The sequence below is a fragment of the Tianweitania aestuarii genome (assembly GCF_018457165.1).
In the GTDB taxonomy this organism is placed as follows: Bacteria; Pseudomonadota; Alphaproteobacteria; order Rhizobiales; family Rhizobiaceae; genus Tianweitania; species Tianweitania aestuarii.
In genome coordinates, this window is sequence record NZ_JAFMNX010000001.1 from 396,128 (window position 1) to 453,798 (window position 57,671).

Sequence of the window (57,671 nt, forward strand, 5' to 3'; positions counted from 1 at the left end):
TTCGCGAAGGCGATCGCTTCTTTCAGTTCACGACCTGCGGCTGGATGATGTGGAACTGGCTGGTGACGGGCCTCGCCACCGGCGCGACGCTGATCCTGTATGACGGCTCGCCTTTTTATCCCGACGAAAAGGCGATGTTCGACCTCGCGGAAAGCGAGAAGGCGACTTATTTCGGCACCTCCGCCAAGTTCATCGACGCCGTGCGCAAGGCTGGTCTGCGGCCGATCGAAACGCATGATCTTTCGGCACTGCGCACCCTGTCTTCCACCGGCTCACCCCTTTCGCCGGAAGGGTTCGATTTCGTTTACGACGGCATCAAGAAGGACGTTCATCTGGCCTCCGTGTCGGGCGGAACCGATCTTTGCGCCTGCTTTGTGCTGGGCGTGCCGACAAAGCCGGTCTGGTCGGGCGAAATCCAGGGGCCGGGGCTCGGCATGGCCGTGGATGTCTGGGACGATGACGGCAAGCCGATCCGTTCTGAAAAGGGCGAGCTCGTTTGCACCAAACCGTTCCCGTCCATGCCCGTGATGTTCTGGGGCGATGCGGGTGGGCGCAAATATCACGAGGCCTATTTCGACCGCTTCCCCAATGTCTGGTGTCATGGCGACTTTGCCGAAATCACCGATCACGGCGGACTGATCATCCACGGGCGCTCGGATGCGACGCTGAACCCCGGCGGTGTACGCATCGGCACGGCTGAAATTTACAACGTCGTCGAGCAGATGCCGGAAGTGATCGAAGCGCTTTGCATCGGGCAGAGCTGGGACAATGACGTGCGCGTCGTTTTGTTCGTGCGACTGGCCGAAGGCGTCGTGCTGGATGCCGACCTCGAACAGCGCATAAAGACCAAGGTCCGCACAGGCGCCACGCCGCGCCATGTGCCGGCCAAGGTAGTGGCGGTCACCGACATCCCGCGCACCAAATCAGGCAAGATCGTGGAGCTTGCGGTGCGCCAGGTCGTGCATGGCGATGCGGTCCGAAACAAGGAAGCGCTCGCCAATCCGGAAGCGCTGGAGCTGTTCAAGGATAGGGAAGAGCTGGCAAGCTGAGGGTTAACGCGCTCTGACACCGCTGTTTACCACGTCGCAAGAGGTGGTACCGATCCGTAAACAGAATGGAAAACCGGTAAGGTCTTGTTAAGACCTGTGGGCGGATAGTGTGCGTGACTTGATGGAGCGATCCATTGCCCATGGCGGCTCGGAAATGAGCGGCTTCGGACATTTCAAGCCTCTCGTCGTGACAGCCTCATTCCAACTTACAAGCGCCTTCGGGCGCTTTTTCTTTGCGGGTCAGTCGGCCAGCACGCGCGTGGACGGGAAGGTGACTTCCACCAAGGTGCCGTCGCCCGGCCGTGAATTGATCACGAAACTCGCGCGGTTGGCTTCCACCATCGCCTTGGTGAGCGGCAAACCGAGCCCGGTGCCATCGCCGCGCGCCCGCTTGAGGGCGTTCAGCTGCTTGAAGGGCTTGAGCGCCTGGTCGATCTCGGCCGACGACATGCCGACGCCTGTATCGCGGATGCGCAGGATGACCTCGCCGGAGGTCTCATACACGGTCGAGACGATCACCTGTCCGCCGGCCTGCGTGTAGCGCACCGCGTTGGACAGAAGGTTGAGCGCGATCTGGCGCACGCTGCGCAGATCGGCCACGACATCGGGCAGGCGCGACGCGAAGGAAGAGCGGATGATGACGCGCTCGCGATTGGCTTGCGGCTGCATGATCGCGACGGCTTCCGACAGAGCGTCGTTCAGCGACACGGCGACATAAGACAGTTCCTGCTCGCCCGCCTCGATCTTGGAGATATCGAGCAGGTCGTTGACGAGGTCGAGCACGTGATTGCCGGAGCGGTTGATGTCGCGCAGATAATCGCGATAGCGCTCATTGCCGATGGCGCCGAAGCGCTCTTCCATCATCAGCTCGGAAAAGCCGATAATGGCGTTGAGCGGCGTACGGATCTCGTGACTGACGCGGGCGAGAAAGTCGCTTTTTTGCGACGACACCCGCTCAGCCTCGGCACGGGCATGGGTGAGTTCTTCTTCCGCGCGCTTCCATTGCGTTATTTCGCGCACCACGGCGCAAAAACCGCTGTCGCCGGGCAGGCGGCCGATGGTGATGAAAAGCGGAATGAAGCGGCCCTGCGCTTCACGCCCGATCACCTCGCGGCCATCGTTCAACACACTGGCTACGCCATTATCCGTGAGGCCGGTAAGATAATCCTTCACCGCGCGCTGGCTTTCGATCGCAAACAGCGAGGTAAAGGGCGTGCCTTCCACGCTGGCGGAATCAAAGCCGAACAGCGCTTCGGCCGGATGGCTGATGCTGCGGATCTGTGCCTGCCGGTCGATCAGGATAACGCCATCGGTCGCGGTATCGACGATGGCGCGCATTTCCTCGAGCAGTGCGCGGGTGCGGGCGAGTTCCTCGACAACGCCGGGATCGGCCACCGGCGCCGGCTCGACGGCGCGCGCCGGATGGGCGAAAGGCAGATGCGTGACATTGCTCGGCCGTTCCGGTTCGTCGGCCGGCTGTTCGGCTTCAAGCGGTGCTGGCTGCGCAACGATCTCGACGCGCCGCAAGGTCAGCATCAACGATTTGCCGCCGCCCCAGGGCACGGATTGCAGATGTGCCTGCACGGGGATTTCTTCGCCACCTTGCGTGCGCAGAACCTGGCAGCGACAGCCATCCTCGCCATCGGCCGCATCCACGAACAGCGCTTCCAGGCCGCCGGCTTGCGCAATGGCGTCCAGGTTAGCGTAGCCGGTCAGCGCGAAGAATTCGCGGTTGGCGAAATCCAGCCGGTCACCGGCATGGATGATCAACGGGATCGGCAGCGCTTCCACCAGCTCGATCTCGGCGGCACCCGGCGAAGGCTGCGACTCATCCTCGACCACGCTGACGGGGCTGATGTTTGAAGGCTCGGGCTCCTCGTGGACAGCGGCATCATCAGCCGCAGGCGTCTCGGAAAGGGCCGGCTCCGCCTCGACATCCAGCTCGACCGGCGCATCGGCAGCCAGGGGCTCGATCCCGACAAAGGTCTCGTCGACGATTTCGGAGGCTTCGGCGACGACTGGCCAATCATCTGCATCCGCAACAGGCGCGATATCCTCTGCCTCGGCCGTCTCGGCTTCCTCAACCGGGCTGACCGCCTGCTCGGCTTCCTCGCGAGCCTGCTCGAGACGGGACGCAACGGCATCTTCCGCCACGACCGTCTCGCTTTCCTCTGAAGAGGACGGTGTCAGGTGTTCCAGATACGGCACGAGCGGTGCGACCAAAGTCGATCGACGGCGGCTGCCGCCTTCGATGGCGGAGCGGGCAATCAGGTCCTCGTCATCGGTGGGATCATAGGTGGACGTGGCAGGCTCTGGCTCAAGTTCGGGCGCACTGACAATCGGCTCGTCGGGCTGGGCATGCTCCGCCTGATCCGGAGCCTCAGCGGCATCGTCTGCGACGTCGGGCATGACCGGCTCTTCGGCAACGATGGCAGCCGATTGCTGATCGCCGGTTTCCAGTGTTGCATCAGGTGCGCTCGCAGCGCTCTTATTGGCATCGGTCAGCGCTTCGGGTTGCTCCGGCTGCTTGTCCGGTGTTGCCTCGACAGGCGCTTCCGCAGCCTTGAGGCGCGTTCCAATTTCGCGAAAGGCGATGCGTTCGCTGTTGCTCAGCGCGGTACGCTCGGCCGAAGCCTGGCGATGTGCCGACAGCTGCACGATCTTTTCGTCGGAAACCGGAGCTTCGGTAATAGCTGTCGGCCGATCATCTTCGGCAAGCGGCGAGGGGAGGTCGGACGCAGGAGCCGGCACTTCGCTTGTCGCGGGTCGGTCGATGTCCGGTTCGGAAGCCGAGATCGCTTCACCTGTCGGCTCGGCTGGGGCAACCGCATCGGCAAGACGCGCCACGCCAAAGCCGCGGAACCCGTCGAACCGGCGCTCACGGTCATAGATCGGCAGCGCGGCAAGATCGACCGGCACCCGCAACGAACGGTCTGCCAGCGGCCACAATACGGAACGCCCGGACCACGTATCGCGCCGCTCCAGAAGACCGGTGATTTCGCCATCCGCATCGAAGCCAAGATCCGTAGCCACGTCGCGGAACGATCGGTTCATCACCGCCTCCGCATCGATGCCGAGCGCCTTCAGGAAGGGCTCGGATAATGCCGCGAAGCGCCCCTCGGCATCCGTGCGCCAGACGAAGCGAACGGGCGCTGCCGCAACTTGCGTTGCCTGGGCAACCGGCGCGGCTTGCTGCCCCTCGGGCACGATCTCTGCGGGTAACGGCCCGTCGTGATCCTGTTCATGCGCGGGTTCGGACGCAACCGCATCCGCTTCGCCGATCACGATCAGGAAATACAAAGCGGGCTCGTCGCCTACCCGTGCCAGCCCGGCCGGATAAAGATCCGAGCCGCCGCGCAGCCGCTTCTTGGCGACATGGGGCGGCGAACCGTTCGCAGCCGCAGCAAGCTCCGCCAGCGCATCTTGAGCGATGCCCGCGCGTTCGAAACCGGGCGTGGCGGCAAGAACGGCGCCATCTGCATCCAGCATGGCGACGAACTGGCCCTGTGTGCCAAAACCGGACACGGCGCGCTGCAACGACGCGCCGCCACCCGAGCGGCCGAACCCTTCGGGGAACGCAACCAGCAGCGCCTGCTCACCATCCGGCAGGGTCACTTCGCTGATCATGAGCTGGGTCAGCCGCGTCGTCAGAAGGCCGCCGAGGCGAATCGATACCGCTTTGTTGCGACCGATCTGGGGATAACCCGGCGTGGCCGCGATCTGACGGCGCGCCAAGGCCGGCAAGGGATTGTCAGCGCCGATCGCGGCTTCTATGCCGGAAAAACCAAGCGCTGCCGCGCCCGGACCATTCGTCCAGATGATCTCTTCCATCGAGCGGCTGAAGATCACCAGTGCTTCGCCGGCCGCAAAGCCGCCGCGCACAGGCTCCAAAGCCACCACATCAATGAAAGAATAAAGCTGATCCATAAGGCGCTCTGCGCGAAAGTCCTTTAACGCTTTATTAATAAAGACGGATCGGGACGAAATCCACAGGTCAGGCCATCTGCCCCCAGGCAATTGTCGTGTTGGTTAACGCGCCGACATGTCGTTTAGTTATGCGGCGCAGCATCCATGTTGCAACGCACAATAAGAAGTGCTAAAAGAAAAGGCATAAAGCCACCCAAATAAGTGGCACCGGAATGCAGTGAACACGATGAAGATCTAACCGTTCCAAGGAGAGCGTCATGTCCGATTCTGCCCGCAATACCGCTGATAACGTAGAATTCGCAACTTTCGAGGCCAATCGCGCCACCGACCAGTTCCGTGTCTTTGCTGAAAAGGGCGTTGAACAGTCGAAGGAAGCTTTTGCCCGTATGAAGCATGGTGCCGATGGCGCCCAGAAGGCATTCGAAGCCTCGTTCGAGAGCGCCCGCGCTGTGTCGAACGAACTATCCTTGAAGTCTCTTGCCGCCATGCGCGCCAGCACGGACCTTACCTTCTCGCACATGGAAGCGCTGCTTGGCGTGAAGTCGATCTCCGACTTCGCCGAACTGCAGACCAGCTTCATGCGCAAACAGGTCGAGTTGGCCGTGAACCAGGTGGAGGACGTGCAGACCGTGTCCTCGCGCGGCGCAGAAGATGTCGCCAAGCCGGTCAAGGACATCGTTGAACGCGCCTGGAGCGACCTCAAGGTCGCCTGAGGCTCTCGCGTCCTCGATACGAAACGCAAAAGGCCGGCTCGCAAGCCGGCTTTTTCTTTCGGTGGATTTCCTCCATCCCTTTGCCAACGAGGCTCTTGAAAACGGCCGGGATAATCGGTAGGGACGGTCGCACTGAACGGGCCTTGCGCAACGAGGCCGTCGGCACGCGGTTGTAGCTCAGTTGGTTAGAGCGCCGGATTGTGGATCCGGAGGTCGGTGGTTCGAGCCCACCCAACCGTACCACTATTTTCCAGATGATTTTGACTATCCGACTGCAAGCAGCAGGTCTGCGTTGTTGGCGGCTGCGCTTATTAGCTCCTAGCCATTCCCTCCCTCACTCATCCGTGTTGCGCGTCAAGGGTTGAACAGACGCATCCGGCATGCTGGAAGCGCTGGATGGTTGATCAGGACATTCGAGGATATTGCACGCTCTGCCGGTCGCGCTGTGGCACGATCAACAGAGTGGTGGACGGGAAGCTGGTGGCGGTTGCCAATGATCCGGAGCATCCCACCGGCAAGGCGACCTGTCCGAAAGGGCGGGCCGCGCCGGAGATCGTGCATGCTCCGGACCGCCTGCTTTATCCGATGAAGCGCACGCGGCCGAAGGGGGAGGCCGATCCGGGCTGGCAGCGGATTTCCTGGGACGAGGCGCTGGACACGATCGCAGACAGGCTCAGCCGCATCGCTGCCGAAAGCGGACCGGAAGCCGTGGCCTTCGAGGTGACGACGCCCAGCGGAACGCCGATCTCCGACAGCATCGACTGGATAGAACGTTTCATCCGGCTTTTCGGCAGCCCGAACACGATCTACGGCACCGAAATTTGTAACTGGCACAAGGATGTCGCGCACGCCTTCACCTTCGGCTGCGGAATGCCCACGGCCGACTATGCCCGCGCCGATCTCAACATCCTGTGGGGGCACAATCCCTCCAATGTCTGGCTTTCGCAGGCAGGCAGGCTTGCGGATGGGAGCGATCACTCGGCCAAGCTGCTGGTGATCGACCCTCGCGAAACGGCTCATGCCCGTCAGGCGGACCTTTGGCTGCGGGTGCGCCCCGGAACGGATGCTGCACTCGCGCTTGGCTTGATCCGGTGGATGATCCGCAACGACGCCTTTGATGCCGGCTTTGTGTCCCGATGGACGAATGCACCGCTGTTGATCGATCGCTCGACCGGCCACTTCATCAAGGCTGCAGAGGTGGTAGCCGGGGCGGTAGGGCACCTCGTCTTCGATCAGCGACGAGGGGCACCGGTTGCATGTGATCCATCTCATCCGAACGGCGATGCCGCACTGGACGGCGCGTTCAGCCTGACCACGCTCGACGGCCGGAGCCTTGTCGCACAGCCGGCTTTCGCGGCGCTTCGTGAAGCGTGTGAGCCTTACGATCCGCACCATGTTGAGCATGAAACGGGCATCGCACCCGAAGACCTCGAGCGCGCCGCACGCTTGATAGTCGATGCTGGGCCGAAGGTGGCCTACCACTCCTGGACGGGTGTGGGGCAGCAAGGCAATGCAACGCAGACCGAGCGTGCCATTGCCGTTCTTTACGCCCTGACCGGTGCTTTCGATCAGGTTGGCGGCAACCGCATCTACGGTCCGCTGCCGCAAAACAAGCTGAGCACCTTTGATCTTCTGGCGGACAGCCAGAAAAAGAAGGCGCTTGGCGTTAGGGAGCGTCCCGTCGGCCCTCCGGCATCCGGCTGGGTGCTGGCGAAGGACGTTTACAAGGCGATCCTGCATGCGGAACCCTATCCGGTTCGGGCCTTGTTCGGCTTTGGTGGAAACATGCTTGTTTCTCATCCCGGCGGCCGCACGGGCATTGAAGCTCTGCGGGCGCTTGAATTCCATGTCCATTGCGACCTCTTCCACACGCCCACCAACGCCTATGCGGACATCCTGCTTCCTGTCAGCAGCCCATGGGAGCATGAGGGGCTTCGGCTCGGCTTCGAGATCGACGAAAACGCAGCCGGCCACGTGCAATTGCGCCCGCAGATGGTGGCGCGACGCGGAGAAGCTCGCCCCGACTACGAGATCGTGGCGGCACTCGCGACACGGATGGGCCTGTCGCAGTCCTTTTTCGGCGGCAGCGTCGAAGCTGGCTGGAACCACATGCTGGAACCGCTCGGGCTCGATGTGGAAGCGCTGCGCAGCGCACCGGGCGGCGTGCGGCTGCCCTTGAACGCCGAGCCGCGCAAATATGAGGCGCAGGCGGCAAGCGGTAAGCGGCCTTTTGCAACGCCGACCGGTCTCGTTGAACTCTACAGCGAGCGACTGCTCGACAACGGCTATTCGCCGCTGCCGGTTCATGTGCCGGCGCGACCTGCAAACGGCGACTATGCGCTCCGGCTGGTGACGGCCAAGACCGGCGTTTATTGTCATTCCCAGCACCGCAATCTCCCGAGCCTGCGGCGCCGGGCGCCCGAGCCAACGGTGACGGTTCACCCGGCGCTGGCCGCGCGGCGGGGGCTGACGGAGGGGTCGCTTTGCGCGATCTGCACCGATCAAGGCGAGGTGCGGATGCGCCTGCGGCTTTCAAACAGCCTCGACGAAACCGTCGTGTCGGCCGATTACGGCTGGTGGCAGGCTGCGCCCGATCTTGGTCTGCCCGCTTACCCCATCACGGGCGAGGGGTCGGCCAACATCAACGCGATCATCGGCGATGGAGCGGTTGATCCGATCAGCGGATCGCTGCCTTTGCGAACGACACTTTGCGACATTCGTCCGGTGATCGGTAGCGAAACGGCCCCTTGGCACGGGTGGCGCCGTTTTGAAGTGGCTGCTGCGACGGTTGAAGCGGAAGATGCCCGCTCGATCGAACTGGTGCCCGCGGATGGTGAGGGGCTTCCTCCATTCAGGCCCGGTCAACATCTGATGGTTCGGCATGCAACGGATGATCAGGTGGCACGCGCTTATTCCCTTTCGGGAGCGAGCTTGTCCGATGAGCAGCGTTCCTATCGCATTACGGTGAAGCGTCAGGCCGGTAAGGATGATGCCGGTTTCGAATGGACTGGCGCGGTGTCCGACCACATCAATCGCATTCTCAAGCCGGGCGACACGCTTTGGCTGAAGGCACCGGCCGGCCGCTTCCTCTTGCCGACGCAACACACGCGGCCGATCGTGCTTTTTGCGGCCGGGATCGGGATCACGCCCTTTATCGGTTATCTCGAAACGCTCGCCGCGGGCGAGGGCAGTGCGATGCCGGAAGTGATCCTCGTATACGGCAACCGGAACAAGCGGGGGCATGCCTTCCGCAAGCGCATCCATGAGCTGGAAGCGCAGCTTCCCCGGCTCCGCGTCGTCAATCTCTACAGCCGGCCCGAGCCCGGGGATCAGGCGGGCGCGGATTACGATCGTGCCGGTCGGATCAACGCTGCCGCCATCGAGACGGACTGGATCGAACGCGGCGCGCGTTTCTATATGTGCGGCCCCGTTGCCATGATGCGGGAGATGCGGTCAGCCCTTGAAGATCGTGGGGTTCTGCCTTTCGAGATCCATTCCGAGACCTTCGCTTCGCCAACAGTGCCTCGGATGGATCCCGATGCGTGCCACTCGGTCGAGTTCAAGCGCAGCGGGGTCCGTGCGGATTGGACACCGTCAGCCGGCTCGGTCCTCGATCTGGCCGCGCGCAACGGCGTTGCCATGGCGAGCGGATGCCGCGTCGGGCAATGCGAGAGCTGTCTGGTGCGCTTGATCGAAGGCAGTGCGGTGCAGCCGGAGGGATTGCCCGAGACCGAGGAAGGCTTCTTCCTTGGATGCCAGATGATCCCCGCGAGCGATATCGTTGTTGATGCTTGAGGGCGGTGGAAGCCTTTCTTCGGTCCACGCAAACAGAGGGTCCTTGACCGGCTGTATAGATGGGTCGCGGTCAAACCTGGGGACAGCATTGCCTTTTCGCGCCGCAGCATTGGTTCATTGCAGCGCATCGGGCATGGTCATGCTCATCAAAATGAAGAGGTCTTTTCATGCTGCGCAATACGACGAACTTCTTTGTTCACGTCTTTGACCGCTATTTGCCCGACCCGCTGGTCATTGTCGTGTTCATCACGTTGTTCGTCTTTGGGGCGGGTATTGTAGGCGAGGGACAATCTCCTCTCGACATGCTGGCCTTCTGGCAGGACGGCTTCTGGGGCCTTCTCAGCTTCGCCATGCAGATGGCCCTGATCCTGGTACTCGGCTTTACCGTGGCGTCCGCGCCCTTGTTCACGCGGCTGGTCAACAAGATCGCCAGCGTCGCGACAACGCCTGGAAGCGCCATTCTGGTTGTCAGCTTCGTGTCGCTTGGAGCGAGCTGGTTGAACTGGGGCGTTGGGCTCGTTCTGGGCGCGATCCTGGGACGCGAGCTGGCCCGACGCGTGGCTGGTGTCGATTATCGCCTGCTGATTGCCAGCGCTTATTCGGGTTTTCTTCTGTGGCACGGCGGCTTTTCAGGCTCCATCCCCTTGCTCGTCGCCAATCCCGGGCACTTTCTTGAAGGCCAGATCGGTCTGATCTCGACCGATCGCACGATCTTTTCGCCGCTCAATCTCGGCATGGTTGCGGTTCTTCTTCTGGTCGTGCCGCTCGTGAACTGGGCCATGATGCGCGGCATCAAGGATCCCGTCACGGTTGATCAAACGCTTGTGGTCAACGAAGCACCGGCAAAAACGGCCGAAACGATCACGCGTCCGGCCGAACGGTTCGAATCCTCGCCTGTGGTGGCGTGGCTGATCGCAGCGATGGGCTTCGTCGCCATCTTCATCTACTGGTGGCGCGGCACCGGTGGCTTGAACCTGGACCTCGTCAACTTCATCCTCATCTTCCTCGGCATCGCCTTGCACGGCACGCTCCGGCGCTTCCTCGAGACTTTTTCGGAAGGTACCAAGGGGGCGGCCGCCGTTCTGATCCAGTTTCCGTTCTATGCGGGCATCATGGGGATGATGACGGGATCGGGCCTCACCGCCAGCATGTCCAACTTCTTCGTCAGCATCGCGACAGCCGACACCTTGCCGGTGCTCGCCTTCCTGGCGGCAGGTTTGGTCAACGTGTTTGTTCCATCAGGTGGTGGGCAGTGGGCGGTTCAGGGCCCCGTCATGATGGAAGCCGCACAGACCCTTCAGGCCGATCTTGGCCGCGTCGCACTGGCCGTTGCCTGGGGTGACGCCTGGACCAACATGATCCAGCCATTCTGGGCTCTCCCGGCACTCGCCATCGCCGGCCTGAAAGCCCGCGACATCATGGGTTTTTGCGTGATCATCCTGTTCGTTTCCGGCGTGATCATCGGAGGCAGCTTCTGGCTGTTCTGAAGCCGTCGCTACTGGCCGGCTGCTTCGGCCGGCCGATCAATCCTGCAAGTTCGACGGGGCGAATCTGAAGGTTCACCCCGTCAACATTCGTTTATCGGCGGGCGATCGACGTGCCGACATCCGGCTTCGTTGCCGTGCGCCGGTCTTGTCTTGGACCGGCTCGACCGCTCCTTAGGCTTCGAGCCCGGCGATTTCGCGTCGGAAGCCTTGGGTGATCTTGTCGCTTCGGATGCGCCAGGCCAGGATGTCGCTCAACAAGCTCATCTTGATCTGCGCGCAGGCCGGGTCCGACCACAGATTGCGGCGTTCGCCGGGATCTTCTTCCAGATCGTACAACTGCCCTTCTTCGAAATCGACATAATGCACGAGCTTCCAGCGGTCGCGCCGGATCATCGTCATATATTCGGTTTGTTCGAGGATCTTGTCGTCGGAATGCTCGGCGAAGACGCAGTCGCGCTGTTCTTCCTGTTCGCCGCGCAGATAAGGCTGCAGCGAACGCGCTTCCATCCATTCCGGCGGTGTCACACCGGCGGCTTCCAGGATGGTCGGACCGAAGTCGAACAGGGAAACGAGGTCATCCACCTTTACGCCCGCCTTCACGCCTGCGCCGAACACCAGGGCCGGCACCCGCACGCTTTGCTCATACATCGTCCATTTCTGCGAATGCCCGTGATCGTTGAGGCAATCACCGTGATCGGAGGTGAAGATGATCAGCGTGTTGTCGAGCACGCCGCGTTTTTCCAGGCTGTCGAGGATCTTGCCGACCTGCGTGTCGATCATCGAGACATTGGCATAGTAATGCGCGCGCTGGGCATGCAGCTGCTCGTCGGTCGGATCTGCGAGTTGCACGACGGCGTCATGGTCGTTGGCCTGATGATGGGCGCGAAGTTCGCGCATCGGCTGGACCTGGGTGTCGAGATCGTAATCGCGGATCGCCTTCGGCAGATCCTTGTCGATGTAGCGCTCGAGATAAGGTGCCGTGGGGTCATAGGGTGGATGCGGTCCGGGCATGCCGACCTGCAGGAAGAATGGCTCTTCCTTCTTGTCGGGATAGCGCTCGAGCCACATGCAGGCGAGGTCGGTGACGAACACGTCGGGATGCAGCTCTTCCGGCAGTTCCCAGGTAAAAGCGCCGAGCCGCTCGCGATAATCCTCGCGCCGGCGATAAGTGACGCGCGAGGGCTTTTCCTCGCCGCGGGTCCACAGCGCCTTGTCCCATTGATCGAGGTAGAAGGGCAGGTTCGGATGCGCCCGGTCCTTGTTTTCCACCACATGACGCTCGTGGAAGCCGAAGGCGCCTTCGATCGGCATCGTGTGCATCTTGCCCGTGTTCACGCAGCGATAGCCGGCCTTGTTCAGCAGGCTCACCCAGGACCACACCCACGGCTCGTCGTTGCGGAAAACGCCGTTGGTGTGCGGATACGTACCCGAGAAAAGCGAGGCACGCGACGGCGCGCAGGACGGCGACGTCACATACATATTGGTGAAGGTCGTACCGTTCTTGACGAGACGATCGAGGTTGGGTGTTTCCATATAGTCGTAGCCCAGCGCGTTGATCGTATCGATGCGCTGCTGGTCGGTGATGATGAAAACGATGTTCGGACGGGACTTGGTGTCCATGTTTGCTTATCCCTTCACCGCGCCGCCGAGCGACTGCACGATGTACTTGTTGGCAAGAATGATGACGGGAACGACGGGAAGCGTCAGCACGATGCTGGCAACCGCGATCGCACCCCAGTCGACGCTGGCGTAGGATACGAAGTTCATCACCGCGACAGGCGCCGTCACCGTTTCGGAACGGGTGATGATCAGCGCGAAGAAGAAGTCGTTCCAGGCAAGCAGGAAGGACAGGATCGCGGCCGCCACGATGCCGGGACGCGCGATCGGGATCATCACCTTGACCAGCGTCTTCCAGATCGACGCGCCGTCCATCAGGGCCGCTTCGATGACCTCGTTGGGGATCTGGTTGAAGGTCGTCCACATCGACCACACGACGAGCGGCAGCGTCAGCGACATGTAGGCGAAGATCAGGCCTGCATAGGTGTCGATCAAACCGCTGTTGATGTAGATCAAGAACAACGGGATCACGAAGCCGACCGGCGGCGCCATGCGCAGGAGAAGCAGCAGCCAGGAGGCCAGGAACTTGCCGGACAAGCGGCTCTTCGACAGCGCGAAGGCCGCGGGAATGCCCAGCAACAGGGCAAGCAGCGTGGAAGCGCCAGCGGTGATCGCGCTGTTCAACAAGGCGAATGGAAAGTTCGTGCCGATGATGGCGCTGTAATTCTCAAGCGTCAGCTCGAACGGGGTTTCCCAGATAGGCACGAAAAGCTGGGTCGCCGGCCGGAACGACAGGATCAGAACCCACAGGATAGGGAAAACGGCGAACACGGCGAAAGCCAGCATCATCAGGATGCCGAAGCCGCGCTTCAACTTGAAGGAGAAGGAGTCGTCACGCATCGGCCAGTCTCGCATTGCGCTTGGCGATATACAGACTGATCACGCCAGCGAAAAAGAACAGGAACATGGCAATGGCCGAGCCATAGCCGACATTGGAGCTCTGGAAGGTTTGCACATAGGCGTAGTAATTGGTCGCCTGCGTCGAACGCCCCGGTCCGCCATTGGTCAGAACGAAGATCAGCGGGAAGTGCTTCAGCGTTTCAATGAAGCGAAACAGCGCCACCATGGTCAAGGCAGGCACCAGCAGCGGCAGCGTGATGTAGAAGAATGCCCGGATCCGGGTCGCGCCATCCATTGCGGCGGCTTCATCGAGATCGGTGGAAATGCCCTGCAGCGCCGCCAGGATCAAAAGCATCACGAAGGGATAGGTCGTCCAGGTATCGGCGATCACGATCGCGGCGATGGCGCCTGTCTGCGTCGTCAGGATCGCCGGAATTTGGATGCCGAAGATCGCGAAAAAGGCGTTGATCGGCGACAGCGTCGGCGTGAACAGGGACAGCCAGACGAGCGCGGTGACGATTGCCGGCACGGCAAAGGGAATGACGAAGAAGCCGCGCGCCAGGCGCCAGCGCGGCACGATCTTTTCCAGACCGACGGCAACCAGCGTTCCCATGACGATCTGAACCGCGACGCCGATAAAGGAGAGCGCGCACATCACGTAGATGGACTCCATGAACCGGCCGTCGGTCCAAAGCCTTACGAAGTTCTGGAATCCGACCTCGCCGCGGAAGCCGCGAATGAGGTGGTAGTCGGTGAACGACAGCCCGATCATTCCGACGAGCGGAACAATGGCAAAGATGCCGACCGCCAGAAAGGTGGGGATGAGCATGCGCTTGTAAGCGCGCTCCAACTGAGCAGAAGCGCTCGCAGAGGCCATGGGGTACTCCGAAAAGGAAGAGGCCGGCCTTACCCTTGAGCGGAAAGGCCGGCCGATCGTACGGTTACTGGCTGTCGATGATGTCCGAGACTTCCTGATCGGCTTTCTCAAGCGCGGCTTCAGGCGTCACCAGGCCGTTCAACGCGCCATTGATGTTTTCACCAAGTGCGGCACCGATCTCGGGCCAGGTCGAGATCAGCGGACGATAATCGCCGCGTGCCTCGTTGAGAGCTTCGACGCGCAGATCAAGGAAGTTGGGCTGGATGCCGGAATATTTTTCCACAACTTCAGGAATGCTGGCGACGGAAGCGCGGGTGAAATCCGGATAGGCCTGATTGAGGGCGATCTTGGCCATGGTTTCCTTGCTCGTCGCCCACTGGATGAACTTGAACGAGGCTTCCGGATCTTTGGCATCGGACGGAACAGCGAGACCGTGCACGGCGATCGGCGGGAAACGGCCGGCCGGGCCCGATGGCGGCAGTGCCAGTTCGATATTATCCGCGACCGGGCTCTTTTCCTTGTCAACCAGCTGGCTGGTGATGGAGGTGCCGTCAACCGTCATGGCAACCTGACCACCCTGAACGGCGGCCACGATTTCGGGGAAGTTGAAGCGGCCAACGCCCTGCGGTCCGTATTTGGTGAGCAGTTCGATATAGACCTGAAGCGCCTTCAGGTTCTCGGGCGAGTTGATGGCCGGCGTGAGATCGCTCGGATAATCGGCAAAGAACTTGCCGCCATAGGCCCACATCAGCGCGGGAAAGACGAACATGTTGAAGCCCTGGCCGGGAGCCGCACGCAAGGCAATGGCTGCGGTTTCGGGCGTGTTGATTGCGGCCGCGACGCTCAGCATCTCGTCCCAGGTCTTGGGAGGCTGCTGTCCCTTGGCTTCGAGAATGTCCTTGCGATAGGCCAGGAGGCCGACCTCGGCAAAGAAGGGCAGCGCGTAGGTGTCGCCTTCGACCGCATAGGCTTCAAGCGGCCCCTTCAGGAAGTCATCCTTGTCTTCAAGGGCGTCGACCTGATCGGTGATCGGGTTGATCCAGCCTGCTTCCACCCAGCGCTGCACCTGGATTGCCGGCGTATGCACCACGTCGATATCGCCGGTACGGCCTGCGAAGGACAGGGTGATGCGGTTTTCGAACACATCCTGGCCGATGATTTCGATATCGGCCTTGATGCCGGTTTCCTTCTCGAAATCGCCAGCGAGCGCCTGCAGGCCGATCGTGGATGGCATGCCGAAAAGCAGAACCTTGAGGGTCTTTTCCTGCGCAAACGCTGCGCCGGATTGTAGTGCCATGGCACCGGCCAGGGCAGCCGCCATGAGGCGTCGGGTTGTCTTGAGATACATCTGGTTTTTTCCTCCCAGTTTGATGGTGTCGGGTCTTGGAATGTCAGCCGCCTCGGCCGGGCGCTGCGTGATGAACAGGCGGGCGACGGCGCTGCGTTTGTTCTTTGGCGACGATCTGCATCAGCCTGTCGCGCGCTTCATTGAGCGCTTCCCGATAGCGACCGATATGATCGTCGAGATCGTCGGTCTGGCGAACAGGCTCGGCAATGGCCAGCAGATGCAGGAAGCCGCTCTTGGGATCGCTGACCACTGTTGCGCAGCGGCGGATCCCGACATTGTTGCCCTCGAGGTCGAACTCGAAGTCGTCTTCGGCAGCGGCGGCTATGATCGAGCGCGCACGGTCCTCGGATAGCTGCTGAATGTCGCGTCCGGTGCGGAAATGCGTTTCATAAAAGCCGTCCATGTAGAACCGGGTCGCGAGCTCGTCGGGATCCAGACGGCTGAGATAAAGCCGCGACAGCGCGTCCAGTTCGTAGAGGCTGCGGCGAAAGCCGACATTCGCGCGAATGAAGACCGTCTGGTCCGGATGCTCCGTCTTGGAATGCCAAAGCAGTTCATGGCCGGCGACGACGACGATTTCCGCGGAGACCTGCAGCGTGTCCGTCAGTTGTTTGATCGTCCGGTCGAGCTCGGCAAGGTAGGATTCCGACATCGGAACGTTGCGGTTGAGGCGGAAATTGCGAACGCAATACTTTTCGCTGGTGCGAAACAGATAACCCCATTCGGACAGAATCCGGATGATCCGGTTCAGCGTCGCCGGCGACATTTTGCATTCACGCGCAATGTCGACCTGTTTGATCGGTCCTGGTCCTGCCGCCATGATATATTCCAGCACTTGCAGGGTTCGCTCCGTCGGCGTCATCGGGTCCATTTCATATTTGGAATTCGCAACTAGCAGATTTGGAATACTGCGTTAAGAGGATTCTCAGAGGAGGAACGATGTTTCCCCTGTGTGAGCCGGGTCAAACGAGCCGGCTTTCTGCTCCATGCGGAAACGGCGAGGCATCGAACCTATCCGGCAGGAATGATCTCAGGCGCACTTTGTTTTCGGCCAGGCCGGCCCATATCTCGAGTGAAATCCTCCAATCCAACAGGTGGCATGGCTCGAAGAACGCGTTGGAACGATGAACGAGATGGGCGCGGGGAAGAGGACGTGCCGCCGCCGCAGACCTGCTGGCTTTGTGGGCGGCCGCTCGGCAAGCGCGTGGAGTTGCACCACCCCGTCCCGAAAAGCAGGGGTGGGCGAACAACGGTGCCGGTGCACCCGATCTGCCATCGCACCCTGCACGCAACCTTCTCCAATGTGGAACTTGCCCGAATGGTTGAAGACGGCGTTCCCCTGGCGCAAGATCCTGCCATTGCACGCTTTCTGGCCTGGATCGCCAACAAGCCGCCTGACTTCAACGCACCGACCCGCAAGGCGCGGTGAGGCACTCTGCGTGGCATTCCGCTCTGTCATCTCTTGTCTGTTGGCGAACAAAGCGCATTGAACCCATTGAAGGGGATAGGCTATGCCGCGTGATTGACTATGATGATCGCAATTCCGCTGGTTCCGATGGATCAACGCAAACAGGATCAGGCAGGCAGGTTAGATGATGCACGGCCAACCGACCGCGACAAAGGCGACCTGGCTTTGACGGACACCGTTAAAGGGCCGGACAATGTCGAGCTGACATCGGATCCGCTGGCCGATGCACGCCTGGCGGCGATCGTCGAATCCTCGTTCGATGCGATCATCAGCAAGGATTTGAACAGCGTCATTCAGACATGGAATCCGGCTGCGACGCGGTTGTTCGGCTACACGGCCGAGGAAGCGGTCGGCCGCTCCATCACCATGCTGATCCCGCCCAATCTTCATGACGAGGAAACCGAGATCATCAGCCGCATCAAGCGCGGCGAACGGGTGGAAAGCGTTGAAACGATCCGCTGCCGCAAGGATGGATCGCCTGTTCATATCTCCATCACGGTCTCGCCCATACGCGATCGGATGGGCGTGATCGTCGGTGCTTCGAAGGTCGCGCGCGACATCAGCACGTCCAAGGAAAGCGAGCGCCGCATCCGGCTGCTGCTGCGCGAAATCAATCACCGGGTGAAGAACCAGTTCGCCGTGATCAACTCGATTATCCGCGAAACGGCAAAGGCGACCGCCGATCCCAAGGCGTTCGAAACCACCTTGCGCAACCGCATTCTGGCCCTGGCGCGCTCGCATGATCTTCTGGTGAGCTCGGAATGGTCGGGGGCGAGCCTGGCCGAACTGATCCAGCATCAGCTCGAACCTTATGGTCACGAGGAACAGGTCAAGCTTTCCGGTGAGCCGGTGCTGTTGCGGCCGAATGCCGTCCAGAACCTTGGCATGGCTTTTCACGAACTTGGAACGAACTCGGCGAAATATGGTGCTTTGTCGGGTGAGAATGGCCAGGTATCTGTGAGCTGGACGGTTGAGCGGGATGATGCCGGTGAGGAGATGTTTGCGCTCTCCTGGGATGAAGCCGTTCCCGACCTGCAAACGGAACCGAGCCAGACCACGCAACGCCGCGGCTTCGGCTCCGTGGTTCTGCTGCGGGTCGCACCGCAGTCGCTCGGCGGCTCGGCCACGATGGAACGCGCGGATGGCCGTGTCACCTGGCGCCTGCGTACGCCGCTGCTGAGCGTTCTCGACACGCAGGACGACAACGAGCACCCTGTTCCGCCACACGCGTGAGGAGGGCGGCTCGTCGAAGACGCGGGTCAGTTCATCTCGGTTTCGGAAAGACAGTCGTTCTGTACGATCCCTTCCATGGCCTGCAACATGGACAGCGCCAAAACAGGGCGGCTGAACCGCCGCGCCGCGCCGGCGCCATTCTCGGCCATCGTCATGCGCCAGGCCGGATCGTCGCGTAAGCGCAGGATGGCGTCAGTGAGGATCTGTGGGGCTTCCGGCGGGACCGTGACGCCGACCTTATAACGCGTGACGATATCAGCCGCTTCGCCTTCGACACCCAGCACAACCGGGATGCCGGTTGCCATGGCCTCAAACAGTTTCGACGGGATGACCGACCGAAACAGCGGATCGCGGCGCAAGTGGATGAGCGAACAATCGAGCAATGACCAGTAGCGGCTGACCTGATCCTTGGGCACGGTGTCGAGGAACAGGATGTTGTGCAGGCCTTCGGCTTGCGCGCGACGCTGCAGGGCGGCCTTTTCCTCGCCATCGCCCAGCATCAGAATGCGGACATCGTTCTCGCCGCGCTTCTGCAAAAGACGGGCTGCATCGAGAACGGTGTCCAATCCATGCGCCCGGCCATGCGTGCCGATGTATCCGGCGACGAAACAGGTGGCGAGACCAAGCCTGGCTTCGAATTGCGGATCTTTCTGCGCTGGCTCGAAGCGGTGGAGATCGACACCGTTCGTCACCACCGCGATCTTGGCGGGATCAACGCCGCGAGCCGTCAGGATGCGCTTGAAGGAATGGGTGACGGCAACGATCAGCGCGGCGCGGTGATACAAGAACAGCTCGACGCGGCTGAGCGCCCTGAGCACGAACTTGTTCTTCATGGCGCCGACAACCTGAATGGAGTGCGGCCACAGATCGCGCAGCTCGAACACAAAAGGCACGCGGCGCAACGCGCTGACCATCCAGGCAGCACACACGGTAAAGAATTGCGGCGATGTTCCCACGACAACGTGGATCTTGCGAACAAAGAAGGAAGCAAGAAAGGCCGTGATCATGAAGCTGAAGAAATCAAGGGTGCGAAAAAGGAAGCCCTGATTGGCGCAGATAAAGGTCCAGACGCGTATGACGCGAATACCGTCTATGATTTCCGTCTGCCAAAGGTGATTTCGGTAGCCGGGAAAGACTTCGCCGCGCGGAAAGTTCGGAACACCGGTGATGACCGTGACCTGGTGACCGGATTTCGCCCATTCTCGACAATGTTCAAAACTGCGACTGGCAGGCGCATTCACCTCGGGCATGAAATTGTCTGTGAGAAGCAGGATGTGCATGTCGCACGACGCCCTTTACGCAAAATACTCTGAAACTACTTACCAGCGTACTGTGACAAGCATGCCGAATTTTACAAGAGCCATGTTCATCCTCAAGCAAAGATGAGACGCAGCGTGGCCCGGTTGGTGGCGCAAGCGAGGGTGAGGCACTGGGCGGGCAGCGATACGCCGAAGCGGGGATGATGCGTGTACTGTTCGATGCGCGCACAGCCTTCCACTGCCTCCCATCGCAAAAGGAGGCAGCCATCTTGTTCGGCGAAGCCGCACTTGTCGTGCCCGTGCAGCTGAATGCCGGGCGCGAAGTGGTAGCGCGCTTCAGTTTGCTGTAATGGGCCTGAGACCCCGTCCTGGATGGTCAGCATTCCGGCACCAAGACGCCAGCGGCGGTGATGCAGGGGACTGCCGGGCAGGAAGCGATAGCCGTCGTGCGAGGCGGTGACATAGGTGTCGTGCTCGCCTTGGACGATATGCAGATCGCGCGGATAAGCGCGCCGACCAACCCGAAAGCCCGACCATACCTCGGACGAGTTGCGGCCATTGATCGTCAACGTGTTGTGCGCAGCCGTGCCGCGCTGGCGCAGCCGCTCGGGACCGGTGCCGTATTCGGACGTGCCGCTATTAACCAGCACGCGCTTGTTATCGAGCGAGAGTTCGAAGGAAAGCGTGTCGGCATGGGCATGACCCGGCTGATGCTCAGGCCCGACCTTCGCGGCGTCGATCAACAGAACGGCTGAACCGCGCGCGACGCGAAGGTAGCCGCTCTGCTTGAGATGCGTCACGCCGGTGGGGGTGGTTGCAGCCGAACCGAAGCCAAGACGCTCCGCATAAGCGTTCAGCGCTGTCGGCGCGGGTGCGATGCCGAGTACGGCATCGTTGAAGAAGGCGATGTCGCCATCGGGATGGCCGAGCGCTTTGAGCCATGCGCACATGGGACCAATCCGCGCTTCAATCTGTCTGCGCAAGGCGTCATCCGCGCCGAAGCAGCGCGTGAGGTTGGCGAGGTCGAGCAGATCCTCCAGCACGAGGGCATGATACATAGGGCTGAGTTCGTAATGACCGCCATCAGGCAGGATCTGGGCGGGCAATTGGCGCTGCAGGATTTGGCGGCCTTGCTTGAACCAGCCATCGGCTTCCGCGCTTTGGAAGAAGACACCGGCAAAGCACAGGGCTTTGGCGTTGGCGAGGAGATGATTGCCGGACAGGTGATGCTCGACTTGGCGCGAAAGCCAGCGCGTCTGAATGGCGAGGCTAACAAGGGCGTCGGCCGGCAAGGCGAAGCCGCCAAGCGCTGCCTTGATCCAGTTGACGATGCGCAAGGATGTCGGAAACGGCTCCCAGCCGGTGCCCTGGCCGGGCGGATTATGTCTGATCCAGTCACGGATCAGAGCCAGATGCCAGTCCCGCCGCGCATCCGCGTGTTCTGCGTTCAGATCGTCGAAGTAGTGAAGGTTATAGCGCCACAGCTTCGAGCGTGCGGGGTCATCCCAGCCGCCATCCGCTTGGTGGGGGTCGAGCAGGCCGCCTTCGTTGAGAAAGGTGAAGGCGCTCGGACCGGTCATGGCTGGCAACCGCTGAGCCGGGTTCCGCCAAACACCGACCGGGACACGCAAGGGTGGGGCTGGGCGCAGGTCGGGTCGCGGCCGGTAAAGGCGAAACCAGACGCGGCCAAAAATCTGTCGCGCTGTGAGATGCCGGATCGTGCGCCAATAAAGGCCGGGTGTGTGCATCAAGGGGCCAGCAAGCGGGCGAGGGCCGAAACGATGCGCTGGCCGGCCTGTCCGTCCCAGAGTGGCGGAATGGCGCCGGTCTTCCATCGCCCCGCGAACAGGCGATCAAGCGCTTCGATCAAGCGGGCAGGATCGGTGCCCAGCACTTCATTGGTGCCGATCGTCACCGTTTCCGGACGTTCGGTGGTGGTGCGCAGGGTCATGCAGGGGACATGCAGAACCGTCGCTTCTTCGGTGACGCCACCGGAATCCGTTATCACGGCCTTGGCGTGCCGCACCAAACAGTTGAACGCGAGGTAAGGTTGCGGTGCGACGGCATGGATGCTGGCTGGCAGCGTGTCGATGGCCGCCAGCATCCGCTTCGTGCGGGGATGAACGGGGAAGATCACCGGCAAACCGCGCGTGGCCGTGGCGATCTGATCGAGCAACGCGCTAAGCGCGCGGGGATCATCCACGTTGGGCGGCCTGTGCAGGGTCAGCACGACATAGTTTTGCGGCGCCAGATTGAGACTGTGCCAGAAAGGCGGCGATGTCAGCCGGTCGAGATTAACCAGAAGCGTGTCGATCATCGTGTTGCCGACGAAGATGATCCGCTCCGATGCCACGCCGCTGGCAATAAGGTTTTCGTTGGCGTGCTCGCTGGTGGTGAAGAACCAGTTGGTGATGGCGTCGGTCGCCAGCCGGTTGTTTTCTTCCGGCATGGTCCAGTCGCCCGACCGGATGCCGCCTTCGACATGGCCGACGGGAATGCCGGCTTTGCGCGCAGTGAGTGCGCAGGCGATGGTGGAGGTGACGTCGCCCACGACGAGACAACAGTCGCTCGGCGCCTGACCCAGCAGCGTCTCATAGCCGATCATGATCGCACCCGTCTGCTCGGCCGGCGTGCCGGGTCCGGCACCCAGATTGATGTCCGGATCGGGCAGGCCAAGTTCGTCGAAGAAGCTTTGCGACAGCGCGGCATCGTAATGCTGGCCGGTATGAACGAGGCGATAGCGCAAGGGGCCGCCGGCTGCGCGATGCGTCTCCAACGCTTGAATGATCGGCGCAATCTTCACGAAGTTCGGCCGGGCACCGGCAATGATGTCGATCAGCGGCATGGATCAGCGAAGCTGGGCTGCAAGGTCGATCGTGACCGCGCTGACGTCGATTAGCTCTTCAAACGGGATGGGCGCAGGGCTGCCCGTTTCCGCCGCAGTCACGAAGGCGTGGACGCAAGCCATCTGCCCTTTGTCCTGCCGCCACAAGCGCATCGGCTTGATGCCGCGCCAGTTGTGCGCAACCAGCCTGCGGAAGTTGTCGAGCACCAGGATCGAGCCGCCGCAGAACACTTCGAGCCGTTCCTTGGGAAAGGCGCGCGCACCATTGGCAAGGTAATGGATCGTGCCGGTGGCGCCGTTTTGGAAGGCAAGTTGCAGATGTGCGGTATCGCCGCGCCCGCTCGCCACCGCCTGGCTGATCGAACTGCCGGCCAGATGACGCAGCAGATCCACGAAATGACAGGCTTCGCCGATGATCCGGCCGCCTTCGTCTCCGCTTTGCGTCCAATGATCTCTGGGAAGCGCACCGGCATTCACGGTCATGATGAAGGCCGCCGGTTCGGAGCGCGCTGCGAGTGCCTTTTTGAGCGCAACGACATGGGGCGCGAAACGGCGGTTGAAGCCCACAGTGAGCAAGGGATGGCGCTCGAGCGAACGACTGTTCTGCCAGCTGTCTTTGATTTGCGAGAGTTCGGCATGGTCCAGCGCCAGCGGTTTTTCCACGAACACGTGTTTTCCCGCGCTTAAGGCAGCGCAGGTCAAGGCGGCATGGCTGGAATGGCGCGTGGCGATCACCACAGCGTCGATCTGGGGATCGTTGATCAGGGCATGCGCGTCGGTGGTAGCGCGTCCGATGGCGAATTTGCGCTGAACATGCAGACCGCTGATGCCGCTGTTGGATGCGACCATGTCCAGGCGCGCGCCGGCTTTTTGCAGGGCAGGCAGGAGGGTGCTTGTTGCATAAGCGCCGGCACCGATGATGCCGACGCGCGGTGCTCCGGTGGTGGGTGTGGGGAGGGGGTGCAGAATAGCCGGGGCGGAAAATGCGGTCGGATTGTCTTCGCCAAAATCGAGCAGCACGCCAAGCGTGGGCGTGTCGCTGTCGAGCAGCTGGTAGGCCCGTTCGGCCTCGGCGATGGGGAAGCGATGCGAGATCAGCGGCGCAACATCGATCCGGCCATCCGCCATCATGTCGAGCACGGCTTCAAAGTTGCGTTGCGCGGTCCAGCGGACGAAGCCGGCTGGGTAATCCTGTCCGTGCGTTTCGTAGGCGGGATCATAACGGCCCGGTCCGTAGGAGCAGGACACCTGGAAGGACAGCTCCTTTTCGTAGAAGTCCGCCCGCGACAGCTGCAGTCCCGTGACGCCGACGAGCACAATGCGGGCGCGCTTGCGGCACATGGCGGCGGCTTGGCGTACCGGCGCGCTGTCTTCGGTGGACACGGCAATGATGACGGCATCGACGCCGCGTCCGCGCGAAAAGCGCAGGGCTTCGCGCAGCGGGTCGCCGCCTGAGACGAGATCGATGACCTCGGCACCGAAGCTGCGGGCAAGCGCCAGGCGCTCGGGATCGGGATCAAGGCCGAGAACGCGGCAGCCCTGGGCGCGCAGGAGCTGCACCGTCAGAAGCCCGATCAGGCCGAGACCGATCACCGCAATGCTCTCGCCAAGTGTGGGCTCCGCCAGCCGGATGCCTTGCAAGGCGATGGCACCCAACACGGTGAAGGCCGCAGATTCATCGGCAACGCCATCCGGCACCTTGGCGCTAAGGTTGGCAGAAACAGCCACGATGCCGGCATGACCGCCATTGGAAGCGATGCGGTCGCCTCGGCGGAAATCGCTGACACCAGATCCGGCTTCCATGACTGTGCCGACATTGCAGTAACCGAGCGCCAGCGGCTGATCGAGCTTGGCGCGCACGGCCGATAGCGTCGGTAGAACACCATCTACACGGGCTTTTTGCAGAACCTGGCGGACGCGCTCGGGCTGCGATCGCGCCTTGTTGAGGAGGCTGGCTTTGCCGAACTGAAGCAGCATGCGCTCGGTGCCCGCCGAGACCAGCGTGCGCGATGTGCGCACCAGAACCTGATGCGGCCCGCACTTGGGCGCGGCCGCCTCGGCAACCTCCGTTCGGCCATTGCCGAGATGTTGAAGCACCACCCTCATGCGAGCGATCGTGGCCCCCCGACCCATCCCCAGCAACTATGAGGAAGTCACTATATGCAACGCGGGGATGCATCAAGTAAGACGAAGTGTCTAGGTTTCTGATGATGCTTGGGCGGTAGCAAAATTTCGCCGCTGTTGAGCAGTTTTAACTTGCCTGCGAATAGACTTTCGTAGCCGGATTCTCATGAGCATGATGGAGAGTGCATTGGGTCTTCTACCTTGCTGAGCAAGATCGGCCGCAACCTCGGCGTTCAGATCCTTGCGCTGGCCGTGACCTTTCTCGACCGCTTCGTCGTGGTTGGGTTGTTGCTCCATCAATGGGGAGCAACGCTCTATTCGGACTGGGTGGTGCTCTTGTCCGCAGCCGGTTTGCTGCAGCTGGGCGAGCTCGGCCTCAATATCTATTATGGCAATGTGTGGCAGCGGGCGGCGTCGCTTGGTGACCCAAATGGCTTTGCTCGAATGCTGCGCGTGGCGCTCGGCATGGCTGCAATGCAGGCGCTCGTTCTGTTTGGGGCGGCTTTGGTTTTTCTAGCCGCAGCGGATCTGCCAGGGCACTCGACGGGTCTGAGCGAGAACGAAGCCAGGCTGATCTTTCTGCTGCTTGCAGCCTTCAGCATTCTCGCAGTGGTGCGGGGAAGCTTGTCGCAGCTTTATCGGGGACACGGCCACTATGCGCGTGGCATGATCGTTACGCTGATAGGTACGCTGGCTTTGCTGTTCGCAACAGCGCTTGTCGCATTCGCAGGGGGCGGACCGATTGCGTTGGCAGGCGCTTACCTTGTTTGCCAAGTGCTGTTCGGCATCGGGCTTATGCTCTGGGATCTGAAGCGATGCTTTCCCGAACTGCGGTTTGTGCCGGCATGGCCGCTCGGGCGCGAGTGGCGGGACGCCTGGCGCAATGCGCGGTGGCTTGCCCTCGAACAATGTGCACCGGTGCTTTGGCTGCAAACACCGATCCTGCTTCTCGGGCTGGCTGGAATAAGCGGCGCGTCACTCGTGGGATTTGTGCTGGTGCGCACGCTGGTCGGCTTTGCACGTCAGCTTGCCACGATGCTGTCCATCGCACTTGGCGTTGAACTTGCCGGGCAGATGCATACGGCGTCCGAAACTGTGATGCAGCCGATCGCACAAGCCGGGCGGCTGCTTTCGGTTATGGCTGGTGTGTTTGGTGCGGCGGTGTGGGTGTTCGGAGCGCCACTATTGGCTCGCTGGACCGGCGATCAAGCCGCTTACGACCCGTTCGTACTGGCTTGGCTGGTGCTTGGCAGCTGGGTGGCTGCGCCTGCCGCACCCATCGCAAAGCTGCTCGCTTTCACCAATCGCGCCAAGCCCAATGCGGCCGCATGGACGGTGCAGCTCGTGTCCGGATTGGGTCTCGCAGCCGTGTTCGTTCAACCATTCGGCGCTGCGGGTGTGGCGGCCGGATTGGCTATCGGCGAGATACTGGGGATGGGAATGGTCTTGCCCTGGCTTGCAGGGCGGTTCCTCGCTGTGCCGAGCCGTTACTGGCTGACCTGCGGCATGGGCCTGAGTGCGAGCGTGTTGTGGTGCCTCATCATCGGTGCGGCGGTGATCCAGCTGATCGGGCTTGCGGACATCCTGCAGATGCTGATTGCCTTGATCATCTGGAGCCTGCTGGGTGCTCTGCCGCCTTTGCTGCTGGCTATGCCCATGCAAGTGCGTTCCCGCATCTGGCAGGCTTCAGGGCTGCAGAAGATCTTCGATCAAAGGCAGGAAGCGTGAGCGCAGGCGGGATGGGCGGTAGTGGGCGTGCCAGCGTTGGCGCCCCGCTTCGCCCATGCGCCGGCGTAAGGCCGGGTCGGACAAAAGGGTGATCAAGCGCTGCGCGAGTTCGCCTGGGCGATCGAGGTCGACATTGAAGCCGGTTTCGTCGTTGATGTTGACCTCCTTCGCGCCGTCATGGATCGAAGCGATCACGGGAAGGCCCTGGCGCATGGCTTCGATGTAAACGAGGCCGAAGCCTTCGCCGCGGCTGGGCATGGCGAAGATGGAAGCGTCGCGCCAGAGTGCGGCCAGGTCGGCGTCGGCGACGAAGCCACGAATGTCGATCGATGCCGCAGCTGGAGATGCGGCGGCGAGGCTGCGCAGGACGGGAACGCCTGAACCGCCGCCGGCGACGACCAGATGGGCATCCGGCACGGCGGCAATCACGGCGGGCCAGGCTTCGATCAGCGCATCATGGCCCTTGTAGTTCTCGGCAGCGTCGATGCGGCCGACGATCAGCACGTTGAGCGGCCCGTTTTCGCGGTCGATTGCTGGCGCGGGTTCATCGGTTTCGGTAGCGAGCGGACAGATGCGGGCGTGCGGCAGCGGACCATGCAGCGCTTCATGGCGCGACAACGTGTTTTGCGACACAACGATGGCGCGTCTTGCGCGGTGAAGGGCACGCAGCGCAGGCGGCTTCAGCGCATCCCACACTTCGGTTCCATGCATCCAGATCACGGACGGGCGTTTGAGCCAGCAGGGATGGGCGCGTGCCAAACCGGCGCTGTCGTAGAGGCAGAGATCGGCCTGGATCGCCGCGCGCTGGATGGCTGCCACGAAGCGAAGCTTGGAACCGTCGGCTGCGCTGTTTCCCGATGGTGCATCAGCGTCGAGATAGCTGATGATCCTGACCTGATGACCGGCGTCGCGCAGGATTTGCGCCGATACGCGCGAAACCTGGGCGATGCCGCCGCCCGGTGCAAGCGTTGCCGTACCGAGGAGGATGCGCGCCATCAGATCCGCCGGGCGGCGACAACGAAAAGCGTGTCGCTGTAACGTTCAAGACCAAGGGCGCGCAGGATGGGCGATAGAACCGGCGCGCGGGCATAGAAGCGGTGCTCGTTCAAACAAAAACCGCGCTGGCGCAGACCGTGCTCGATATCCACCAAGCGCGGCACGGCGCGGACGTGGCGATAATAAGCGGGGCGGCCGGTGAGGCGGAACATGGTGCGTTCGGTGCGGCGATAAAGACTTTGACCGTTGGGCATGGACAACAGGATCGTGCCTGATGGCGCGAGGGATGCTGCCAGCCAATCGAAGGCCGCCCACCAGTCATCCAGATATTCCATCACGCTGGAGCAAAGGATGAGATCAAAAGAGCGTTCTTGCAGAAGGGTCGGATCGCCCATCTCAGCAAGTTGCAGCTCGACCTTGCCTGCCGTTTGTCCGTGCAGGCTCTCCGCGGCCAAATTCAGCATGGCGGGACTGGCATCGAAGGCAAGTACATGCGCGCCCCGGTCCGCAGCCAAAGCGGCCATGACGCCACTGCCGCATCCCGCATCGAGCGCATGGCCGCCCGGCTTGGTGTAGCGCGCGATCAAATCGCGCCAGACGGCTTCGCGCTCGCGAAAAGCGGGGGAATGCCGGTAGCGATCGGCGAAGCTGCGGGCGATCGTTGTATGCCAGGCTATGGCGTCGCTCATTGGATGGCTCGGGAAAGAGGTGCAGGGCTCGAGCCGACCAGGTCGCAAACCAAAGGCGTGGCGATGCGGGCGACGGCATAAACGAGCAGGATGGTGAGTGTACTGGCCACCACATCGCCGGCAATCAAACCGTCCATGCGCGCGCCCATGTAAAGGCCGAGGAAAACGGCCGGAAAATGCAGCCACTCACCGTTGCGCAAGGTCCAGAGCGTGTAGCGGCCGGTGGCGAAGAAGATCAGGCCGAGCGGGATCATGACAACAGGCACGCCGAGCCAGCCGAGGTTCCAATAGGCTTCGGCGAAGTAGCCCATCCAGGTCGAGGACGTGTCGGAACCGGTCAGCAGCTCGGTATAGGACTGGCCCATGTCGAAAAGCGGTTTGTCGGGCCAGAGAAGGCGCGGGATGAAAACGAGGGGGACATAGCTCAGGGAATTGCCGGGTTGCCCGGCATCATACATTGCCATCGCAGGTGCTGCGGCATGAACATAGGCGATGCGCACCAAGGCGCCCTGGAACTCGGCCTGATCGTCGTCACGGGGATCGGCCAGAACGCCGCTCAGGATCGCCAGCCGTTCTCCAAAAGATGCGCTGCGGATCGTGCCGTAACGCGCGATGAGCTCTGCCCGTCCCGCTGCCGTCACGGATTGCAGAACGGGAAAAAGGGCGGCCAGGAGCACAACGGCGAGTGCCGCACGCTTGAAGGTGAAGCGATGCTGCAGGACGGCCAGCACGAGCATGAGAATGGGCAACAGCGCCTCGCCCTTGCTGAAGCGCAGGAAGCCGAAAAAGGCATCCAGTAATACGAGGCCAGCGAGTGGGATGATCCAGCCCGGCCGATGCCGCAGGGTCCAGCTGACGAGAAGAAAGATGGAAACGGGGGCCAGCCAGACGAGTTGGGTCAGCACGCCCGGCAACACCGCGTTCTCGCCGAAGGCGCCCATCGCATTGGGAAAGATCACGAGATATTTGGTGGCAAAGCCCGGAAGGCCGAACAGGAAAGCGGCAGCCAGCATCAGCCGGTCGTCACCCTTTTGTGGCTCGCAAGAACGCTGCGGCCAAAGCTGACTGGCGAAGGCAACGGTGCCGAGGATCACCAGACTGCACATGGTCGCGAGCAGGTTGAACCGGGCAATCTCGGCATCCGATGCGGCAAAGAAATCGCGCAGCATGGTCAGCATGATTTCGTTCATGAACCGGTGCGCAAGGGAGCCGATACCGAAGTAAACGGCCGTGGACAAGCGCATCCAGAACAAACCGGTCCAAAGAGCCAGCGGCTCGCGCTGAACGGCATGGATTGCGCCGGCGCTCAAGACGCTGGCAAGCCCGAGCGGAACGATGATGGTGGCGTGGAAAGCGGCGCCGGTGTCATCCAGCAAACCCACGAAAAGCGCGAAGCCAAGGAGCCCGGCAAGCGCCCACAACTCCCAGGGCTGAACCTCGGACGCCGCGATGCGCAAAGGGGAAGCGGATGCGGCAGTCATCTGGGTCCATCGAAAGGTCATGATTATCCTGCCGCAAGTACAGCGACAGATCAACCGTCGTCCGCGGAGCGTGGCTGAAGATTAAGTGGATGGATGTCTCTTAGAACGCCGCGTCCGCGTGCTTTCGACGAAATTCTATCCACGGGGGTCCAACCTGCACCCATGCTTGAGGCAAAGCAGCTGCAGGACAACCGACATGACCGAGATTTCGCCGAACCTTCTCCTTCCCTACATCATGCCCTCGCAGGCGCAGAAGCATGTCATGCATAATGAAGCGGTTCGCGCGCTCGATGCGCTGACGCAGATCGCGGTCCACGATCGTGACCGGATGGCGCCGCCTGCCGATCCCCGCGATGGCGATCGCTACATCGTGCCGGCTGGCGCAACCGACGCGTGGAGCAGCAGGGATGGGCATATCGCAGCCTGGCAGGACGGCGCATGGGCGTTTTATAGGCCGGGCGAGGGGTGGCTCGCCTGGGTGATCGACGAGGCGCGGCTTCTGGTGCGCCGGGGAAGCGAATGGCTCGATCTACCGAGCAGCGGCGGTGGTGGTGGTGGCGGCACCGGTGGCAGTGGCGATATTGCGGGTGTGATCAGCCACATGATCAGCGCTGCCGGCCTGATCTATCGCAACGATCCGAGCGCAGTCTTGGGCACGGGCGGCTACAAGTGGAGCACCTATTATCAGGCCGCGTCCTGGACCAACGGGCCGGCAACCGAGCCAAGCTATATCGACGATGTCTGGGCGTCCGGCATCAATATGGCGGGCGTCGGTGTACGCGCCGACATGGACCGGCAATATGCGGCCTGGCATCTGGAATCGAAGTTTTACTCCAATCCCCAGCAGGCCAGCCCGTGGACGGAAAACTTCCTGGATGTGGTCGACAAAAATGGTGGTGTCCGGCGTCCGATCGGCTGGGTCGGCGCGCATGACGGTTCGTATGGCAATGTCACGCTGGCGCAGTCGCTGCTGCTTTTGCAGAGTCATAATCACCAGCCGAAGATCGACCTGAACTTCGAAACCAATGCGGCCATGGTTTATGACGGGCTGGTCACGAGCTACCTCGCCAACAATGTGCCGCCGCATCGCCAGCGCAACGGCGCCAATACGGCAACGCTGCCGCTGCCATATCTGGACGATGCCGACAATCTCGTTCTGGCGCGGCCGCTGACGCAGGCGCTGACTGCCGGATCGAAGAACGCGTCCGGCCTGCGATCGCGCACGCGGGGCTTCAATACCGATGCATTTTATGCCGAAGCGCCTGGTGGGCTGGCGGCGAGCTTCGCTTTGTCTTGCGGCGTGACCCAGGCGGCCAGTTCTGTCTTCGCGGTGACGGCCAATGGCACGACCAGCGTCACGGCGGCCGCCGGTCTGGTGGATGAAGCGCAGATCGGGCGCACGATCACGGGCGCAAACGTTCCGGCCAATACCCGCATCATCGACGTGATCGACGCAACGACGTTCAAGACGAGCAACGCCCTGCCGGCCAGCGTCACATCCCTTACGATGAGCGCGCGCACCAAGCGCTCGGTGGAATACAGCGTCGATAATGCCGGCGTGGTGACCTACGATTATTCCGGCAGCTTCATTTTCCGCGACAAGAACGCATCCTATGGTTTCGGGCTGCACATCTATCAGGGCAATGTCGGTATCGGGTCGGGCGCGTCCTATCCCAGCGGAGCGAAGCTCGTCGTGGATGGGCCGGTGCGCTTGAAAAGCTATGGCAAGGCTTCGCTACCTTCGGCCAATGCGGCGGGCGCGGGTGCGCTGATCTATGTGTCGGACGCGGCGGGCGGGCCGACGCTTGCTTGTTCGGACGGCGCGAACTGGAAAGTGTTGGCGGCATTGGGTGCAACGGTCTCCTGACGGGCTGCCAGTAGCGCGCGTGCCTTGTCGATCACGGTGCGCGCGCGATCATCGATGGAATAGCCGGAGGACGAAGCGCGGCTGCGGCCTGACTGCGCCATGCGGCTGCGCGCCTCGTCCTGGGTGAGATAGAAGCGCACCTTTTCGCTAAGCTCGCGGGCACTGCCGAACATGGCGCAATCCCGATCTTCCGTGAAATGGGCCGCGATCTCATCGGAGCGCTCATGCAGCATGAAGCCGCCGGATGCGGGAATGTGGAACGAGCGCGACGTCACCCGGTCGCCGCTGGCAGCGTTGGCATTGCCCTCGAACAGGATCGCGATGTTGATCTTGGCCGCGCCGATCGCCTTGGCATATTCTGCGCCGAAGATGGGGCGGCCCTGAATGTGCGGGCGCAGGAACGGTCCGGCGCGCTCCCATTGCGAGCCCCAGATCTTGAGATCGAGTGCCGGCAGGGCGGAGATGAGGGCGGAAAGCAGCTGTTCCTTTTTCGGCGACCATGTGCCGATGAACGACGCATCGCATTGGTAAAGCGCGGTGTCGCTTCTATCCATTGCGGTCGGCTTGTGCGTCTCAGGATCGAAACCGTGCGAAAGAACGGAAGCGTTGGTGATGCCAAAGCGCGCCTTGAGATCGGCCGGTCCGAACGTCTTGGTTGTGAAGACCCAGTCATAGCAGGGCAGCGCGCGCAGTGCCGTTTGGCCGTGATCCACGAAGCTCGTATCCGGCCAGAAGTTGATCGCCACGCCGCCACCCGCCTGCACAGCGCGGATCGCCTGCGGCGACACCATGATCCCCTTGAACACGAAAAAAAGGTGCGGGCGAAACTGCTCCGTTTCGCGTAGCGCAGCTTGGGTGGCTTCGCGCAGGATCATTGGCCAAACAAGGCGGCGCGCGGCTTTCATCGGCCGGCTTTGCCAGCCCGAAGCGGCGAACCATTCATCGGCAAGCAGCGACACGGAATGCCCGGCGCGGCGGAAGGAGCGCACAAAGGCATAGGCATTGGATCCCTGCCACGTCTCGGCGACAGCGAGAATACGCAGGGGTTCTTGCTGGTAGTGCATCAGGCGGGCAGACCTTGGAGCGCGGGTGCTCCGGCCGGTCTGACATGATCGAGCGCCGCCATCACGCCTTCGACGCTGTGGCGCATGCAGGTTTGCTCGAACACGGCCAGCGAAGCGTCTGCCATCGCGGCATGAAGGGAAGGGTCATCAAGCAAACGCTGCATGGCTGCGGCCAGAGCATCGACGTCGCTGCATTGGTAGGTCAGCGCGTTGAAGTCTGGTTGCGCGATATCGCTTCCGCCGATCAGCCCGACGCGATCGCTGACGATGAGCGGCAGGCCGATGGCGCAGGCTTCCGAGCCGACAAGCGGATGTGGATCGTGTTCGGAGGGGATCACCAGAACATCGGCCGCGCAGTAGGCGGCAGGAAGCCGATCGAGATTGACGAAGCCGGCGAAGCTTGCCGGCACCTCACCGCTCGCGGCCGACGTGAGGCTGCCTCGTTCGCTGCCATCGCCGCAAAACAGGAGATGAACCGGTCGCTTCGTCTTGATCAGGGTGGATGCGGCAAGGAGGTCGGCGGCGCGTTTTCGCGGGCTGAGCTTACCGACAAAGAGAAACACGAAGGCGTCTTCCGCAATGCCGAAGCGTCGGCGTGTCGCGGTCCGCAGCGCCGCGCGATTGGCGCGGGCATGGCGGTAGATGGTTTCATCGATGGGGAAAGGGCTGCGAAAGCGCTTGGTAGCCGGCACACCCATTCTGGCCCAAAAGGTTCCGTTCTGATCGCCCACCGCCAGCACTGCCGACACCTGGCGCATCAGCAAGCGCAAGCCGGCGGATCGGAAGAGTGCGCGCGCGCCTTTGGAACGCGGCATGGCGTCACCATCGCCGGCCATCACCACGGGAACACGGTTCAAACGGCTCCAGAAAAGCGCACGCAGCGCCGTCAGCTGCGCATAGCCATAGATGAGCACGGTTGTCGGCTGGAAGTCACGGAGTGCGGCAGCGATGCTGGGATTGTTCACCGCCCGAAACGACACCTGCTTGATCCCGTCGGCTTCATCGAGAAAGGCGTGATCGTAGCCTTCGAGCAGATTGGCGTCCCAGGCATAGGCGGTGTTCATTTCGGCGTCGAAGGTGCGATCAACGCCGATGCGGCTGGCAAAGAAGACCTTCAGCGTGATGTCGGAACGCGCGGCGAGCGCACGATAAAGCGGCACGAAATGCTGGATCGGATGCGACACGACGATGGCGAGCCGCTGACCGGTCATGCGCAAAGACCCTCCAGCAAGGCGCGGCTGCGTGCAACCGCATCGCTATCGGCGACGGTCGCTTCAGCCCGCTTTCGCGCGCCTTGGCGCCAGATCGAGCGAGCGCTTTCATCCATGGTGGCGAAGCGGTCGATGGTTTCGGCAAAGGTCTCCGGTCCGGTGATCGGCAGATCCCAGCCAGCCTGCGCAGCGGCAAGATCGCGCCAGGGCGTACGATCGGAGATCAGCGCCGGCACGCCGCAGGACAGAGCCTCGAAGATCGCATGGCCGAAGTTCTCGCCTGCGGTTGGCGAGAACAGAAGGTCGGTATGTGAAAGCATCGCCGGCAGATCGGCATTGGCGTAGGGGCCTTGATGGGTGACGCCGACATGATCAGGCAGTTCGGCGGCCATGGCGAGGCACATCTGCCAGTAGTCTTCGTCCTCGATCGGACCATGGATGTCGAACTGAACCGGCGTTTGAACGTCCTGCAGAACGCGCAGGGCAAAAGCGAGGTTCTTGATCGACGTGATGCGGCCGAGGAATGCCAGCCGCAGCGTCGGGCTGGTTTCATGCGGCAGTGGCTCAAGCAAAGGTCGTATGTTGGGCGCAATGGCAATTTGGCTCTGGCGCGGAAGAACCGTGCGAATGATCTGCGCTTCTGCTTCGTTCGTGGCATGCAAGGTCACGCCGTCGAGAAGACGCAGCGCCTGGACGAGTGAGAGATAGCTGCGCTTTCGTGTGGGCTTCAGGCGTAAGGCGGCCGGATGAAACTCGCCACGCGGCGAAAGAAGAACAGGCACGTCCCCCAAGCGTCCGAAGTGCTTTGCCAGCAGAACGGGCAGCGTGAACTCGCGGTCGAAGAAGCCGTTCAGCCACACCATATCGGGTGAAAGCCGGCGGATTTCGCGCAGCAAACCCTGCGGCGCAAGGGTGCCGGGTTGCAGATAAGTAGCGTCAAAGCTCGATCCCACCGGCGAAACAGGAGACGCCGCCTTGCCGTTGAACGGGCGATCGCGCGCAAGAAGATGGAAGTCGAACTGGCTGGAAAGCGCCTGTGCCAGCGCACGAAAGCTCTGGTTGGGACCCGACGCGTCATTGCCAGGCCAGTAAGCGCCAACCAGTGACACAATGCGCGGTTTTTGACCCATCAGATGCCCTTCCAGTCCGCGACCAACTCGCTTGGAATGGCAACCACTTCCCATGCTTGACCGATCCGGCGCAACTCTCCGGCCGGGTCGATTGGGTGTTCGGCGGCAAACAGCTGGTAGCTGTGGGCGTGCAGGATGGCGGTGCAGGCGTCGCTGTTTTCGCTCGGCACTTCCATGATGAGCAGGGGACGCTTGGTGGCAAGCAGACGCGCGCCCCCGCGCAGGATCCAGGCTTCCGCACCTTCCGCGTCGCACTTGATCAGGTCGGGTGCGGGTTGATGCGCGGCCAGCCAGTCGAGCGTCAGCGTCACGACCGGAACAGCCATGCGCACCCCGCCCATCTGTGAACCGTAATCGGCTCCGCGCAGACTGTTGGCGGCACGACCGCGAACGGCGATCTGGAGCTCGGCCAGCCCGACTTGATCCGACAAGGCGGCAGGGATGATCGTTACGGCAAGATCGGGATTCGCGGCCTGCGTTCGATGCAAGAGAAGCTGGTTGAACGGATCGGGTTCGATGGCGACAACCTTGCCGGTGCCGACCGCATGCGCCGCCGGAAAGGTGAAGACACCCATATTCGCGCCGATGTCCCACACCACCATGCCCGGCCGCACAAAGCGCCTGGTGTAAGACAGAAGGGTGGGCTCGAAGCGTTCCAGGCTGACGTCGAGTGCGCGCAGCCGGTTGGCCGGCGAAAGGAACATGGGACGACGGCCGAATTCAGCGGGCAGCCGTCGGCGCACAACGAGATTGCGCACGGCGCGCTCGGCCAGCCGGCGCAGCGGATGGACCGATGTTTGCGCGATCAGCGGAAGGCTCACAGGCGGTAGCCCCATCGATCATGCAGGTGCAGCTTGAAGGCTTCCAGCCCGTGTCTGGCAATGAAGCTGCGCGCCTCGTCGATCTTGGCATCCACTAGCATCCAGTTCCACCATCCTTGCAGGAAGTGGAACAGGAAGCCTTGGCGACCGTCCAGAAAGCCGAGAAGGATGAAGTAGCGAAACAGGAAATAGAGCGTGCCGCGCAGGTAAAGCGGCATGCGCGCGAAGACGTGCACCTTCAAAAGCCGCTTCAGCCTGGCTTGTCCGCTCTGACTTTTTTCGAGCGCGCTGTCCCGCGCAAACAGCTGTTGCTCCTGCGCGACGAAGTCGATCATCTGGCGGGTGGCGTAGCCGTTGTGCTTGTCGGTCCACCAGGAAATGTCGTTGAGGTTCTCGTCCACGAAATCATGCGCAAAGGTAACGGAACGGCCGCGTTGGAGAACCACATGCTCGTCCATCCAGCGGCTCTCGATACGCGCCGCACCGTGCCGCCAAAGGCGCAGCAGGATCGTTGGATAAAAGCCGCCGAAGCGGATCCAGCGGCCGCGGAAGATCACCTTGCGCCGGAAGTTGACCCCGGTCACATCCGGCGGGAGGGTGCCGAGACGATGGAGGATTTCATCGACCGAAGCCGGCTCGAAATACTCGTCGGCATCGAGCCGCAGCACCCATTCCGTGGTGATGCCGGCATTGTCGAGGGCCCATTGGAACTGGTCGGCATAGTTCAGCCAGCGGCGTTGCAGAACCTCTGCCCCGCAGGCCCGCGCGATCGAAGGCGTGTCATCCGTGGAGAAACTGTCGATCACCACCATCCGCTGCACCAAAGGACGGATGCGCTCGAGGCAGCGGCGGATATGCGGCGCTTCGTTGAAGGTCAGGATCACGACGGTGATCGGCAGCGGGCCCGTCATGCCGCGAGCGCCGTAGTTTGACCGGTGAAGGCCTGCAGAACCTGTCTGGCCCAAAGACGTGAGGTCAGGCGCGTATTCGCGTTACGCTGGCCGGATAGAAGGCTTTCCATGGGAACGCTGAAGCCTGTTTTCGATCGTTGAAGCACCGAGAATGGCAGCGGTTTTGAGGGTGCGGATGCAAGCAGCGCCTTGCCGTTCTTGCTTCTGATGATGCCGGCCAGGTGTGGCGCCACGGTCTGGAGAAGCTGGAAATCCACCAGCGGTGTGCGGATCTCGACCCCATGCGCCATGCCGGCCCAATCCGCATCACGCAGCAGCTGGTTGCGCAGATAGTTGCCGCTTTCCATAGCTGCCACGCGCAGCAGCGGATCGCTCACGCCTGGCTCAAGGCTGCCGGCGATCAAGCCGAGCGGATCGAGCCGTTGAAGGCCTTCGCGTGCGATGTCTCGCCCAAGCAGAGCGGGCAGTTCGTGGGGCAGAAACAAACCCCGCCGCAGAAGGTAAGCGCCGGGATAGGTGCCGCCGAGTTCGAAGGCGGCAAGCGCCTTGGGGTTTGTTGCTTGCAGGTTTGGCAAAAGGCCTGAACCGATCCGGCGAACGGCTGCGCCTAGCCGGGGCATGTTGGCGGTCAACGCAGTGGCACGGACCATTGCCGGGATGGAGCGAAAGGTTGAATAGCCGCCAAACAGCTCGTCGCCACCGATGCCGGATAAAGCGACCTTGAGCCCCAGCTCTCGCGCGGCTTTCGCCACGAACCAGGTGTTGATCCCGTCGATCGTCGGCTGATCCATAGCAGCCAGAATGGCCGGCACGTTTGCCGCCAGGTCGTCGCGACTGATCCGATGGATGTGATGGTCGGCTTCATAATGCGCTGCGATCTCTCGCGCCAAGGGCACCTCGTCCACATCGGTGCCGGCGAGATCCTCGAAGGCCAGCGTGATCGCCTTGATCGGATGCGCGCCGCCACGATCGCGCATGAGGCCGAGAACGGCACCGGAATCCACCCCGCCCGACAAAAACACGCCAAGCTCGACATCGGCTTCCAGATGCCGGCCGACACTGTCTTGCAGCGCTTGCCGGCAGATGGTCGTGCCCTCTGCGTCCTGCTGTTGGTGCGTGGCGAAGGAGCTTGCAAGGCATGCGAAAGACATCGGCTGACCGACGCGACCTTCACGGATGGTCAGATGGTGACCCGCGGGGAGCGGGCGGATCGCGCGATAGGAGGTAAAGGGCTCCGGCACATGGCCGAACAAGGCAAAGCCCGCCAGCCCGGCAGGATCGATCGTGGTGTCGACCCCGCCTCCGGCAAGCAGCGCCTTCACCTGCGAGGCAAAGCGAAGGGTCTGGCCATCGTCGCTGAGATAAAGCGGCTTGATCCCGTAGGGGTCGCGCGCCAGGAACAGGCTGCGAGCGACCGTGTCATAGATCGCGAAGGCAAACATGCCCTGAAGCTTTGCGCAGGCCTCTGCGCCCTCCGCCGCATAAAGGTTCAGGATGACCTCCGTGTCGGATTGGGTGCGAAAGCGGTAGCCCCGCGCTTCCAGATCCGTTCTCAGCGCGCGGTGATTGTAGATTTCACCATTGAAGCTGATGATGAAGCGTTCGGAAACATCGGCCATCGGCTGAGCGGCTTGTGGGCCGGGTGCGATGACCGAGAGGCGGCGGTGTCCAAGCTGAAGACGGTTGTCGGAGCTCGACCAGTGACCGAAACCGTCCGGCCCTCTTTGTTTCATGGCATCACAGACACGCCGTAGCTCCTGATCGAAGCAACGCGGTGACTGTGCAGCATAATCAAAGATACCCGCAACACCGCACATGGTGAAGCAACTCCGAAACCCCGATCCCCATGTGCTATGATCTTAGAAGAACTGGAAAGGCAAGAAGATTCTAAGTTTAAGATGCTGCGGAGATTGCATCATATAGGTTTTGCTGTACGGTCATGAATGTAGCTGAAAGATGAAGGTTGCTGCAGTCGGAATCTGCTTGGACGCCGACGAAGTGTGCTGTGTGTTTTTCCGCGGGGGCGGATATGGGGTTCTTGAGTGCGAACACGCCGATGCCGGCCATGGCATCGGCTGTCCTTGTGCCTGTGTTGCGGCGCCGAGCGGTCTCGGCGCTTCATCGGGTGCGGTGACGCGATGCTGGATCGGGTCCAAAGCGGCGAACTCTATGAACGGGCAGAGCTGCGGCCGCACGTCCGCGCTCTTCCGTCGCCGGATGATGCCGGGCAGGATCAGCTGCTGTATTCCGCACCGCCTCATCAAACGGCCGGCCTCGATCTTCTGCGCCTTTGGTCGCGTCTTCTTCATCATCGCCGCTTGATCGGCGCCTTTCTTGCTGGCGGTCTGCTGGTCGGTCTCGGTCTGTTTCTTGCGCAAACCCCGCTTTACCGTGCCACCATGCGCATCGAGATCTCGGCGCCGGAAGCGCGCGTCGTGCGCGACCTCGAAGTCGTTAGCGCCACGATCGACACGCGCAGTTTTCAATCGGCACTCGAAACGCTGAAGAGCCGCAGCGTCGTCCAGAACGCGGTAACGGCACTCGACCTCGCCAACCGCGCCGATTTCCTGTTTCCGCGCCCGCGTTTGTCGTTCGGGGTGTCGCCAGCCGAGGCCCTGAAGGGTATCGATGACAAGCAGCGGCTGCGCATGGCGATCGCGCGCGTGCAGGCACAGCTCAGCGTCGGCCTGATCCGCAACACGAGCATCCTGTCGCTGGCCTATCAGGACGCCGATCCCGACACCGCCGAAGCGATCGTCAGGCAGATCGCGGCCAGCTATCTCCAACAACGCGCCGAACAAACCAGCCGTGCCTCCCTTCTCGCCCGCCAGTTCGTTGAAGAACAGGTGGCCGACGTGAAGGAGCAGCTTCAGCATTCGGAAGCCGAGCTCGTGGATTACGCCAGCGAGCACGGCATCATGGCGGCGACGGAAGGCGAGGAATCGCTGATCGAGCAGAAGATCCGGGCGCTGAATGACGGTCTCGCCGAAGCGATCAACGAGCGCCTTGCGGCCGAAAGCCGGGTCCAGCTGATCGATGCCGGCCACGGAAACCAGCTTCAGGATGTCCTTGGCAACGAAGCCGTTCTGGAGGTGCGCAGCCGCATCGCGGATCTGAGTGCCGACTATCAACAGAAGCTCGACACGTTCAAACCGGACTATCCCGAAATGCGCAAGCTGCGGGCGCAGATCGGCGAACTCGAGAAGCAGCGTTCCGACCTCACCGATGCGGTGATCCTGTCCTTGCGCGCGCGCCACAACGAGGCCGTGCGGCGTGAAGATCAGCTGAGCGCCAAGCTGGCGGAGCTTGAAAACGAGCTGTCGGTGTATGCCGACAAAAGCATTCGCTACACGATCCTCAAGCGCGAGGTGGATTCACAACGCGCCCAGCACGACAATCTGGTCGACAAACTGAACGACCTCGGTGTCGGGGCTGAACTCAAGGCGCAGAATGCGGCCGTAATCGATGATGCCCTGGCTCAGGCGGAACCCGTGACACCGCGCCTGTCGCGCAGTCTGGCGATCTGCCTGTTGATTGCGGCCGGCATGGCCGGTTTCACGATCATGATCCTCGAACGCCTCAACAATGCCTTCCGCACTCCGCGTGACGTTGAAGCCCAGTTGAAACTGCCGGTTCTCAGCGCTTTGCCGAACACCGACAAGGCATTGCTGGAGGCACAGCTTGCCGACAACCGGTCGCCGCTGGGTGAAGCCTATCGTTCGCTGCGCACCGCGCTGCAGTTTGCCGATGATGCGGGGCATCCGCGTTCGCTTCTCGTCACCAGCACGGAAGCCGGCGAGGGCAAGACAACTACGGCGCACAAGATCGCGGTGGACTTCGCCGCACTCGGTTATCGCGTTCTGCTCGTGGATGCCGATCTGCGTCGGCCGACCCTGCACCGCAGGCTGAAACTGCCGAACCGGCTGGGGCTCAGCGATATCCTGGCCAGACGGGTAACGCGCGAAAGCTTCGGCCGCATGTTCTATGTCGCCGCTCCCAACCTGAACGTGCTGACAGCCGGCCCGACCGTTTCCAACCCCGTTGATCTTCTTTCATCGCCGCGCACCGGCATTCTGCTCGGCGCGTTTCTGCGGCGCTATGATCTGGTGGTGATCGACGGACCGCCGGTGACCGGCCTGTCGGATGCACCGATCCTGTCGCGGCTGGCCGATGACACGCTGATGGTGGTGTCGGCCCGCCAGGTCAGCCGCCAAAGCGCCTGGCTTGCCTTGTCGCGGTTGCGCGCGGCAGGCGGCAATGTGGTTGGCGTCGCGATGACGAGGTTCCGGGCCGAAGATGTCGAGGGCTTCTACGCCTGTCGCTACACGACGGCGGGTGCGGGCGAAAAAGCACGTCCGCCGGCGCGTGCTGCGGTTGAATGGGATTATTTCGGCGAAAGGCGTCTGGACAAACCGGGCGTTGTTGGTCTGCGCGATGCGTTGAACGACCTGACACGTGGCTGGATCGCAGGCGTCAGGCGCCAGCGTCTTCCGCTCTTTTTGACGAGCCGCGTCTGGAGAAGCAAACAGCGAAAGGCCTATGGCTCGTGGAGCCTGCGCCGCTAGAACAAACGGCCTTGGCCTTCAGCGGGCGGGGCTGCCTTTTTCGCGCTCTTCGGCTTGAGCGGTGCTTCGCCCGAAGCGATCGCGTCGATGCGACCATCGGCGAATTCAAGGCTGAGCCGTTCGCCTGGAGACACCGCCGCGGCCGCGGTAATGGGCTTGCCTTGGGTGTCATGCACAACCGCAAAACCGCGCTTGAGCACGGCCTTGTAGGACAGCGAGCCCAGCATGCGCTCGGATTGGGCCAGACCCGTGCGATGCGTTGAAAGGCGCAGTGCGAGCGCGCGATCCCGACGCGCTTCGAGCGCTGCATAGAGCGCAGTCATCGTGCTCAAGCGCTCAACGAGAGCGGCCGGACGCATACGCCGCGTGACACGTTGGAACAGTGCGCGATCATGATCGAGCTTGCGCTTGAGAAGCCGTGACAAGCGATCGGGTGCCGGCAAACGTGCAGCGGCGGCGTCGAGCTGACGTCGGTTTGCGGCGGGCAGTCGTTCGCCCGTTCGCCCGAGTTCGCGCCGCAGCAGCGCGGTTCGGCGCGACAGAACGGCAGGCGACAGGCGCAAACCATCTAGCTTGACCCGACGGCGATGGGTGGAGGTTTCCAGCGACCGTTCCAGCCGTCCCGTGACCTCATCGAAGTGGCGGCGCGGCATTGCAAGGATGGCGTCCGCACTCGGCAGGGCACGCGCCAAACTTCGAACGCTATGCGTGCGGCGGTCCATGCCTCGCGACATGCAGCCCCTCAGCCGTGCGCCGAGCGATGCGATGCGTGCTTCGAGCTCGGCCTTCACGGGAACGGCCATCTCGGCCGCGCCGGTCGGGGTCGGTGCACGGCGATCAGCAACGAGGTCGATCAGCGTCCAGTCGGTTTCATGGCCAACGGCCGCAATCAGCGGGATCCGTGAATGGGATACGGCGCGGGCGCAGGATTCGTCGTTGAAGCCCCATAGGTCCTCGAGGCTGCCGCCGCCGCGCGCCACGATGATCACGTCCGGCCGCCGGATCGGGCCATCAACGGGCAACTGGTTGAAGCCGTTGATCGCCGCGCAGACTTCCGAACCGGATGTCTCGCCCTGCACACGCACGGGCCAGACGATCACATGCAGCGGAAAGCGATCGGCAATGCGATGCAGGATGTCGCGGATCACTGCGCCGGTTGGCGACGTCACCACGCCGATCACGCGGGGCATGAACGGCAGATCCTGCTTGTGCGCGGCGTCGAACAAGCCTTCGGCGGCGAGCCGCTTCTTGCGCTCTTCCAGCAAGGCCATCAGCGCGCCGGCACCTGCCGGCTCCAGATTGTCGATGACGATCTGGTATTTCGAAGAGCCGGGATAGGTCGTCAGCTTGCCGGTGGCGACGACTTCCATGCCCTCTTCGGGCCGGAAGCGCAGCTTCGCCATCGTTGCCTTCCACACCACGGCTTCGAGCTTGGCGCGGTCGTCCTTTAGCCCGAAATAAGCGTGACCCGAGGAATGCGGTCCGCGATATCCGGAAATCTCACCGCGCACGCGAACATGGCCGAACTGATCCTCCACCGTGCGCTTGAGCGCGCCGGAGATCTCCGACACGGAATATTCCGTGGCATTGGTGAGCGGGGCGGGGGAAAGAAGATCGGGCATGGAGAAAGACATATCGTCGGCCGGCCGATTCTACCAGTTCGTCACCAGGTTGCCCGAACGCGGCTTCGTGCGTTTGCCCAGTCCCGTGAAGTCGAAGCTTGCGGCGTCGTCCACCACGGGCATGGGCAGCGAGATGTTGTCGAGGCTTTCGCTGATATGGCGCGACAGCGCTTCCACGATCGCGGATTGCCCGGCCGGTGTGTGGCCGCGCATGATCCCAATGCGGATGTCGGGAAGATCAGCAAAGCCTTCCGCTTCACCCAGCACGCGCATGCCGGGCCGCAAGGCGCATTCCGGCAGAACCGAAACGGCGAGCCCCGACAAAACGGCCGCAATCACCACGGTTGCCGACCAGCTGGTGAACAGGATGCGATAATCGCGTCCGCTGGCATCCAGCGCATCGCAGGCCGCACGCCGCCACATGCAGGTCGGGCGGCCAACCGCGAGCGGCAAAGTGGCTTCTTCATGTACGGGATGGTTGGCCGAGCTCACCCACAACAGCGGCTCACGGCGCACGATCTCGGACTGACCCGTGCCGCCGCTATGCGTCACCAGAGCCAGATCGAGCTGACCGCGCTTGAGCAGTTCCACGAGGTTGGACGTGGGCTCGCAGATCACCGACATCTCCACCCGCGGATTGGAGCGGGCGAAGCGCGCCATGATTTCCGGCAAAAAGCGGTCGGCGTAGTCATCGGGTGTGCCGATCCGGATCTGGCCTTCCAGGCTCGTGTCGTCGAAGGCCGCCATGGTTTCGCGGTTGAGGCGGATCATCCGCCGCGCATAGGCAAGCAGCTTCTCGCCATCGTCCGTCAGCCGGTTCGTGCGCCCGTTCTTCTCGAACAGCGACTTGCCGATGCGCTCTTCCAGCCGGCGCATCTGCATGGATACGGCCGATTGCGTGCGGTGCACCTCATCGGCGGCGCGGGTGAAGCTGCCGGTATCGGCAATGGCGACAAAGGTCTGCAACTGATCGAGATCGAGCGGGACGGCCATCCGGAACCTCCTGGAACCTTCATCAACAGCGTTGATAACGGCCATTAGAAACATTCGTTGGATTTATCAATCGGCGCGACGCATTCCTCCGCGTGTTCCATGCAAACGGTCACTGCCCTGTCACCTCCGCAGCATAGTGCTGCCGGTGCGGGGTCGCGACCGAACCTTCAAACAGGCATTCCAAGGAGACCTTCGATGTCGACGCTCGACCAGTCCGCCACCATGCTGCCAGCCGCGTTCCGCCCGGCCATCTGGGAGCGTGTGGCCGGTCGTGGCGTCGCGGTGATGCGTTTTCTTCGAAACCGAAGCGCATTTGTCAGGCTGAACGAGATGACCGACAAGCAGCTGAAGGATATCGGTTTGCGCCGCTATGATGTGCTTGAAGCCGGTCACGGGTTCGGCGATCCGATCACGCGCCTGACCATGATCGTGGACGAGCGTCAGTCCGGCGAAGCTGCCGCGCGGCACGTTGTCTGACAGTCGGAACGGCGCAAGGTGAGCGGAGGCTTATGCTTCCGCTTTCCCTGTTTGCTGAGCCTTCCGTTCTTCAAAGACCTCAGGCTCCACGCTTTTCCATGCCTTTGAGAAAGGTGTCGAAGATCGCTTCGGTGCCTTTCTGATAATCGTCCCGCGTCTTGCGACCAGTTTCGAACATGTCGCCAAACAGATCGTCATAGGGATTGCGCGGCCGTCCGCTGGGATTTGTCGGCTCGGGCTGCGGTTCCGGCTGGGCCTGGCTACCCATGCCGCCGCCGCCCATCATGCCTTCCAGCATCTTGCCCCAGGGTGTGCCACCGAACGGGTTGTTGGCTTGGCCGGATTGCGGCGCGCTTTCCCGTGCCTGACCAGTTCCGCCGGTCATCATGTCCTTCATGGCCTTGCCGAAGGGATTGTCGAACGGATCGAAGCTCGAGCCCGGAGTCGTGCCCGTCTTTGTGCCGCCACCTGACGACGCGCCGCCGCCCATGCCGCCGCGCATCATCTGCTCGATGATGTCGCCGAGGACATTGCCGCCCGATTGTCCCGGCATCTGGCCGGTGGACTGCTTGAACAGGCCGCCCATGATCATGCTGGCGAGTGCTGGCAGCATCTGCTGCAGGATCGACTGGGCAATGCCCGTGGATTGTGCGGCATGGGCGGCGACGGCCCGGCTGAGTTCCTTTGAACCGAACAGGTGGCCGAGAATGCCGTTGCCCTCGGCCGTGCCGTCCGGCCCCATCGCCTGGCTGGGATGATCGAAATAGCGGGCATGATCGCCCGATGCCATGGCCTGGAGAAAGCTTCCAACGCCGTAAGGGTCGTTGGCATTGCGCTTCAAACCCTGGCTGAAGGCGGGCAGCAGCGCTTCGGTGGCGAGCTGAACCTGTTGCTGGGTCAGCCCATATTGGCGCGCCATCAGCTCCATGGCCTTGCCGTTATCGGCGGTGTTGAGCATGTCGAACAAAGGCATCATGAGCGTGTTCTCCGTTAGGTATGAACCTAGGCCGGATTTGCACCGCTTAAAGGGTCGCGCGTTCGCGCACGCACCCGCATGATGATCTCAGTCGCCCCTTGGCCCTTCAGCCGCCGCTTGGCCTGATCAGTAGGCGTATTCCTGGAAGATCGGCTCGATCGAACCGCCCCAGCGCATGTGAAACGAATTCACCATGTCTTCCGCACTTGTCGTGCCGCGCGCAACCACTTCATCGAGCGGGCTGAGGAAGGACGTTTCATCATAGCCGTCTGCGTTGAGGCGCGCACGATTGGCCAACCCCTTGCGGGAAATGGCGAGCACGTCGCGGGCGATGTCGCGCAGGCTGTGATTGTCGAGCAGGGTCGCCAGACCTTGTTCCGGCACGGCGTTGCGCATGGCAACCACGTCTTCATAGGTCCAGTTGCGCGTCAGCGCTTCGGCTGCATCGAGGGCTTCCGGGTCATACAACAGGCCGACCCAGAACGCCGGCAGTGCGCAGATGCGCCGCCATGGACCGCCGTCGGCGCCGCGCATTTCGAGGAACCGCTTCAAGCGCACGTCGGGAAACAGCGTCGACAGGTGGTTGGCCCAGTCGCCCATGTTGGGCAGACCATCCGGCAATTCGTTGCGCAAGGCGCCGTTCATGAATTGGCGGAACGTCACATGGGTGAGGTCGCGGTAGCGGCCGTCGCGGATGGCGAAATACATCGGCACGTCGAGCGCCCATTCCACGTAATCGGCAAAGCCGAAATCGGGCGAGAAGCAGAACGGCAGCACGCCCGAGCGCTGGTTGTCGGTATCGCGCCAAATATCGCCGCGCCAGCTCTGGAAGCCGTTCGGCTTTCCATTGGTGAATGGCGAACTTGCAAACAGCGCCGTGGATAGCGGCTGCAGCTTCAAGGAAACCTGCATCTTGCGGCGCATGTCGGCTTCGGAAGAGAAGTCGAGATTCACCTGGATCGTGCAGGAGCGGTACATCATGTCCAGGCCCTTGGTGCCGACCTTGGGCATGTAGTTGGTCATGATGTCGTAGCGCGACTTCGGCATGCGTGGCGTTTCAGCCAGCGTCCATTTCGGGCTGCCGCCAAGGCCGAGAAAGCGGATGCCGAGCGGTTCGGCGATCTCGCGCACCTGCGCAAGATGGGCATTGCCCTCGCGGCAGGTCTGGTGGATCGTTTCGAGCGCTGCACCCGACAATTCGAACTGCCCGCCGGGCTCAAGCGAGATCGCACCCTGGCCGGTGGGCTCAACCAGACCGATGATGTTGCCTTCGTCGATGATGGGATCCCAGCCCAGCACGCGCTGCATGCCTTCCAGGATCGCGCGGATGCCGTTGTCGCCGCCATAAGGCACGGGACGATGGCCATCCACATAGAAGGGGAACTTCTCGTGCTCGGTGCCGATGCGCCATTGCTCGCGCGGCTTGTTGCCGGCAGCGAGATAGTCAACGAGTTCGTCCACGCCCTCGATCGGCCGGGAGTCGGTTGTGTCACGTGCCATTTTCGTCACCTGGCCTGAATTTGAGGCGCTTGCTTGCAGATTATGCATGCGCCGGGCAAGCGAATAATCTTGACCATGCTGTCAACGGGTTCTTACCAATCCCCCACCGTCGCCTGAATAACCGCCAATGCCGCAACGGCAGCGGTGTCGGCGCGCAGGATACGGGAACCGAGCGGAATGGCCGTCACAAACGGCAGATCGTGCAGCTGTCGCCGTTCCGTATCCGAAAAGCCCCCTTCCGGCCCAACCAGCAGCGCAAGCTTGCGCTCTTCGATCGCCTGAAGGCTGGCGAGCGGATTGTTGCCGGCAGCACCCTCATCACAGAAGATCAGTCGTCGGTTGGGATCCCAATCGTTCAGCAGGCGCTCGAACTTCACGGGCTCGCGAACGGCGGGAAGCGCGAGGATACCGCATTGCTCGGCGGCTTCGATCGCATTGGCCTGCAGACGGTCGACGCTGAGCCGCGTCATCTGGGTGTGCTGGGTCAGAACCGGCTGCAAGACACCAGCGCCCATCTCGACGGCTTTCTGCACGAGATAATCAAGCCGACCGACCTTGATCGGCGCAAAGCAGTAAAGCAGGTCCGGCTGCGGTTCCTGCGCTCGGGTCTGCTCGACGACATCGAGCGAAGCCGCCTTCTTCTTGCCTTCGCCCAAGCGCGCCAGCCATTCGCCGTCGCGCCCGTTGAAAACAAGCAGTTCCGCGCCCGGCTCGTAGCGCAGAACATGAAGGAGGTAATGGCTTTGCTGCGCTTCCAGCACCAGGCGAGCGCCGGTATCGAGGGCGTCGGGCACGAAGAGCCGTTGCATTTTGTAGTTCGCACGCATCAACCGGACATGAGCGCATGCGTGGCGAACGTCAAGCATGGCTTCCGGGCCGGCACACGGCATGCTAGCCGCTGCCCGACAGGAAAGGCTGGCCCATGCGTGTACTCGTGATTGAAAACAATGCCGGCACCACGCTCGGCCAGATCGAAACAGCGCTGGTCGAGCGCGGTGCTGAGATTACCATCTGCAAGGCCTTTGAAGGCGAGGCGCTGCCGAAAGGAGAGTTCGACGGGCTGGTGGTGCTGGGCGGCGTGCAGAACGCGTTGGCCGATGAAGGATCGCCCTATTTTCCCGAACTTCTCGAGCGCATGCGGGACTATGCCAGGTCGGACCGGGCCGTGCTCGGTGTTTGTCTTGGCAGTCAGCTTCTGGCGCGGGCCTTTGGCGCGGAAAACTTGATCGGCGCGACGCATGAGTTCGGATGGACGGAGGTTGCGCTGACGCAAGACGGTGCGGTTGATCCGATGCTGGGCGGTCTCGATCCGGTTTTCACGACCTTCCAGTGGCATGACGATACATTCGTGCTGCCACGCGGAGCCACACGGCTTGCCGGCAACGATCTCACGCACAATCAGGCCTTCAGGATCGGGCGCGCCGCTTACGGCATCCAGTTCCACTTCGAAGCCGATCGCAAGCTGATCGGTCAATGGAACACGATCAATGCCGACTATCTCGCGGAGCGCGAGCCGGATTGGCCGCAGCGCTTTGCAGCCGAACAGGCAACGCGCGGTGCCGATGCCGACGATAATGGCTTGAAGATCGCCCGCGCCTGGGCTGCGTTGATCGCAATTCATCCTTGATCTGAACACCACCTTCCGTGGCGCCATGCGTGTCATTTTTGGCACGTCTGCGGGAAGTGTGTGGACTGTGCTCTGCGAGCGCTATCTCGCGCTCACGCTTCGCTTTAAGAGGCTGCGCGAACCGGGGCGGAGAAAGCCCGGTGATGCAAATTTACATCACAACGAGCGAATGCGGAACGGGATGAAACCCGTTTGCGGGAGCGACGTTGAGCCAGTGAACCCGTTGGTAACTGGTCCATGCCAAGTCTTATGGATCGAAACTAGAGATGACCCCAGTGCGCGCCTTCTTCCTTTCCATGCTCATGATTTCCGGCATCGCTCTTTGGGGCGCGGGCATCTATTCGGCCGATGCTTCCGTCCACATGAACGTCGTCGACGGCTACGGCGTCAGCGCTTCGAACTAAGCCGGGCTTCGAACTGGCCTGTCAGGCACGATCTTGCCTGACATCGATGATGCGCTTGGTTCTGCCGTCCAGAACCACCGCCGTCATCACTCCCGTTTTCACCGCACCAGTGTCGACATTGATGCGGTTGGACAGCATCTCCACTTCCGCACTCGGCGTATGCCCGTGCACGATGATCCTGGGATGCAGGCCCTGATAGGCCAGGAACTCCTTTCGGATCCAGATCAGGTCTTCGCGATCCTGGATGGCGAGTTCAACGCCAGGGCGAATCCCGGCATGGCAGAAGTAATAATCGCCGAAGCTGAAAGAGCGCGGCAATCCCCTCAGGAAATCCAGATGCGCCTGTGGCATGGCTGCCAGCAGCTCGTCGCGCGTTCGGATACGGCCAGCCACATCGCTCAGGTCAGCGTCGACGCCATAGGAGCGCGCGGTCATGTCGCCGCCATGCGCCACGAACAAGCCGACTGGATGCGGGTCGGCAAGAAAGGTCAGCCAGCCTTCGTCATGGTTGCCCATCAGCGATAGAACGCGGCGATCACTTCTGCGCTCGATGATGAGGTCCAGTGCACGTTTGGTGTCCGGCCCGCGATCGCCGTAATCGCCGATATGGATGATGCGCCAATCTTCAGGCGCATCGCGTTCGAGCTCGCGATCGATCTCCGAATACAGGGCCTCGAGCAGGTCGGCGCATCCATGCACGTCGCCGATCGCGTAGATGCGCATCCCGTCTGGCGTGCGCGCATCATCGAGATGAACGCCCCGGCCACGCGTCACTGACTTGGCCTCGCCGGCTCGGTGGCGACCACCGGCAAGCGATGATGCAGAAGCTCGGGTCCCACGTCGCGAATGTCGCGCTTGCCGCAAAGCGCCATCGTGATGTCGAGCTCATTGCGGATGATATCGAGCGCCATCGTCACGCCGCGTTTTCCATAAGCACCGATGCCATACAGGAACGGGCGCCCGATATAGGTGCCTTGCGCTCCGAGACACAGCGCCTTCAGGACGTCCTGTCCCGACCGTATTCCGCCATCGACATGCACTTCGATACGGTCGCCCACCGCCTTCACGATTTCCGGCAAGACCGAGATGGACGAGGCCGCGCCGTCGAGCTGGCGGCCACCATGGTTGGACACGATGATCGCATCGGCTCCTGTTTCCGCCGCCATGGCCGCATCCTCGGCATCCAGAATGCCCTTCAGGATCAGCTTGCCGCCCCATTGTTCCTTGATCCAGGCCACATCGTCCCACGACAAACGCGGGTCGAACTGTTCGGCCGTCCACGATGACAAAGACGACAGATCGCCGACGCCTTGCGCATGGCCGACGATGTTGCCGAAGCTGCGACGCTTCGTGCCGAGCATCTCGAACGCCCATCTCGGCCGCGTCGCAACCTGCCAGATGTGCTTTGGAATGAACTTGGGCGGGGTCGACAACCCGTTGCGGATGTCCTTGTGCCGTTGCCCGAGGATCTGAAGATCCAGCGTCACCACCAGTGCCGAACAGCCGGCGGCGCGCGCCCGGTTGATCAGGCTTTTGACGAACTCGCGGTCCTTCATGACGTAAAGCTGAAACCAGAACGGCTTGATCGTATGCGCGGCGACATCCTCGATCGAGCACACGCTCATGGTGGACAGCGTGAACGGCACGCCGGCCACTTCGGCCGCCTGCGCCGCGAGGATCTCGCCATCGGCATGCTGCATGCCGGTGAGACCGGTGGGCGAAAGTGCTACCGGCATCGACACCTTTTCGCCGATCATCGTGCTTTCGAGCGATCGGTTGGTCATGTCGACCAGAACGCGCTGGCGCAGCTTGATGGCCGCGAAATCGGCTTCGTTCGCCTTGTAGGTGCCTTCGGTCCACGCGCCGGAATCGGCATAATCGAAGAACATCTTCGGCACGCGTCGACGTGCAACCTCTTTCAATTCAGCAATCGTCAGCGGCGTGGCCATAACCCTGCTCCCTCTTACGGCGTGATCGCGGTGTAAGCCCGGCAGGAACCATGGTCAATTTGATCGTTCGTCGACCTTGAAGTCTAACGCGCGCCGTAGCTGGCTTCGTAAAGGTTGCGCTGGCGGTTCAAGGCAACCATCGTGTTGCGCAGAAGAATGGAAACCGTGACCGGACCGACGCCGCCCGGCACCGGCGTGATCCAAGATGCGACGTGCTTCACGCTTTCAGTGTCGACATCGCCGACCACGCGTTCACGGCCATCGGCGTCCCGCTCGGTATTGATGCCGATATCGATCACGGCGGCTCCCGGCTTCACCATGTCGGCGCGGATCAGACGGGGCTTGCCAACGGCGACGAACAGGGCGTCGGCACGGCGCGCATGGGAGGCTAGCGAGCGCGTCATGTGGTGGCAAACCGTGACGGTGGCGCCTTCGCTGAGCAGCAGAAACGCGATGGGCTTGCCCACAATCTCGGAATGGCCGACCACCACGACCTCAAGCCCTTTCAGATCGAGCCCAGTGGCCTTCAGCAGTTCGACCGAAGCGGCAGCCGTGCAGGGTGCGAGGTCGAGTTCGTTGTAAACGATGTTGCCGATGGAAGCGGGATGCATGCCTTCCACATCCTTGAGCGGATGGATGGCGCGCTGCATGCTGCGCACCGGAATGGCCGCGGGCAGGGGGCGCTGCATGATGATGCCGGTCACTCGCGGATCGGCATTCATGCCGTGGATGGAGGCTTCGAGCTCGGCCGGACTGACCGTTGCGGGAAAGTTGCGCTCTTCGAAGTCGATGCCGGCGGCCTGCGCCTTGCGGCGCTGATTGCGGACATAAACATCGACGGCGTCCACATCGCCAACCGTGATCGACACCAGCTTCGGTTTCCAACCGTCTTCCGTCGCTGCCAGCGCCTGTTCGCGCACCTCAGCCAGAATGCGTTCGGCGACAGGTGCGCCCTTGAGATAGCGGGGATCGTCGGTCATCGCGCGCTCCTTTGCTAAGCCGTGGTGATAGGAGGAGAGACCCTAACCGTGATCAAAGAAAAAGGGCGACGCGATTTGCGCCGCGTCGCCCTTTTTTCGCGTCACGAAGTCCCCACCTCGCGCGCGCAGCCGGGTCGGACTGGAGGGAACGACCCGTGGCAGTTTCGAACCGGCCAGCTTTCAACGCGGCCGGTGCGTTCCCCCGCCGGAACTCATATCACCACGACCTTCGTGCCGATCCGCACGCGCTCATAGAGATCGGTGACATCTTCGTTACGCATCCGAATGCAGCCGGACGACACATTGGTGCCGATCGTCCAGGGCGCATTGGTGCCGTGAATGCGATAAAGCGTGGATCCGAGATAAAGCGCCCTTGCGCCAAGCGGATTGGCCGGACCGCCTTCCATCGTCACGGGCAAGATCCTGCCCTTGCGCTTTTCACGCGCCCGCATTTCGGCCGGCGGCGTCCAGGTCGGCCATTGCCGCTTGTTGGTGATGGTTTCCGTGCCGGTCCAGCCGAAGCCTTCCTTGCCGACACCAACGCCATAACGCCGCGCCTGACCGTCCGCTTCCACGAGGTAAAGGAACTTGGAATGGGTATCGATCACGATCGTGCCGGGCTTTTGGCCGCCATCATAGGCGACCATCTGCGGCAGGAACTCGGGCGACAGGCCGCGATCCGGACGCACGCGAACGGCGCCTGCGACGCTTACGGCTTCGATCGGCTGCGGCATCGGCTCGCGGTCGACATCCTGGCGACGAACACGCTTGCGCATCGGCGCGGCCTGTGGCGCAACACGAACCGCATAGCCCTGCGAAACACGCGGACGCTCGATCAGAACGCGGCGCTCCGGCGCTTGCTGGAGCTGCCTGACCCAGGGCGCGGCCAGATCCGGGCTCACCACAACCGGCGGTCGCTCGCGATAGCGATCCTGCGCTTGCGCCGCTGCCGGCGCCAGCACGATCAAAGCCGCGCTGCAAAGAATGGAAAGCCGCATGGGTGAACCCGTTGATGCCGTGTTTCGATAAAGCGCAACCCCGCCTTCATCTTGGCTCCATCATCCCCCGGCAATTCCAAGCAAAAGGTGAATCGGCTTCGTTAAAGTTCGATTCAACGATGAAACGCTTTGCAGTGGTTACCAACTCGCTGCCGAACTTGGTAAAGGACGAATAAACAAGAAAGGAAGCGTCATGTCTGATCTGGCTGCCGGCCTGGTGCGCGGCGATGACGGTGTGATCCGCTGCGCATGGGGTGGCTCGACGCCCGATTACATTTCCTATCACGATAGGGAATGGGGACGCCCGATGGCCGACGACCATCGGCTGTTCGAGAAGATTTGCCTGGAAGGCTTCCAGTCCGGCCTGTCCTGGCTGACGATCCTGCGCAAGCGCGAGAATTTCCGTGCGGCCTTTGCGGGTTTCGATTTCGCGGTGGTGGCGCAGTTCGGTGAAGCGGATGTCGAGCGCCTTGTTGCGGATGCCGGCATCATCCGCCATCGCGGCAAGATCAACTCGACGATCAACAATGCCAAACGGGCGATGGAAATGAAGGCGGAGTTCGGCTCGCTCGCCGCTTACTTCTGGCGCTTCGAACCGCCAGCCGATGAGCGGCCGCAGGTGGTGGACTGGGAAACGATCCGCGCCAACCCCACGACGCCTGCGTCCATCCGCCTGTCGAAGGACCTGAAGAAACGCGGCTGGACATTCGTCGGACCAACCACCGTTTACGCCTTCATGCAGGCCATGGGCCTGGTGAACGATCACATCGAAGGCTGCGCCTGCCGCGCCGCGGTCGAAAAGGAGCGCGCCGGCTTCAAGCGACCTGTCGCCTAAGCCTCACTGGCAGGTCAGCGAGTTGCCCACCGTCCGGCATTTCGAGCCGTCGCGATTATAGATGGTGTCGCCAAGCCGCCGCGTTGAATTCTGGTTGGTGGGATAAAGCGCATTGTCGGGGCTTTTGGCGCGCTTTTGCGGGTTGGTATAGCGCTGGTTGCCAAGCGGGCTTTTGCGCGTCTGGTTGTTCAGCGAAGGCGTGGTGGGCGTGCGCTGGCCGGAGCGGCCATCGGAACAGAAATAGCTCGACCCGATCGCGCGGCAGTTCTGCGCCATCGTCGGTGCGGCGGGCAGCACGATCAGCGCAGCGAGGAGAAAAGTGGGAATGCGGACCATGATCGGCTTCCTTCGTTTCCCTTTAGATAGGAACGCTCGGTGCCGACTGGAACCATCGCCTGAGCCAAAAGCGCGCCGAAGGGCGTCCTTTGCTTGAAGCTGAGCGCTCCATCCGGTAGAGCGCCCTTATTCAAGTCATTGCTGGCTTCCCAACGATTTCTGGACTTCTTCCATGGCCGATAAGAACGAGAAGATGAAAGCGCGGCTTGCGCGCGGCTTTGGCGACCGCTCGGCCGATGATATCCGCGCCACCGAACGCATGATCGAGAAGATCAAGGCCGTCTACGATCTCTACGGCTTCGAGCCGGTCGAGCAGCCTTTGATCGAATACACGGATGCGCTCGGCAAGTTTCTGCCGGACCTCGACCGGCCCAACGAAGGCGTGTTTTCCTTCCAGGACGATGACGAGCAGTGGCTATCGCTGCGCTACGACCTGACCGCACCGCTCGCCCGCTATGTCGCGGAGAATTTCGAACGTCTGCCCAAGCCCTTCCGCTCCTATCGCGCGGGCTGGGTGTTCCGCAACGAGAAGCCGGGTCCGGGCCGCTTCCGCCAGTTCATGCAGTTCGATGCCGACACGGTGGGAACGCCTGGCGTCGCGGCCGATGCCGAAATGACCATGATGATGGCCGATGTCATGGAAGCGCTCGGCATCAAGCGCGGCGATTACGTCATCCGCGTCAACAACCGCAAGGTGCTGGACGGTGTGCTGGAAGCGATTGGTCTCGGCGGCGACGACAATGCCGGCCGCCGTTTGACCGTTCTGCGCGCGATCGACAAGCTCGACAAGTTCGGTCCCGAAGGCGTGAAGCTCCTGCTGGGCGCGGGCCGCTGGGATGGCGGCGCCGAAGGCGAGGGCGACTTCACCAAGGGCGCCGAACTGGATGACGCTGCCATCGCCAAGGTTCTCGCTTATGTGGAAACCGGCGAGATCGAGGACAATCAGGGCGTTGTCGAACTGCGCGAGATCGAAGCGCTGGTGCGTGCAGCCGGCTACGGCGAAGACCGCATCAAGATCGATCCATCCGTCGTGCGTGGCCTCGAATACTACACCGGACCCGTCTACGAGGCCGAGCTCCTCGCCGAGATCCCCAACGAAGACGGCAAGATCGTGCGTTTCGGCTCGGTCGGCGGCGGTGGGCGTTATGATGGTCTCGTGTCGCGTTTCCGCGGCGAACCTGTGCCGGCAACCGGCTTCTCGATCGGTGTTTCTCGCCTGATGACGGCGCTGAAGAACCTCGGCAAGCTCGATACGGCCGATGTTGTTGCGCCGGTGGTTGTGCTGGTCATGGATCGCGACACGGAAAGCCTTGGCCGCTACCAGAAGATGGTCGGCGATCTGCGCCAGGCCGGCATTCGCGCCGAGATGTATCTCGGCGGCGCCGGCATGAAGGCGCAGATGAAATATGCCGACCGCCGCGGCGCACCCTGCGTGGTGATCCAGGGCGGCGACGAGCGTGCAAACGGCGAAGTGCAGGTCAAGGATCTGATCGAAGGCGCGCGATTGTCGGCGGAGATTACCGACAACGAAGCCTGGCGCGAAGGCCGTCCGGCACAGGTGTCGGTGCCGGAAGCCGAGCTGGTCGCGACGATCCGCGCCATCCTCGCTGCACAGGCGCAAGAGCGGCAGGCGTGACACTCGCTGACACCATCCTGGCGCGCTTTGCAGCGGATGCCATTCCGCTGGCTGATGTGCCGATCCTGCAACCGGCCGATCCTTTTCTGGACATGGCCGGCGAAGATCTTCGCCGGCGCATTTTCCTGACGCAAAGCGAAACGGGCGAAAGCCTGTGTTTGCGGCCCGAATTCACCATTCCCGTTTGCCGCGACCACATCGCGCGTCAGGCCGGAACACCGCGCCGCTATGGGTATCTCGGCGAGGTTTTCCGCCAGCATCGAGAAGGCGGCACCCAATTCCTTCAGGCCGGCATCGAGGACCTCGGGGAACGCGATACGTCCACAGCCGATGCGCGCTCCGTGGCCGATGCCTGTCGCCTCCTGAACGAGGCGCTGCCGGGCGTTTCTTTGTCGGTGACGATCGGCGATCAGGCGATCTTCGAGGCCGTTCTGGCAGCCCTCGGTTTGCCGCGCGGCTGGCAAATGCGTTTGGCGCGCGCCTTCGGTGCTGCCGATATGCTCGAAGCCGCGCTTGCCGATCTCGCCAATCCCCCGAAGAAGCGTAATCTCGGCCAGCCGGTCTCGCGTCTCGTGGCTGCACGTGATCGTGCAGCGGTCGCCGATTATCTCGAAAAGCAGATGGATGTCGCCGGCATTTCGCCGTCTGCCGGGCGCACGCCCGATGACATCGCCCGCCGCCTGATCGAAAGAGCGGAACTCAGCGCCGTTCGGATTGCCGATGATGCTTTTGAAGCGCTAAAGCGCTTTCTGGCGATCCGCGAACCCCTGGCACAAGCCGGCGAAACGCTGCGGCGCTTTGCCGATGAATGCGACCTCTTTCTGGATGCGGCGCTGGAACAGTTCGCCAAACGCGCCGACGCCTTGGCTGCTCAAGGCTTGCAGGGCGCAAGCTTCACCTATGACGCCGCTTTCGGTCGTCCGCTGGATTATTACACCGGGCTCGTTTTCGAAATCAGCGCGGCCGGCGATCCGAGGCCTCTGGTCGGCGGCGGCCGCTATGATCGCCTTCTGACGATGCTGGGTGCCGAACACTCCATTCCCGGCGTCGGCTTCTCGGCCTGGCTTGATCGCATCGAAGGAGCGCGCAAGCCATGACCTTGACGCTTGCTCTGCCTTCCAAGGGTCGTCTCAAGGAACAGGCCATCGCCCGCTTTGCCGAAGCCGGCCTTCAGGTGCAGTTGCCGACCGATCCGCGTTCTTATCGTGGACGCATCGACGGCGCCTTGTCGCTCGACGTGCTGTTTCTTTCTGCTTCCGAAATCGCCCAGGAACTGGGGCAGGGCGCCGTAGACCTTGGTGTCACGGGCGAAGACCTCGTGCGTGAGAACCTCGCCAACTGGGACGCGCACGTGTCGATCGAGGCGCGCCTCGGCTTCGGTGCCGCCGATGTGGTTGTCGCCGTGCCCGATGTCTGGATGGACGTCGAGACCATGGCCGATCTCGACGATGTCGCCGCCGACTTTCGCCAGCGTCATGGCCGCCGTTTGCGCATCGCCACCAAATACTGGCGCCTGACGCAGCAGTTCTTCTCGCTGAAACACGGCATCCAGGTTTACCGCATCGTGGAAAGCCTCGGCGCCACCGAAGGTGCCCCGGCAGCCGGTCTGGCAGATGTCATTGTCGACATCACCTCCAGCGGCTCGACCCTGAGCGCAAACCATCTGCGTGTCTTGTCCGACGGCATCATCCTGCGCTCACAGGCCTGTCTCGTCGCATCCAAGCGCGAGCGCTCGGCGGAAGATGCGCAGGCTCTGGCTCAGCTGAGCGCACTGTTCGCCACAGCTTGATCGGCATAAAAAAAGCCCGGCTCGAAGGCCGGGCTTTGGTCGTCATGAAATAGCTTGGACTATGGCCATGAACGCGACGGTTTAACGACGCGCATCCACGGAAATCGAACCGGCACCATAGGCACCCAGGACGAGCAAGCCGCCGGCCATTGCCAGGTTCTTCTGGAAATTGATCATCTGCATCATGTCGGACCAATCCATGTGGGCGACAAAGGCCGATGCCACCGAGAAGATGGCCAGCGCGAAAGCTGCTTCGCGCGTGCGGAAGCCGATCAGAACAGCCAGGCCGCCCAAGAGTTCGAGCAAGCCGACAAGCACGGCCACAACCATCGGGGCCGGGATGCCCATGCTGCCGAAATAGCCGGCCGTGCCGCTTAGCGCGGTCAGCTTGCTGAAGCCGGAAAGAATGAAGATGATCGACAGCAGGATGCGGCCGATAAGCACGACAGTGGACATGAAAGCCTCGCGGGATAAGAACTGCCCCTATGTGGAGCAATTCCCTTC

General features: G+C 62.2%; 46 protein-coding genes and 1 tRNA gene (1 of these 47 cut by a window edge). 17 read left to right on the forward strand and 30 right to left on the reverse strand.

Going from position 1 to position 57,671, the window contains the following annotated elements; translation table 11 throughout:
* Positions 1-1,049 carry the 3' portion of an acetoacetate--CoA ligase gene (locus JYU29_RS01920; protein ID WP_213983082.1) on the forward strand. Its footprint begins 910 nt before the window's first position, so 1,049 of the gene's 1,959 nt are visible here — the last part of the coding sequence; the start codon falls outside the window, past its left edge; the stop codon is at positions 1,047-1,049.
* Positions 1,050-1,289: 240 nt separating this feature from the next.
* Here the strand turns inward: JYU29_RS01920 and JYU29_RS01925 are convergent, their stop codons facing one another.
* Entirely contained in the window at positions 1,290-4,976 is a 3,687-nt protein-coding gene (locus JYU29_RS01925; protein WP_213983083.1) for a histidine kinase dimerization/phospho-acceptor domain-containing protein, read from the reverse strand.
* 257 nt (positions 4,977-5,233) lie between these two features.
* Between JYU29_RS01925 and JYU29_RS01930 the strand changes: the two genes are divergently transcribed.
* The 4 genes from JYU29_RS01930 (at position 5,234) to JYU29_RS01945 (ending at position 10,971) form a co-directional block, all read left to right on the forward strand.
* On the forward strand, positions 5,234-5,689 hold the full coding sequence (locus JYU29_RS01930; RefSeq protein ID WP_213983084.1) for a phasin: 456 nt from the start codon (positions 5,234-5,236) through the stop codon (positions 5,687-5,689).
* A gap of 166 nt (positions 5,690-5,855) precedes the next feature.
* Positions 5,856-5,932 (forward strand) — tRNA-His (locus JYU29_RS01935).
* 153 nt (positions 5,933-6,085) lie between these two features.
* The gene (locus JYU29_RS01940; RefSeq protein WP_213983085.1) at positions 6,086-9,484 is read left to right on the forward strand and encodes a molybdopterin-dependent oxidoreductase; all 3,399 of its coding nucleotides are present in this window, start codon (positions 6,086-6,088) and stop codon (positions 9,482-9,484) included.
* A gap of 167 nt (positions 9,485-9,651) precedes the next feature.
* Complete coding sequence (locus tag JYU29_RS01945) at positions 9,652-10,971, forward strand: short-chain fatty acid transporter (protein ID WP_213983086.1); 1,320 nt, start codon at positions 9,652-9,654, stop codon at positions 10,969-10,971.
* A 171-nt stretch (positions 10,972-11,142) separates the two neighbouring features.
* On the opposite strand, the gene JYU29_RS01950 is transcribed toward JYU29_RS01945, so the two are convergent.
* The 5 genes from JYU29_RS01950 to JYU29_RS01970 all read right to left on the reverse strand — a co-directional run bounded on the left by JYU29_RS01950 (position 11,143) and on the right by JYU29_RS01970 (position 16,515).
* The gene (locus tag JYU29_RS01950) at positions 11,143-12,591 is read right to left on the reverse strand and encodes a sulfatase family protein (RefSeq protein WP_213983087.1); all 1,449 of its coding nucleotides are present in this window, start codon (positions 12,589-12,591) and stop codon (positions 11,143-11,145) included.
* Between the two features lie 6 nt (positions 12,592-12,597).
* Entirely contained in the window at positions 12,598-13,428 is an 831-nt protein-coding gene (locus JYU29_RS01955; RefSeq protein ID WP_213983088.1) for a carbohydrate ABC transporter permease, read from the reverse strand.
* Positions 13,421-14,305, reverse strand: coding sequence for a carbohydrate ABC transporter permease (locus JYU29_RS01960; RefSeq protein WP_213983089.1), 885 nt, complete (start codon positions 14,303-14,305; stop codon positions 13,421-13,423). Before JYU29_RS01960 ends, JYU29_RS01955 begins: the two co-directional genes overlap by 8 nt.
* A 64-nt stretch (positions 14,306-14,369) precedes the next feature.
* Positions 14,370-15,653: an ABC transporter substrate-binding protein gene (locus JYU29_RS01965; RefSeq protein ID WP_250157143.1), complete on the reverse strand. Its 1,284-nt coding sequence runs from the start codon at positions 15,651-15,653 to the stop codon at positions 14,370-14,372.
* Between the two features lie 43 nt (positions 15,654-15,696).
* Positions 15,697-16,515, reverse strand: a complete 819-nt coding sequence (locus JYU29_RS01970; RefSeq protein ID WP_213983090.1) for a MarR family transcriptional regulator — start codon at positions 16,513-16,515, stop codon at positions 15,697-15,699.
* A 291-nt stretch (positions 16,516-16,806) separates the two neighbouring features.
* On the opposite strand from JYU29_RS01970, the gene JYU29_RS01975 reads away from it, so the two are divergent.
* Together JYU29_RS01975 and JYU29_RS01980 are read left to right on the forward strand one after the other, a co-directional pair.
* A complete protein-coding gene (locus tag JYU29_RS01975; RefSeq protein WP_213983091.1) occupies positions 16,807-17,082 on the forward strand; it encodes an HNH endonuclease in 276 nt (91 codons plus the stop codon).
* A 99-nt stretch (positions 17,083-17,181) separates the two neighbouring features.
* Positions 17,182-18,354 (forward strand): sensor histidine kinase, encoded by a 1,173-nt coding sequence (locus tag JYU29_RS01980; RefSeq protein ID WP_250157144.1) that lies wholly within the window; start codon positions 17,182-17,184, stop codon positions 18,352-18,354.
* A 26-nt stretch (positions 18,355-18,380) separates the two neighbouring features.
* Here the strand turns inward: JYU29_RS01980 and JYU29_RS01985 are convergent, their stop codons facing one another.
* The 4 genes from JYU29_RS01985 to JYU29_RS02000 all read right to left on the reverse strand — a co-directional run bounded on the left by JYU29_RS01985 (position 18,381) and on the right by JYU29_RS02000 (position 24,564).
* Positions 18,381-19,634 carry a glycosyltransferase family 4 protein gene (locus JYU29_RS01985; protein ID WP_213983092.1) on the reverse strand — a complete coding sequence of 418 codons (1,254 nt, stop codon included), beginning with the start codon at positions 19,632-19,634 and terminating at the stop codon, positions 18,381-18,383.
* A 92-nt stretch (positions 19,635-19,726) separates the two neighbouring features.
* A complete protein-coding gene (locus JYU29_RS01990) occupies positions 19,727-21,193 on the reverse strand; it encodes a heparinase II/III family protein (RefSeq protein ID WP_250157145.1) in 1,467 nt (488 codons plus the stop codon).
* Positions 21,194-21,360: 167 nt separating this feature from the next.
* A complete protein-coding gene (gene wecB, locus JYU29_RS01995) occupies positions 21,361-22,458 on the reverse strand; it encodes a non-hydrolyzing UDP-N-acetylglucosamine 2-epimerase (protein WP_213983094.1) in 1,098 nt (365 codons plus the stop codon).
* 3 nt (positions 22,459-22,461) lie between these two features.
* On the reverse strand, positions 22,462-24,564 hold the full coding sequence (locus JYU29_RS02000; protein WP_250157146.1) for a bi-domain-containing oxidoreductase: 2,103 nt from the start codon (positions 24,562-24,564) through the stop codon (positions 22,462-22,464).
* A gap of 219 nt (positions 24,565-24,783) precedes the next feature.
* Here JYU29_RS02000 and JYU29_RS02005 point away from each other — a divergent pair, with 219 nt between their 5' ends.
* Positions 24,784-26,310: a polysaccharide biosynthesis protein gene (locus JYU29_RS02005; protein ID WP_213983095.1), complete on the forward strand. Its 1,527-nt coding sequence runs from the start codon at positions 24,784-24,786 to the stop codon at positions 26,308-26,310.
* Here JYU29_RS02005 and JYU29_RS02010 read toward each other — a convergent pair.
* Genes JYU29_RS02010 through JYU29_RS02020 form a run of 3 tightly spaced genes read right to left on the reverse strand, consistent with a single transcriptional unit; the run spans position 26,269 to position 29,497 of the window.
* Positions 26,269-27,306 (reverse strand): glycosyltransferase family 4 protein, encoded by a 1,038-nt coding sequence (locus tag JYU29_RS02010; protein WP_213983096.1) that lies wholly within the window; start codon positions 27,304-27,306, stop codon positions 26,269-26,271. The two genes, JYU29_RS02005 and JYU29_RS02010, sit on opposite strands and share 42 nt — an antisense overlap.
* Positions 27,306-27,995 carry a class I SAM-dependent methyltransferase gene (locus JYU29_RS02015; RefSeq protein WP_213983097.1) on the reverse strand — a complete coding sequence of 230 codons (690 nt, stop codon included), beginning with the start codon at positions 27,993-27,995 and terminating at the stop codon, positions 27,306-27,308. Before JYU29_RS02015 ends, JYU29_RS02010 begins: the two co-directional genes overlap by 1 nt.
* Positions 27,992-29,497, reverse strand: a complete 1,506-nt coding sequence (locus JYU29_RS02020) for a hypothetical protein (protein ID WP_213983098.1) — start codon at positions 29,495-29,497, stop codon at positions 27,992-27,994. Before JYU29_RS02020 ends, JYU29_RS02015 begins: the two co-directional genes overlap by 4 nt.
* A gap of 175 nt (positions 29,498-29,672) precedes the next feature.
* Here JYU29_RS02020 and JYU29_RS02025 point away from each other — a divergent pair, with 175 nt between their 5' ends.
* On the forward strand, positions 29,673-31,343 hold the full coding sequence (locus tag JYU29_RS02025; protein WP_213983099.1) for a DUF2793 domain-containing protein: 1,671 nt from the start codon (positions 29,673-29,675) through the stop codon (positions 31,341-31,343).
* Here the strand turns inward: JYU29_RS02025 and JYU29_RS02030 are convergent.
* Genes JYU29_RS02030 through asnB form a run of 6 tightly spaced genes read right to left on the reverse strand, consistent with a single transcriptional unit; the run spans position 31,250 to position 38,297 of the window.
* Positions 31,250-32,407, reverse strand: coding sequence for a CgeB family protein (locus tag JYU29_RS02030; RefSeq protein ID WP_213983100.1), 1,158 nt, complete (start codon positions 32,405-32,407; stop codon positions 31,250-31,252). The genes JYU29_RS02025 and JYU29_RS02030 overlap by 94 nt on opposite strands.
* Entirely contained in the window at positions 32,407-33,618 is a 1,212-nt protein-coding gene (locus JYU29_RS02035) for a glycosyltransferase family 4 protein (protein WP_213983101.1), read from the reverse strand. Before JYU29_RS02035 ends, JYU29_RS02030 begins: the two co-directional genes overlap by 1 nt.
* The gene (locus JYU29_RS02040; protein ID WP_213983102.1) at positions 33,615-34,748 is read right to left on the reverse strand and encodes a glycosyltransferase; all 1,134 of its coding nucleotides are present in this window, start codon (positions 34,746-34,748) and stop codon (positions 33,615-33,617) included. Before JYU29_RS02040 ends, JYU29_RS02035 begins: the two co-directional genes overlap by 4 nt.
* Positions 34,748-35,569: an FkbM family methyltransferase gene (locus JYU29_RS02045; protein ID WP_213983103.1), complete on the reverse strand. Its 822-nt coding sequence runs from the start codon at positions 35,567-35,569 to the stop codon at positions 34,748-34,750. The genes JYU29_RS02040 and JYU29_RS02045 overlap by 1 nt, the downstream gene beginning before the upstream one ends.
* Positions 35,566-36,480 carry a glycosyltransferase family 2 protein gene (locus JYU29_RS02050; protein WP_213983104.1) on the reverse strand — a complete coding sequence of 305 codons (915 nt, stop codon included), beginning with the start codon at positions 36,478-36,480 and terminating at the stop codon, positions 35,566-35,568. The genes JYU29_RS02045 and JYU29_RS02050 overlap by 4 nt, the downstream gene beginning before the upstream one ends.
* Entirely contained in the window at positions 36,477-38,297 is a 1,821-nt protein-coding gene (asnB, locus tag JYU29_RS02055) for an asparagine synthase (glutamine-hydrolyzing) (protein ID WP_213983105.1), read from the reverse strand. Before asnB ends, JYU29_RS02050 begins: the two co-directional genes overlap by 4 nt.
* A 321-nt stretch (positions 38,298-38,618) precedes the next feature.
* Here asnB and JYU29_RS02060 point away from each other — a divergent pair, with 321 nt between their 5' ends.
* Positions 38,619-41,045 (forward strand): GumC family protein, encoded by a 2,427-nt coding sequence (locus JYU29_RS02060; protein WP_213983106.1) that lies wholly within the window; start codon positions 38,619-38,621, stop codon positions 41,043-41,045.
* On the opposite strand, the gene xseA is transcribed toward JYU29_RS02060, so the two are convergent.
* Positions 41,042-42,667: an exodeoxyribonuclease VII large subunit gene (xseA, locus tag JYU29_RS02065; RefSeq protein WP_213983107.1), complete on the reverse strand. Its 1,626-nt coding sequence runs from the start codon at positions 42,665-42,667 to the stop codon at positions 41,042-41,044. The two genes, JYU29_RS02060 and xseA, sit on opposite strands and share 4 nt — an antisense overlap.
* Positions 42,668-42,697: 30 nt before the next feature.
* On the reverse strand, positions 42,698-43,660 hold the full coding sequence (locus JYU29_RS02070) for a LysR substrate-binding domain-containing protein (RefSeq protein ID WP_213983108.1): 963 nt from the start codon (positions 43,658-43,660) through the stop codon (positions 42,698-42,700).
* Between the two features lie 195 nt (positions 43,661-43,855).
* Between JYU29_RS02070 and JYU29_RS02075 the strand changes: the two genes are divergently transcribed.
* Complete coding sequence (locus tag JYU29_RS02075) at positions 43,856-44,137, forward strand: YjiS-like domain-containing protein (protein WP_213983109.1); 282 nt, start codon at positions 43,856-43,858, stop codon at positions 44,135-44,137.
* 79 nt (positions 44,138-44,216) lie between these two features.
* On the opposite strand, the gene JYU29_RS02080 is transcribed toward JYU29_RS02075, so the two are convergent.
* From JYU29_RS02080 to JYU29_RS02090, 3 genes are all read right to left on the reverse strand, one after another.
* Positions 44,217-45,113: a DUF937 domain-containing protein gene (locus JYU29_RS02080; RefSeq protein ID WP_213983110.1), complete on the reverse strand. Its 897-nt coding sequence runs from the start codon at positions 45,111-45,113 to the stop codon at positions 44,217-44,219.
* 126 nt (positions 45,114-45,239) lie between these two features.
* Complete coding sequence (locus JYU29_RS02085; protein ID WP_213983111.1) at positions 45,240-46,613, reverse strand: glutamate--cysteine ligase; 1,374 nt, start codon at positions 46,611-46,613, stop codon at positions 45,240-45,242.
* 92 nt (positions 46,614-46,705) lie between these two features.
* Complete coding sequence (locus JYU29_RS02090; RefSeq protein WP_213983112.1) at positions 46,706-47,440, reverse strand: 16S rRNA (uracil(1498)-N(3))-methyltransferase; 735 nt, start codon at positions 47,438-47,440, stop codon at positions 46,706-46,708.
* Between the two features lie 95 nt (positions 47,441-47,535).
* Here JYU29_RS02090 and JYU29_RS02095 point away from each other — a divergent pair, with 95 nt between their 5' ends.
* Both JYU29_RS02095 and JYU29_RS02100 read left to right on the forward strand, forming a co-directional pair.
* The gene (locus JYU29_RS02095) at positions 47,536-48,240 is read left to right on the forward strand and encodes a type 1 glutamine amidotransferase (RefSeq protein WP_213983113.1); all 705 of its coding nucleotides are present in this window, start codon (positions 47,536-47,538) and stop codon (positions 48,238-48,240) included.
* A 266-nt stretch (positions 48,241-48,506) separates the two neighbouring features.
* A complete protein-coding gene (locus tag JYU29_RS02100) occupies positions 48,507-48,644 on the forward strand; it encodes a hypothetical protein (RefSeq protein WP_213983114.1) in 138 nt (45 codons plus the stop codon).
* A gap of 21 nt (positions 48,645-48,665) precedes the next feature.
* On the opposite strand, the gene JYU29_RS02105 is transcribed toward JYU29_RS02100, so the two are convergent.
* The 4 genes from JYU29_RS02105 to JYU29_RS02120 form a co-directional block, all read right to left on the reverse strand.
* Positions 48,666-49,418 carry a metallophosphoesterase gene (locus tag JYU29_RS02105; protein WP_347879833.1) on the reverse strand — a complete coding sequence of 251 codons (753 nt, stop codon included), beginning with the start codon at positions 49,416-49,418 and terminating at the stop codon, positions 48,666-48,668.
* Positions 49,415-50,593 (reverse strand): alpha-hydroxy acid oxidase, encoded by a 1,179-nt coding sequence (locus tag JYU29_RS02110; RefSeq protein WP_213983115.1) that lies wholly within the window; start codon positions 50,591-50,593, stop codon positions 49,415-49,417. The genes JYU29_RS02105 and JYU29_RS02110 overlap by 4 nt, the downstream gene beginning before the upstream one ends.
* An 83-nt stretch (positions 50,594-50,676) precedes the next feature.
* Positions 50,677-51,573 (reverse strand): bifunctional 5,10-methylenetetrahydrofolate dehydrogenase/5,10-methenyltetrahydrofolate cyclohydrolase, encoded by an 897-nt coding sequence (locus JYU29_RS02115; protein ID WP_213983116.1) that lies wholly within the window; start codon positions 51,571-51,573, stop codon positions 50,677-50,679.
* Positions 51,574-51,785: 212 nt separating this feature from the next.
* Positions 51,786-52,571: a L,D-transpeptidase gene (locus JYU29_RS02120; RefSeq protein WP_213983117.1), complete on the reverse strand. Its 786-nt coding sequence runs from the start codon at positions 52,569-52,571 to the stop codon at positions 51,786-51,788.
* A gap of 193 nt (positions 52,572-52,764) precedes the next feature.
* Between JYU29_RS02120 and JYU29_RS02125 the strand changes: the two genes are divergently transcribed.
* On the forward strand, positions 52,765-53,406 hold the full coding sequence (locus tag JYU29_RS02125) for a DNA-3-methyladenine glycosylase I (RefSeq protein WP_213983118.1): 642 nt from the start codon (positions 52,765-52,767) through the stop codon (positions 53,404-53,406).
* A 3-nt stretch (positions 53,407-53,409) separates the two neighbouring features.
* On the opposite strand, the gene JYU29_RS02130 is transcribed toward JYU29_RS02125, so the two are convergent.
* Positions 53,410-53,742, reverse strand: coding sequence for a hypothetical protein (locus JYU29_RS02130; RefSeq protein WP_213983119.1), 333 nt, complete (start codon positions 53,740-53,742; stop codon positions 53,410-53,412).
* A gap of 172 nt (positions 53,743-53,914) precedes the next feature.
* Between JYU29_RS02130 and hisS the strand changes: the two genes are divergently transcribed.
* Genes hisS through hisG form a run of 3 tightly spaced genes read left to right on the forward strand, consistent with a single transcriptional unit; the run spans position 53,915 to position 57,167 of the window.
* Complete coding sequence (hisS, locus tag JYU29_RS02135) at positions 53,915-55,378, forward strand: histidine--tRNA ligase (RefSeq protein WP_213983120.1); 1,464 nt, start codon at positions 53,915-53,917, stop codon at positions 55,376-55,378.
* Entirely contained in the window at positions 55,375-56,475 is a 1,101-nt protein-coding gene (locus JYU29_RS02140) for an ATP phosphoribosyltransferase regulatory subunit (RefSeq protein WP_213983121.1), read from the forward strand. The genes hisS and JYU29_RS02140 overlap by 4 nt, the downstream gene beginning before the upstream one ends.
* Positions 56,472-57,167, forward strand: a complete 696-nt coding sequence (gene hisG / locus JYU29_RS02145; RefSeq protein ID WP_213983122.1) for an ATP phosphoribosyltransferase — start codon at positions 56,472-56,474, stop codon at positions 57,165-57,167. The genes JYU29_RS02140 and hisG overlap by 4 nt, the downstream gene beginning before the upstream one ends.
* Positions 57,168-57,248: 81 nt before the next feature.
* Here the strand turns inward: hisG and JYU29_RS02150 are convergent, their stop codons facing one another.
* Positions 57,249-57,623 carry a DoxX family protein gene (locus JYU29_RS02150; RefSeq protein WP_213983123.1) on the reverse strand — a complete coding sequence of 125 codons (375 nt, stop codon included), beginning with the start codon at positions 57,621-57,623 and terminating at the stop codon, positions 57,249-57,251.
* Between the last annotated feature and the right edge of the window lie 48 nt (positions 57,624-57,671).

What these genes read in the sequence shown, in the direction of transcription:
- JYU29_RS01950 (WP_213983087.1), bottom strand. Translation starts at nt 12,591, where the DNA reads ATGGACACCAAGTCCCGTCCGAACATCGTTTTCATCATCACCGACCAG.
- JYU29_RS02040 (WP_213983102.1), bottom strand. Translation starts at nt 34,748, where the DNA reads ATGGGTCAAAAACCGCGCATTGTGTCACTGGTTGGCGCTTACTGGCCT.
- JYU29_RS02035 (WP_213983101.1), bottom strand. Translation starts at nt 33,618, where the DNA reads ATGACCGGTCAGCGGCTCGCCATCGTCGTGTCGCATCCGATCCAGCAT.
- xseA (WP_213983107.1), bottom strand. Translation starts at nt 42,667, where the DNA reads ATGCCCGATCTTCTTTCCCCCGCCCCGCTCACCAATGCCACGGAATAT.
- JYU29_RS01960 (WP_213983089.1), bottom strand. Translation starts at nt 14,305, where the DNA reads ATGGCCTCTGCGAGCGCTTCTGCTCAGTTGGAGCGCGCTTACAAGCGC.
- JYU29_RS02020 (WP_213983098.1), bottom strand. Translation starts at nt 29,497, where the DNA reads ATGACCTTTCGATGGACCCAGATGACTGCCGCATCCGCTTCCCCTTTG.
- JYU29_RS02125 (WP_213983118.1), top strand. Translation starts at nt 52,765, where the DNA reads ATGTCTGATCTGGCTGCCGGCCTGGTGCGCGGCGATGACGGTGTGATC.
- asnB (WP_213983105.1), bottom strand. Translation starts at nt 38,297, where the DNA reads ATGTGCGGTGTTGCGGGTATCTTTGATTATGCTGCACAGTCACCGCGT.
- wecB (WP_213983094.1), bottom strand. Translation starts at nt 22,458, where the DNA reads ATGCCGCTGATCGACATCATTGCCGGTGCCCGGCCGAACTTCGTGAAG.
- JYU29_RS02050 (WP_213983104.1), bottom strand. Translation starts at nt 36,480, where the DNA reads ATGACGGGCCCGCTGCCGATCACCGTCGTGATCCTGACCTTCAACGAA.
- JYU29_RS02010 (WP_213983096.1), bottom strand. Translation starts at nt 27,306, where the DNA reads ATGGCGCGCATCCTCCTCGGTACGGCAACGCTTGCACCGGGCGGCGGC.
- JYU29_RS02150 (WP_213983123.1), bottom strand. Translation starts at nt 57,623, where the DNA reads ATGTCCACTGTCGTGCTTATCGGCCGCATCCTGCTGTCGATCATCTTC.
- JYU29_RS01955 (WP_213983088.1), bottom strand. Translation starts at nt 13,428, where the DNA reads ATGCGTGACGACTCCTTCTCCTTCAAGTTGAAGCGCGGCTTCGGCATC.
- JYU29_RS02095 (WP_213983113.1), top strand. Translation starts at nt 47,536, where the DNA reads ATGCGTGTACTCGTGATTGAAAACAATGCCGGCACCACGCTCGGCCAG.
- JYU29_RS02100 (WP_213983114.1), top strand. Translation starts at nt 48,507, where the DNA reads ATGACCCCAGTGCGCGCCTTCTTCCTTTCCATGCTCATGATTTCCGGC.
- JYU29_RS01930 (WP_213983084.1), top strand. Translation starts at nt 5,234, where the DNA reads ATGTCCGATTCTGCCCGCAATACCGCTGATAACGTAGAATTCGCAACT.
- JYU29_RS02075 (WP_213983109.1), top strand. Translation starts at nt 43,856, where the DNA reads ATGTCGACGCTCGACCAGTCCGCCACCATGCTGCCAGCCGCGTTCCGC.
- JYU29_RS01925 (WP_213983083.1), bottom strand. Translation starts at nt 4,976, where the DNA reads ATGGATCAGCTTTATTCTTTCATTGATGTGGTGGCTTTGGAGCCTGTG.
- JYU29_RS02090 (WP_213983112.1), bottom strand. Translation starts at nt 47,440, where the DNA reads ATGCGTGCGAACTACAAAATGCAACGGCTCTTCGTGCCCGACGCCCTC.
- JYU29_RS02060 (WP_213983106.1), top strand. Translation starts at nt 38,619, where the DNA reads ATGCTGGATCGGGTCCAAAGCGGCGAACTCTATGAACGGGCAGAGCTG.
- JYU29_RS02025 (WP_213983099.1), top strand. Translation starts at nt 29,673, where the DNA reads ATGACCGAGATTTCGCCGAACCTTCTCCTTCCCTACATCATGCCCTCG.
- JYU29_RS02000 (WP_250157146.1), bottom strand. Translation starts at nt 24,564, where the DNA reads ATGAGGGTGGTGCTTCAACATCTCGGCAATGGCCGAACGGAGGTTGCC.
- JYU29_RS01965 (WP_250157143.1), bottom strand. Translation starts at nt 15,653, where the DNA reads ATGTATCTCAAGACAACCCGACGCCTCATGGCGGCTGCCCTGGCCGGT.
- JYU29_RS02120 (WP_213983117.1), bottom strand. Translation starts at nt 52,571, where the DNA reads ATGCGGCTTTCCATTCTTTGCAGCGCGGCTTTGATCGTGCTGGCGCCG.
- JYU29_RS02085 (WP_213983111.1), bottom strand. Translation starts at nt 46,613, where the DNA reads ATGGCACGTGACACAACCGACTCCCGGCCGATCGAGGGCGTGGACGAA.
- JYU29_RS02080 (WP_213983110.1), bottom strand. Translation starts at nt 45,113, where the DNA reads ATGATGCCTTTGTTCGACATGCTCAACACCGCCGATAACGGCAAGGCC.
- JYU29_RS02030 (WP_213983100.1), bottom strand. Translation starts at nt 32,407, where the DNA reads ATGCACTACCAGCAAGAACCCCTGCGTATTCTCGCTGTCGCCGAGACG.
- JYU29_RS02130 (WP_213983119.1), bottom strand. Translation starts at nt 53,742, where the DNA reads ATGGTCCGCATTCCCACTTTTCTCCTCGCTGCGCTGATCGTGCTGCCC.
- JYU29_RS01985 (WP_213983092.1), bottom strand. Translation starts at nt 19,634, where the DNA reads ATGCACATCCTGCTTCTCACAGACAATTTCATGCCCGAGGTGAATGCG.
- JYU29_RS02015 (WP_213983097.1), bottom strand. Translation starts at nt 27,995, where the DNA reads ATGAGCGACGCCATAGCCTGGCATACAACGATCGCCCGCAGCTTCGCC.
- JYU29_RS02115 (WP_213983116.1), bottom strand. Translation starts at nt 51,573, where the DNA reads ATGACCGACGATCCCCGCTATCTCAAGGGCGCACCTGTCGCCGAACGC.
- hisG (WP_213983122.1), top strand. Translation starts at nt 56,472, where the DNA reads ATGACCTTGACGCTTGCTCTGCCTTCCAAGGGTCGTCTCAAGGAACAG.
- JYU29_RS01970 (WP_213983090.1), bottom strand. Translation starts at nt 16,515, where the DNA reads ATGACGCCGACGGAGCGAACCCTGCAAGTGCTGGAATATATCATGGCG.
- hisS (WP_213983120.1), top strand. Translation starts at nt 53,915, where the DNA reads ATGGCCGATAAGAACGAGAAGATGAAAGCGCGGCTTGCGCGCGGCTTT.
- JYU29_RS02070 (WP_213983108.1), bottom strand. Translation starts at nt 43,660, where the DNA reads ATGGCCGTCCCGCTCGATCTCGATCAGTTGCAGACCTTTGTCGCCATT.
- JYU29_RS01980 (WP_250157144.1), top strand. Translation starts at nt 17,182, where the DNA reads ATGATGATCGCAATTCCGCTGGTTCCGATGGATCAACGCAAACAGGAT.
- JYU29_RS01940 (WP_213983085.1), top strand. Translation starts at nt 6,086, where the DNA reads ATGGTTGATCAGGACATTCGAGGATATTGCACGCTCTGCCGGTCGCGC.
- JYU29_RS02110 (WP_213983115.1), bottom strand. Translation starts at nt 50,593, where the DNA reads ATGGCCACGCCGCTGACGATTGCTGAATTGAAAGAGGTTGCACGTCGA.
- JYU29_RS01990 (WP_250157145.1), bottom strand. Translation starts at nt 21,193, where the DNA reads ATGACCGGTCCGAGCGCCTTCACCTTTCTCAACGAAGGCGGCCTGCTC.
- JYU29_RS01945 (WP_213983086.1), top strand. Translation starts at nt 9,652, where the DNA reads ATGCTGCGCAATACGACGAACTTCTTTGTTCACGTCTTTGACCGCTAT.